This is a genomic window from Vibrio sp. Vb0888, assembly GCF_033338835.1.
Taxonomy (GTDB): domain Bacteria; phylum Pseudomonadota; class Gammaproteobacteria; order Enterobacterales; family Vibrionaceae; genus Vibrio; species Vibrio alginolyticus.
Map to the genome: position 1 here is coordinate 57,672 of NZ_JAWOTL010000004.1, position 57,671 is coordinate 115,342.

Genomic DNA, 57,671 nt, shown 5'->3' on the forward strand with positions numbered 1-57,671 from the left:
TCACCTACAACCTTGTGGATCAGTTCCGCTCGCTAGGTTACTCAGTCAAGATTTACCGAAACAACATCCCAGCAGAAACCATCGAACAAGCGGTAAACGAGCTTGAAAACCCAGTGGTTCTGCTATCACCAGGTCCTGGCGCACCGTCAGAGGCAGGCTCAATGCCAGAGCTTATCCAACGTATGAAAGGCAAAGTGCCAATGATTGGTATTTGTCTTGGTCACCAAGCGATTGTTGAAGCATACGGCGGCACCGTTGCTGGCGCGGGCGAAATCATTCACGGTAAGGTCTCTATGATGGAGCACCAAAACCATGCGATTTACCAAAACCTACCATCACCACTTGCAATTGCACGTTACCACTCGCTGGTTGCGACCAAGGTTCCTGAGAGCCTAACCATCACAGCAGAAGTGGATAACTTGGTAATGTCTGTTGTACATGAAGAAGATAAAGTTTGCGGGTTCCAGTTCCACCCGGAATCTATTATGACGACCTACGGAGCAACACTGTTGGCCAATGCCATCGAATGGGCACTTGAAGAACAAACTTCAGCGAACCCACTCACTGCTTAAAAAGCACTTGGCACATAAGAAATTTAGGAGAGGAAATATGGAAGCAATCATCAACCCTATTATTACCAAACTGTACGAGCAAGAATCGCTTACTCAGGAAGAGAGCCAACAGCTATTCGACATCATTATCCGTGGGGAACTAGACCCAATTTTGATGGCGTCAGCACTAACTGCACTAAAAATCAAAGGCGAAACGCCGGATGAAATAGCAGGTGCGGCAAAAGCGCTGCTGGCAAATGCAAACCCATTCCCTCGCCCAGATTACGATTTCGCAGATATCGTAGGTACTGGCGGCGACGGTCACAACACCATCAACATTTCAACCACTGCGGCGTTTGTTGCTGCAGCATGTGGTCTAAAAGTAGCGAAACACGGTAACCGCAGCGTTTCAAGCAAATCTGGTTCTTCTGACCTTCTTGATTCATTTGGTATCAACCTAGCTATGAGCGCAGAAGATACGCGCAAAGCGGTAGACGATATTGGTGTTGCTTTCCTATTTGCACCTCAGTACCACGGTGGTGTACGCCATGCGATGCCAGTGCGTCAAACCATGAAAACACGCACCATCTTTAACATTCTTGGCCCACTGATTAACCCTGCTCGTCCTAACATCGAATTGATGGGCGTTTACAGTAAAGAACTGGTTCGTCCTATCGCAGAAACCATGCTACAAATGGGTATGAAGCGCGCCGCTGTAGTACACGGCAGTGGCTTGGACGAAGTAGCAATTCACGGTGAAACAACCGTTGCCGAAATCAAAGACGGTGAGATCACAGAATACAAATTAACGCCTGCAGACTTCGGTCTAGACGCGCACCCACTAGAAGCAATCAAAGGTGGCGATCCTGAAGAAAACAAAGCGATCATTACCAACATTCTGACGGGTAAAGGTACAGACGCACAATTGGGCGCAGTGGCAGTGAACGTTGCTCTGCTAATGCGTCTATTCGGCCACGAAGATTTAAAAGCCAACACGCAACAAGCGATTGAGGCAATGAATTCAGGCAAGGCGTACCATTTGGTACAACAACTTGCCGCACACGCTTAAGGAATTGAAGAAGATGACTGACTTCAACACTCAGCAAGCTGACAACCTGTCTGAACACGTTTCTAAGAAAGAAGCAGAAATGGCAGAAGTACTGGCGAAAATTGTCCGCGACAAATATCAGTGGGTAGCAGACCGTAAGGTGTCTCAGCCGCTAAGCACATTTCAGTCTGATTTACTGCCATCGGACCGCAGCTTCTACGATGCTCTGAGTGGCGAAAAGACGGCCTTCATCACCGAATGTAAGAAGGCATCTCCTTCTAAAGGTTTGATTCGTGATCACTTCGACTTGGATTACATTGCATCGGTTTACAACAACCATGCTGATGCGATTTCAGTCCTAACAGACGAGAAGTACTTCCAAGGTAACTTTGACTTTCTTCCTCAAGTGCGTGGCCAAGTCAAACAACCGGTTCTGTGCAAAGACTTCATGGTAGATACCTACCAAGTTTACCTAGCGCGTCATTACAGTGCTGATGCCGTGCTACTGATGCTTTCTGTCCTGAATGACGAAGAGTACAAAGCGCTAGAAGAAGCAGCACACAGCCTGAACATGGGTATCTTGACCGAAGTCAGCAACGAAGAAGAGCTTCATCGTGCCGTTAAGCTTGGTGCACGCGTTATCGGCATCAATAACCGTAACCTTCGCGACCTAAGTACTGATTTGAATCGTACTAAAGAACTGGCACCGACAATTCGTGAACTGGCTCCTAACGCAACAGTAATCTCAGAATCTGGCATTTATACACATCAACAAGTTCGTGATTTAGCGGAATACGCAGACGGCTTCTTGATTGGTAGTTCGCTGATGGCGGAAGACAACCTTGAACTTGCAGTACGTAAAGTGACGTTGGGTGAAAACAAAGTGTGTGGCTTAACGCATCAAGATGACGCAGCAAAAGCGTATCAATCTGGCGCAGTATTTGGTGGCCTGATTTTTGTCGAGAAGTCGAAGCGTGCAGTTGACCTTGAAGGTGCTCGCTTAACCATGAGCGGTGCTCCACTGAACTACGTGGGCGTTTTCCAAAATCACGATATCGATTTTGTTGCTTCTGTCGTGACCTCTTTGGGTTTAAAAGCGGTGCAACTGCACGGTCAAGAAGACCAAGCTTACGTAAACCAACTTAAAGCCGAACTGCCAGCAGCGGTAGAAATTTGGAAAGCTTACGGCGTGACTGATGCCAAGCCAGAACTACTTGCAGAAAACATTGACCGTCACCTATTAGATGCACAAGTTGGCACTCAAACCGGCGGAACTGGTCAAGTTTTCGACTGGTCACTGATCGGCGACCCAAGTCAAATTATGCTAGCGGGCGGACTGTCGCCAGAAAATGCTCAACAAGCAGCGACACTAGGTTGCTTGGGATTAGATTTAAACTCTGGTGTAGAAAGCGCACCAGGCAAAAAAGATTCACAGAAGTTGCTCGCGGCCTTCACCGCCATTCGCAGCTACTAAAGCTGGATATCAGCTAAAAAATTTAAAGCTATTCGTAGCGAAAAATACGAGAAGGAATATAACGATGGCAAAACTGAATGCCTACTTTGGCGAATACGGCGGTCAGTACGTTCCGCAAATTCTAGTTCCAGCACTGGAGCAACTAGAGCAAGCGTTTATCGACGCGCAAGAAGATCCAGAATTCCGCAGCGAATTCATGACGCTTCTCCAAGAGTATGCGGGCCGTCCAACGGCTTTGACTCTAACTCGTAACCTAACCAAAGGTACGAAAACCAAACTGTACCTAAAACGTGAAGACCTACTTCACGGTGGCGCGCACAAGACCAACCAAGTGTTAGGTCAAGCGCTACTTGCAAAACGCATGGGTAAAAACGAAATCATCGCAGAAACAGGCGCAGGCCAACACGGTGTAGCAACGGCACTAGCGTGTGCGCTGCTTGGCCTTAAGTGTCGCGTTTACATGGGTGCAAAAGACGTTGAGCGTCAAAGCCCGAACGTATTCCGTATGAAGCTAATGGGCGCAGAAGTTATTCCTGTCCACTCGGGTTCAGCAACGCTTAAAGACGCATGTAACGAAGCGCTACGCGACTGGTCTGCAACTTATGAAGACGCGCACTACCTACTAGGTACAGCGGCAGGCCCTCACCCATTCCCAACGATCGTGCGTGACTTCCAACGCATGATTGGTGAAGAAACGAAGAATCAGATTTTGGCACGTGAAGGCCGTCTTCCTGATGCGGTTATCGCATGTGTGGGCGGTGGTTCAAACGCTATCGGCATGTTTGCTGACTTCATCGAAGAAGAAAGCGTTCGCCTAATTGGTGTTGAGCCAGCAGGTAAAGGTATCGATACTGACCAGCACGGTGCACCACTTAAGCATGGTAAAACAGGCATCTTCTTCGGTATGAAAGCGCCATTGATGCAAGATCCAAACGGCCAAGTTGAAGAGTCTTACTCAGTATCTGCTGGTCTTGATTTCCCTTCAGTTGGTCCACAACACGCCCACCTAAACGCAATCGGCCGTGCTGAATACGACAACGTGACAGACGATGAAGCGCTAGAAGCATTCCAAGAGATTGCACGCCATGAAGGCATCATCCCTGCTCTTGAATCTTCTCACGCACTGGCTCATGCACTGCGTATGGCTCGAGAGAACCCAGAGAAAGAACAATTATTAGTCGTTAACCTATCAGGTCGTGGTGACAAAGACATCTTCACCGTACACACCATCTTAGAAGAAAAAGGAGCAATCTAATGAGCCGTTATGAGAAGATGTTTACGCGCCTAAACGAAAAGAACCAAGGCGCATTTGTACCGTTCGTAACGGTTTGCGATCCAAACGCCGAGCAGTCTTACAAAATCATGGAAACACTGGTCGAGTCTGGTGCTGATGCCCTTGAACTCGGTATTCCATTTTCAGATCCTCTTGCGGATGGCCCGACTATCCAAGGTGCGAACATTCGTGCTCTAGATTCAGGCGCAACACCGGATATCTGCTTCGAACAAATTGGTAAGATCCGAGCTAAGTACCCAGAGCTACCTATTGGCCTTCTGATGTACGCGAACCTTGTTTACTCTCGTGGTATCGAGAACTTCTATGAGCGTTGTGCAAAAGCAGGCATCGATTCTGTTTTGATTGCAGATGTGCCAACTAATGAAAGTGCCGAATTTGTTGCTGCTGCAGAAAAGTTTGGTATTCACCCAATCTTCATCGCACCACCAACCGCAAGTGATGAAACACTGAAGCAAGTATCAGAGTTAGGTGGCGGCTACACTTACCTACTCTCTCGTGCAGGTGTTACTGGCGCAGAAACCAAAGCAAACATGCCTGTAGGTCATATGCTGGATAGACTGAACCAATTTGATGCACCACCAGCGCTACTTGGTTTTGGTATCTCTGAGCCAGCACAGGTGAAACAAGCACTAGAATCTGGCGCCGCTGGTGCAATTTCTGGTTCAGCCGTGGTCAAAATCATTGAAGCGAACGTTGAGCAGCCACAAATTATGCTCGACAAGCTAGGTGAATTCGTTTCTGCAATGAAAGCTGCCACTCAAAAATAATTTCAGTTTGATATGACACAACAACGCCCGCTTAACATTATGTTTAGTGGGCGTTTTCTTACTATCGTGTTTATACCACGTCATTTTTTGTTCAACGCCCGCACTTTCCAAATCTATCTCAAGCAGAGCACTCAAAGAGTGTTAAGCTTGGGTAACTTAACTAACTCAATAAAGCAATGTGCAGTAAGGTTGCTACATGGAAGAAGTCAAAACACTGCTAGCCAAATGTCCTGTACTATCAGGGCTGCCAGATAAAGGGCTTAGTGAAGCAGCGCAAATGACTAAGGTTCGCTGCTTCGACGAAAAAGCACTGATTTGCAATAAAGGTGCGCTTCAATCTTCTCTTATGGTCATAGCTCAAGGTGCAGTGAGAGTGAACTCAATTAGTTCAAAAGGCAAAGAAGTCACACTGATGATTTTCGAAGCTGGTGGCTGGTTTGGAGACAATGTTTTTTCTCCCGGTATGCCTCGTATTTTTGGTGCGACCGCGCATTCTGACGTGACTGTAATGGAGCTTCCTGGAGATAAATTTCGCCAATTACTCGCCAAATACCCTCAAAGTTACCCCACTATACTAGACTTACTTAGCCGCCGCTTGTGGTCTGCTATTTCTGTTATCGAAGATGACGCGATTAGAGGAATTGAAGAACGAGTCGCCAAAAGGTTGCTGCTACTTGCTGAATACCAACTTAATCAAGCGATCGATACTCGACCATGCGTTGTCAGGGTAACAAGAGAACATATCGCTAACATGATGGGGCTAACTCGTCAGAGCGTACACAAGATACTAAAACGACTAGAAAGTATCGGGATGCTAGAGCTAAACTATGGCTCAGTAACCATTACCAATCCGAAACGCTTAGAAGAATACTTTAAAGAACTCGAGCAATAGATTCATTCAACAAACGCTAAGTATTGTCTAACGATAGCTAAAAAACTTATGCATCTAATTGGTCAAGAGCACAACACCATTTGCGCTTAGGCAAGTGGCGCTGTGACACAAAAACCATTGAATTAACTAAGCTATATTCAATTCAGATTTCAACTCACGTTTCAAAATCTTTCCTGTCGCACTCATCGGGAGGTGTTCACGAATTTCGACATAACGAGGATATTTAAACGAGGCTAATTGCTCTTTACCCCACTTATGTAATGAATCGGCGTCAATGTATTCTTTTGGTTTAAGTACAACGTAGGCTTTTATCTCTTCGCCATACTCTTCATTTGGAATCCCTATCACCGCTACCATTGAAACTGCAGGATGAGTCATGAAAACTTCTTCAATTTCTCTGGGATAAACATTAAATCCACCTCGAATGATCAGATCTTTCATTCTATCGACAATAAATAAATTACCTGAACTGTCAAAGCGGCCCACATCACCAGTATGGAACCAACCATTTTGTAGCGCAGATTCAGTAACTTCTGGGCGGTCAAGATATCCCTTCATAACATTATGACCACGCACAACAATCTCACCTTCTTCGCCTATCGGTAGTGCATTGCCTTCAATGTCGATAACTCTTACTTCGACGCCTTGAACCGGTTGACCTACCGAGCCTGGTATTCGCTCCTGATCTAAATGATTAAAACATGCAATAGGACTTGTCTCCGACAACCCGTATCCTTCTAAGATCGGCACATTAAATGTTTCTTCAAAGGTTCGAAAGATTTCGGTTGGTAATGGCGCACCACCGCTTACTGCAACACGCAATGACGAGGTATCAAATTGATGCTGCACATGAAGCAGACCGATGTACATCGTTGGCACACCAGCAAATATCGTCACCCTATGTTTTTCCACCAGCTCAAGAACATGTTTAGGCTCAAACCTAGGCACTAACACCAATGTTGCCCCGCCCAAAACACTAGCATTTAAGTGGACGGTTTGACCAAATGTATGAAATAAAGGCAAAGTTACTAAGTGAATATCATCGGCCTGGCTGCCCATAATGTTTTGTGCCACCAGAGCGTTCATTATGATGTTCTGCTGAGTCAGTTCAGCGCCTTTTGGTAAGCCTGTCGTCCCTGATGTATACAAAATCACACATGTATCATCCGCATTACGCGGTATATAATCCGGCAACGGTTGGACATCGGCTATAAACGCATTGAGAGTTATTACACCATTCCAATAGCTTTCATCTTGAGATTGAGTCAATACGACTATGCCTTCGCATGTATCGACTTGTTCAAAGGCTTTGACACCCTCTTTTGCCATTGGCAGTTCTTTCGTCCCTTCAAAGCAGAAATAAAACTTCGCTTTTGAATCTTCTAAGTGATACTTAATTTCTCGCGCTTTCAAAAGCACATTTAATGGGACTGCAACCGCGCCAGCTTTTTGTATTGCATAATAAACAAACGCGAAAAAAGGAATGTTTGGGCATGAAATCGCAACGCGGTCACCTGGCTTTACGCCTTTATTGATTAAAGACGCTGCGATCTTGCCGGCGATCGCATCAAACTGCGCATAATTTATCTTTTCAGTGCCACATATCAACGCCGTTTTATCTGGTTTACTCGCAGCATTTCTTTGTAACGCAGCAGCAAGATTCATCATAGTCTCTTCACCTCTTACTTGTCTTTCTCGTCTAATCAGCTCAGGAGCATTAACTAAGCAAGTTATCTCTAACACTGGATCGTCAGCATTTGAGTCTCACCAGTCATTACAATTTAACATTATGTTTACAACGCAATTAGAGCCAAGAATGTAAAGCAATTAACATTTCAGAAGGCAAATTAATAAAAGTGTGAGCTTGAAAGAGATGAATTGTTATAAATATCAACCCAAGTCACTAAAAACTCTGACTGCAATAGCAAATACAAAAGCGGTTAAAATTAACAAAAAGAAAACAAATAAAGAAAAATAAACTTGAACAATCCTAAGTGCGACCCTTATAAGAAAAATCAATAGCAAACGTTTGCTATTGAACAAAACTTTATCGTTCGTCAATAAAATATCGATTAATCCATCAATAATACCTTGCTGCATATTGCCAATTGTAAACGATAAGTGTAAAAAGCAAGGCGAGATAATTATCCGTAAATCCATTTATGGTTAGTGGGTAATTTTAGGATTTTACATTTTATTAGCACAGAGGTTATGGAAGTGTTAAAAGAAAAGAGTTTGCTAAACAACATTGGCGTACAAGTCGTAATCGCCATGATCGTGGGCACAGCCGTTGGTGCCATGATGGGTCATGATGCGACAGTGTTCGCTCCTTTAGGTGCTATCTTTATCAACTTAATCAAAATGTTGGTTATTCCTTTGGTCGCTGTAGCCTTGATTTCTGGCGCCGCTGGTCTTGGGAACAGCCAGTCAGCAGGTAAAGTTGGCATCGTCACTCTAGGTTATTTTGGTTTAACATCCGCCCTAGCCGTTGCGCTTGCACTATTTATGGGTGAAGTATTCCAACCAGGCATGGGTATCGACGTCTCTGGCGTTGAAGGCATGTTCTCAGCAGAATACGCTTCAAAAGGTGAACTACCTACTTTCTGGGCAACCATCACTGGTATGATCCCAACCAACGTTTTCCAATCACTAAATGAAGCAAACATCCTACAGATCCTCGTTTTCTGTATGTTCTTTGGTATTGCGATTTCTAAGCAAGCAAAAGAGCGTCGTGAACCAATCATCAATGGTGTTAACTGCATCGTTGACGCAATGGTTTGGATGATCAACAAAGTAATGATCATTGCACCTATCGGTGTATTTGGTCTGATGGCAGAAGCCGTCGGTACGTTCGGTTTTGGTGCGCTAATGGTGGTGTTTAAACTGTTCGTTGTTTACGTTGCCGCCATCCTAATCTTCGGTTTCGTTGTTTACCCAGCAATGGTGCATGTTTTCACGAAGACATCTGCGAAGAAATTCCTGTCTTCAATGAAGAAACCGCAAGCAGTTGCGCTTTCAACAGCGTCTTCTATGGCAACACTGCCTGTTACAATGGACACCTGTGAAAAAGAGCTGGGCGTAAAAAATTCAACTGCATCATTTGTTCTGCCTCTAGGCGCAACGATCAACATGTCAGGTAATGCGATTTACTATGGCTTGGTTGCTATCTTCTTTGCTCAACTGTTCAATATCGATCTAGGCATGGGCGCTTACATTGCAATTATCGTAACGTCTACATTGGGTGCGGTTGGTCAAGCGGGTGTTCCTGGCCCTTCTTTCCTAGTGGTTGCCGTGCTTCTTGCCGCTGGCATTCCAATTGAAGGTCTACCGCTGCTATTCGCTCTTGACCGTATTTTCGATATGATTCGTACAGCACTGAACATCACAGGTGATGCTGCATGTGCAGTTATCGTTGATGCGCTAATTGAAGAAGAAACGGCAGAAGCTGAGCTAAAAAAGCAAGAAGCCTAACCCTTTCTTGAATAGACCAAAAACCGCTCATAATGAGCGGTTTTTTTGTCTTTTCTTGCATTACGTAACTATACAAATAGAAACCGATGGCATAAATTTTTCAAAATGATATAAACCATTACAAAATATAACAAAACGTTAGAGCTAGGTTATATCATGAGTCTTGAGCAATCTTTGGAATATCTCACCAAAATAAATTTGCCGATCGAATCAAAGCAGCAGGCCCTGGTTGACTCAGTTATTCTTACCCTAACGAAACAAAAACGAGATGCTCTTTTTCAACAGGTTGCTCTGTATCGAATAAAACTGCTTAAATCTCTCTTTCCTAAACACGCATCAAAAAGTCTTTCTGCACTATTTGAGTTAATGGATTATCGAGATTTAGTGCAACAGTATCCGACAGGTTTCTCCAAAGAGATTCGTTTACTTGAACAACTTGCCGCAGATTGTTACCCGCATTGGATGGTTTTCTGGTGTCAATGCGAGATCGAAGCAATCAAGCAAAAATATCCTTCAAACGAAGCTGCGATTCCTACTCCGCTTCCGTTTGACGACCACAGCTATACTAGCGTGTTAATTGAAGATATCGCAGATTGCGATCTTGAGGTAATGCTGCCAAATCATGCAGCGTTAATGCCGATTTCCGAAGCGATCACACTGAGTAATCTTGAGCTTTTCGTCCAAACTGAACAATGGTTTGAAATCTTGCCTCTTTTATCACTCTCGCAAAAAGGGCAGCACTTTGCCCTCTTGCTCAAATCGTCATCTTCACCAATCATGGTCTCCTCCGCTTTAGTGCAAAGCTGGCATCAACGAAATAACTGGCTCAGTTACTCACCACAGTTTAGTAACGAACAATGGCAGTTTTGCTTTCCTAATCATGGGTACAGTGTTCTCAATCAACTGGGTATTTTGGAGTGTCGTGCTCTAACTCATGAGCACACTCTTATTGGGTTTGATGCTCAGTTTCAATCTCGTGTAAAGAACAGTGAAGCGGTTTGCGAAGTACTGCGTCTTACGGTGGGAGGCAACATTCAACAAAAGCTGTATTTTTTGTATCTGGCGCAAAAAACTATGATGAGCGAGCTCTATAAAGCAGGCTATAAGCTCGGCTTTACCATTATTGAGCAAGTATTTATGTTAAATTTCTATCAATCTATTGATTTAAGTGCCTACTTTCACTCAGGATACCGCGACATTAACGGTGACGGTACCAAGACATACCGCGGTTTCTGGAATTTAGGTATGATGGTTGAAGCATTTCAAGACATACAATTTCGCGACTACAAACATTGCGTACGAACAAAAAGAATGGATAAAAAGGTGAATGAGCATGCTTGATGTTCATTTGCACGGTCTCTTTTACCCAAAAGCAATGGCATTGTACGCGACTGTACTAATAGTATTCGCTTGGCTACTGTATTACTGCTATCGCCTAAAACAGAAGAGTGAATCAATCTTAGGCTCGCATCACGCGCCTTACATCGCTTATTCCAGCTGTATCATTGTTTGGATAAGCAGCAACGCCTATTTCCATACCGATTTATTGCCAGAATTAGGCTCTGTTGGTGGCATTTTTATGGCTAAGTTAGCGAACTTAGCGTCTTTTTTCGCCTTTGCGTTTGCATTCTATTTTTCTTGCCAGTTAACCGCAGATGTTAAAAAAACAGCGGTCAAAGTCTGGCAAAAAGTCGTCTTTGTCGCACTAGCAACGTATTCACTGTACATCAACTTAGTGCCGAATCTTACTGTCGAAAATGTCACCATTAGTGGTCCAAGCCAGTTCGTCATTGAATTTGGCCCACATACCTCATATTTTTTCATTAGTTTGCTAGCTTTCGTGGTACTAACGCTGCTTAACTTGATTGCCATGCGCGCGAACAGCAGCAAGCTCACGCTAGCAAAAAGCAACTATATGATCGCTGGCATTTTGGTATTCATGTTATCTACGGCAGTGATACACCTTGGAATGACGTATTTCCTTGGCGACTTCTCCCTAACTTGGTTACCACCAGCACTTTCAATCAGCGAAATGTTGTTTGTCGGCTATGCCCTACTTACCTCTCGCTTCTACAGCGCTAAATATCTCACGTACTTAACGGTAAGCGCGCTCTTAGTCTGCGCCATTTTTGTTCTGCCGCTAGGGGCGATATTTATTCCTATCTCTGAAGATAACCAATGGCTTGTTGCGGTACCTTTATGTGCGCTTATCGGTATCACTTGGCACTTGCTTTTTAAGCGAGTCAGTCGTTACGCTTCGTATTTTATTTATGGGAAACGACACACTCCCGTTCAGCAAATCCTTGGGTTAGAGGAAGAGTTTAAACGCTCAATAGATGATGCTATGCATCAGTTGGCATCGTTACTTAACATACCAAACAACAAGCTGCAGCTAGTCACTAGCAATTACACAGAAACGTTTTACGAAGAGTACCTGCCGTCAAGCAAGTCAGTTCTCGTGCTTGATGAGTTGTCTGAAGAAATTGATTATGCCTCCTCTTCTAAAGGGTCGATGAGAAAGCTCTACGAGCGCATGCGCTCAAGCAATACTGCGCTCGTTATGCCTCTCTTCGGTCGTGGAAAGTCTGTTACTCACTTACTAATTTCTTCACATAAAATAGATAATAAGCTGTTTTCTAATGAAGAAATCTCAGCTCTGCAAACGTTATTAGTTCGCATCCAGAGCACCATTGAAGCCGATAGAAAGGTACGCCAAAGCCGTGCGCTGGCTAACTCCATTGCACATGAAATGCGTAACCCTCTCGCTCAAGTACAATTACAATTTGAAGCTTTAAAACAACATATAGAGTCAAACGCCTCACTGGATACGCTAAAAAGAGAAATTGATAAAGGTGAAGCCGCTATACAACGCGGTCGACAACTTATCGATATTATTTTACGAGAAGTTAGCGACAGTTCACCAGAGCATGAGCCTTTAGCTCTCACTTCCATACATAAAGCCATCGACCAAGCAGTAAGCCGTTATGGTTTTGAAAACGATCAAATAATAGAGAGAATTAACCTGCCACAGGCACACGATTTTGTCGCGAAGTTAAATGAGACCCTGTTTAACTTTGTCATTTTCAATTTGATTCGTAACGCTATCTACTATTTTGATTCTTATCCCGACAGTCAAATTGAGATTCGTACCCAGACGGGGGCTTACGAAAACATTCTGATCTTCCGAGATAGTGGGCCAGGTATAGATAGCAGTATCTTACACAAGATATTTGATGACTTTTTCTCGTATCAAAAAAGCGGAGGCAGTGGCTTAGGTTTGGGCTATTGCCAACGTGTTATGCGCTCCTTCGGAGGACGAATAGAGTGCCAGTCTGAATTGAACGAGTTCACAGAATTCTACTTGTATTTCCCAGTCGTACCAAACGCACCAAAACCAGAGACATTAAGAGCACCGGACTTTGATAGCTGGAAAGCAACTCCATCACATTCTGAAAATCATTCAGCTCAACACGTACAAGTATGTAAAGATGCACCAACAGTGCTCATTGTTGATGACAAAGAGGTGCAACGCACCTTGGTACAGATGTATTTAAAAAGATTGGGAGTCAACAGCTTACAAGCAAATAATGGAGCCTCTGCGGTAGAACTATTCCACTCTCACAAGATTGATCTCGTTCTTATGGATGTCCAAATGCCGGTAATGAATGGATTTGACGCAAGCCAACGGATTAAGCAAATCACATCCTCCGTTCCAATCATTGCCTTATCTGGTGAGTCTGGAGCTAGAGAGTTGGAGCTAATTTCGAAACTCATGGATGACAGACTCGAAAAGCCCACCACGTTAAATGCACTTCAAGTCGTCATCCAAAGATGGCTACAGAACGAGAATTTTGCACCTTCCAACACTTTTTAATCTGCAAATATAGAATTGGCACTAGATGTGCATTATTGGAGTAAATCGAATTATCCAGAAGGTCAAGCAGGCTACAAAAGAGTAGCGTATGAGCTTGATAAGGAGATCGCCATGTTACTTCATCGACATACATACTACGGCCTGATTCATCATGGAATCAAAACACTGTTACTTGATCGCTTAGGCCACTATACAGAAGAAGAGTATCATCAATATCTGAGCCTGATGACTGGTAAATCCACTTGCTTCACGATGTCTCTCGAAGAGCTAGAAGCAACGGTCGATAACTTACTACGGGAAGGCTATTTAGAAGATGTAAAAACGCTTATTTCCCAATATCAACGTGTGGCTTAAGGTTTAAAACTCTCAACTTTATTGCCGCCTCATCGCGGCAATTTTTATTCCTTCCATATGCTGTTTCGACATGGAAGAAGCTTGCGGGCTGTACGATATACTAAGCGTTACTATTCTTACCTTAACTTCCTCAGTATTCACATCTTGTCAGATTCCGTTAGACTGTCTTCAATTCAACAATTAGGTAGATTTTGCCATCATGAAGCAGATCCTAGACTTTATACCACTCATCGTTTTCTTCGCTTTATACAAGCTGTACGACATCTACGTGGCGACAGGTGCACTGATCGTAGCAACAGCCATTCAGCTTGTCGTCACCTATGCGCTGTATAAGAAAGTCGAAAAGATGCAGCTAATAACATTTGTTATCGTCACTATCTTCGGCGGCATGACCCTTTTCTTCCACGACGACAATTTTATAAAGTGGAAAGTCACCATCATTTACGCGATTCTGGCGATTGGCTTAGCAGTGAGCCACGCATTGGGAAAATCAGCCATCAAAGGTATGCTAGGCAAGGAAATTACGTTACCTGACGCTGTTTGGGCAAAGATTAACTGGGCTTGGGTTGGCTTCTTCTCATTCTTCGCTGGCCTAAACATTTATATTGCTTACGAATTGCCGTTGGATGTTTGGGTTAACTTCAAAGTATTTGGAATGTTGATCGCGACATTTGCCTACATGATTGCGACTGGCTTTTACATTTATAAACACATGCCAAAAGAACAAAAAAATAACTCATCCGATGTGTCCACTGATGATTAAAAACTCAGTTTTGCTATAATCCGCGACTTCACAGCGACCTTAGGGTCGCTGTTTTGCTCCATGTATCAGTAAACCGCTCAAACAACGTACCGTTTTCAGACCATTCTTGCTGCTGTAAACCAACTTTCTCTGGTCCGGTATCTGCGGTTTTTTAAGGACCTTTGGTTCTAGGTATTTACTATGTTGGCGCTTAGTTTGAGCGCCTTTAAGATTTAGGATGTCACAATGAGTCAAGAAATTAGCTCTCCGAAAGGTCAAATGCTGCTTCGTACCCTTGCAATGCCTGCAGATACAAACGCCAATGGCGATATTTTTGGCGGTTGGATAATGTCTCAGCTCGACTTAGCGGGCGCGATTCTGGCAAAAGAGATCTCTTGTGGTCGCGTTGTCACCGTTTCGGTATCAAGCATTACGTTCAAAAAACCTGTTGGTGTGGGCGATGTCGTATGCTGCTACGGCGAATGCACTAAGATCGGCCGCACATCCATGAGTGTCGATTTGGAAGTATGGGTCAAACCCGTCAAAGCTCACGGTGTTGGCGAACGCTTCATGGTTTGTGATGCGACCTTCAACTACGTAGCCATTGACAGTGAAGGTAAACCACGTCCGGTTCAGAATTAGTCAACCTACAACGCTAACAGTTAGAAAGGATCTCACATTTTCTGTTGTTCACTTGTGAGAGACACAAAAAAGGCGTTAAATTAACACTTTACCCTACCAATTAAGGAACTATGCTATGTGGTATGTCATCTTTTCACAGGACGTTGAGAACTCGTTGGAAAAACGCATGAGCGTTCGCCCACAACACTTGGATCGCTTACAAAAGCTACAAGACGAAGGTCGCCTTCTTACAGCTGGTCCGATGCCTGCGATAGATTCTGACAATCCTGGTGAAGCTGGATTTACGGGCTCAACTGTCATCGCTGAATTCGCCTCGCTAGAGGATGCTAAAGCGTGGGCAGAAGCCGATCCTTACGTAGCGGCTGGTGTTTACGATAATGTAATCGTGAAACCGTTCAAAAAAGTGTTTTAATTTATGAAAAAATTACTGTGTCTTTTCTTGGTATTTGGTGCTCTGGCTGGCTGCTCATCAACCGATGATAAGCAGCGCCAACTTGAGCTTATGGCATCAAACCGAGCAGGAGTCTTGTCAGCTGGTCTCCCTTTAGAGTACGGTCCACTGCAAATAATGCGTGTCTCATCCAACAAAAATGTTGTAGAGATGATGATGATTTATAACGATGGCGCCCTCGGTGCAAAGCCGTTAAATCAAGTACTGAATACCAGTATCTATACCTACTGCAGCAACCCAGAAGTTCGCAAGCAAATTGATATGGGCTTGATGTATCGTATTAAGGTACGTAATTCTCGCGGTCAGTTGATGGCAGATGAGTTGGTTTCAGCACAGACTTGTACTCAGGTGAAGTAGCTACAGTAATTTTTGTTGCTTTCGGCATGAGACGATGATTCGCTATTATTGGATAATCTGAAAACGAAAGTTAACAATTAAGAATAGAAAAACGGAGACCACAGTCTCCGTTTTTATTTGCTGTAACGACGTGTTACGCCAGCTCAGCACGGAGCTTCTTCGCCGCTGAAACCAGATTTGCCAATGCGGCTTCTGTCTCCTTCCAGTTTCGTGTTTTCAGACCACAATCTGGGTTTACCCACAAACGTTGAGCCGGAATTTTTTCTGCCGCTTTCTTGATTAAACCTTCAATCCATTCTTCCGTAGGAATGTTTGGTGAGTGAATGTCATAAACACCAGGGCCAATTTCGTTCGGGTAATTGAACTCTTCAAATGCTTTCAGCAACTCCATATTCGAGCGAGATGTTTCAATGGTAATGACGTCCGCATCGAGTGCCGCAACCGAATCAATGATTTCATTGAACTCGCTGTAACACATATGAGTGTGAATCTGAGTTTCTGGTTTTGCACTTGCCGCAGAGACCTTAAACGCATTTACGGCCCATTCTAAGTACGCTTTTTGATCGCGTTTTTTGAGTGGTAAACCTTCTCGAATGGCTGGCTCATCAATTTGAATGATATTGATGCCTGCATCTTGCAGGTCAGACACCTCATCACGCAGTGCCAAAGCAAGTTGCTGCGCAATTTCTTGACGTGTGATGTCTTCACGTGGGAACGTCCAACACAAAATCGTAACTGGTCCAGTCAACATGCCTTTCATCTGTTTGCTGGTTAGCGACTGGGCGTACGTCGACCATTCAACCGTGATCGGTTTTTCACGTTCAATGTCAGCAACTACAATGGCAGGTTTCACACAGCGAGAGCCATAACTCTGTACCCAACCAAATTTGGTCGTTTGAAAACCCGCCAAGTTCTCAGCGAAGTATTCCACCATGTCGTTACGCTCTGCTTCACCATGAACAAGCACATCTAGGTCGAGCGCCTCTTGACGTTTTACTGCGTCAGCAATATGTCCTTTAAGTGCTTGGATATATTCAGACTCAGATAATTGACCTGTACGATAAGCACTGCGCTGAACACGAATTTCACCCGTTTGAGGGAAAGAACCGATTGTCGTGGTTGGCAACAGAGGCAAGCCCAATACTTCAGCTTGATGCGCAGCACGCTCCGCGTAAGGTGCGCTGCGCTCGGCAAGTGACGCAGTAATACTGTTTAAACGTGCTTGAACTTGTGGCTTATTCACATGCGTTGCCGTTTTACGTGCTTTGATTGGCTGGCTGTAGGTATCACAAGCGAGAATCGCATCTTGATCACCATCGAGTGCGCGGCCAAGCAAGGCGACTTCTGTTACTTTTTGTTTTGCGAACGCAAACCAGCTTTTCACTTCCTCACTGAGTTCTGTTTCCTGTTCCAGATCAACCGGGCTATGTAGCAAAGAGCATGAGCTCGCAACCCAAAGGTTGTCGCCCAGTTTTTCTTTTACTGGCTGTAGACGTTCAAGTTGCGCACTCAAATCCGAGCGCCACACGTTACGACCGTTGACCACGCCAGCAGACAGCACCCACCCCTCCGGTAGTTTGGCAACCACGTCGTCAAGCTGCTGAGGCGCGGCAGATAAATCGATATGTAAACCATCCACTGGTAGCTTTACAATTTTGTCTAGCGTATCGCTTACGGAGTCAAAGTACGTCGTTAGCAGCACTTTTACATCGCTTCGAATCACTTGGTAGGCTAGCTTAAACGAATCAGCCCATTTGCTTTCTAGCTCCAGTGACAAAATTGGCTCATCAATCTGAACCCACTCAACACCTTGACTTGCTAGCTTTGCCAAAATAGCTTGGTAAGCAGTAAGTAAGCGTGGTAGCAGGGTTAAGCGGTCAAACCCTTCTTCGACCTCTTTGCCCAAGTAAAGGTAACTGACTGGACCAAGCAAAACAGGCTTCACTTGGTGGCCAGCTTGAAGCGCTTCGTTGACTTCTTCAAACAGTTGCGGCCAGCTCACTTCAAACGTATCGTCCTTGCTGAATTCAGGGACAATGTAATGGTAGTTTGTGTTGAACCATTTGGTCATATCCGATGCCGCAGCGCCCGCACAGCTGCAACCCGCCTGAGATTGACCGCGACCCACTTTGAACAACGTATCCAGGTTAGGGAAACCATCAGCGTGACGCTTTGGCACATGACCCAATAGCAACGTGGTCGTCAGTACATGATCGTACCAAGCGAAGTCGCCAGCGGTGGCAAAACTCAGACCAGCATCCGTTTGTGTTTGCCAGTTTTTGGCGCGTAGATCTGCCCCAACCTTTTTAAGCTCAGCTTGATCAATTTCTCCTCGCCAGTATTTCTCCTGAGCGAATTTTAATTCTCTTTTTTCACCAATGCGTGGATAACCTAGTATGTGAGTCGTTGTCGCCATGTCCCTATTCCTTTCTCAATTTTGTTCAATTTGTTTGTATCAGAGCATCTTTCTGTAAAGGATAAGATGTCTGGATGGCTAAACTATCGCTCTCATCTGATATTAGAACAACGTCCATTTATTCAACTTGTTTATTAAAAAAATTCATCATGAAGCGACATGATTCGCAAATAAAAACAACAAATAGACGTCTAGACGTTTACATATCCATTTTTTGTCGTTAAGTTATTTACACGATTGCTATTCTGTTCATAGCGAGCAACAAAGGATGAAAGGAATTCATGATAGAGCTAAAACATTTGCGGACACTCACTTCGCTTCGAGACACTGGCTCTCTAACGGCGACAGCGACCGCTTTGCATCTCACTCAGTCGGCACTGTCTCATCAGATCAAAGATTTGGAGGCGCGAATTGGAGGGCAACTGTTCCTGAGAAAGACTCGTCCGGTGAAGTTCACTTCAGAGGGAGAAATCCTATTGCGTCTTGCAGAAGATATCCTTCCGAAACTCGCAAGAGCAGAAAATGATTTAGCGAGCTTGAAAGAGGACGTCAATGGCCGATTACATATGGCCATTGAATGTCACTCTTGCTTCCAATGGCTAATGCCTGCACTTAGGGAGTACCAACTTGCTTGGCCTAGCGTAACATTGGACTTTTCCTCTGGTTTTGGCTTTGAACCACTCCCAGCTCTATTGGCAGGCGAACTCGATCTCGTTATTACTTCCGATATCCAACCTCGATCTGAAGTCCACTACGAGCCTCTATTCGACTTTGAAATGCGTTTAATTACCGCAACCAACCACCCATTGGCGGAAAAAGAAATTATTGATCCGCAAGATCTCGCAGATCAAACCATGCTCTCTTATCCTGTTCAAAAACAAAGGCTAGACGTCGTAAAACACTTTCTTCAGCCAGCAGGAATAGAACCTGCGAAATGGAAGCAAGCCGACAACACTCTCATGTTAGTTCAGATGGTCTCTGCTGGATTGGGGGTGGCCGCACTACCCAATTGGGCGATTTCTGAATTTTCTCGCCAAGGTCTTATTACCAGTAAACCTTTCGGCCAAGGCTTATGGCGTCGCTTGTTTGCAGCAACGCGTCACTCAGAGAAAGAGAAGCGTTACTTACAAGCTTTTTTCGCAACCGCGAGGCTACAATGTAAAAGCCACCTTGACGGAATCAAGGTGGCTTAAAAGATTTGGGTTATGAAAGGCTTAGCGTTGATATGCTTTAAATTGGTTAGTCAATGGATCGTACTGATAACCGAGCATATCAAGCTTGCCGACTACAGACTCTACATCCATCTCATACACTGATACTAACTCGTCAAAACTGTCGCACTCTAAACGTAGCTTTTCGTTGACGATACCTAGCAAAATAGTGCTGTCCAGATTACCTACATTGCTTAAATCCATCGCGACTCTCCTCTTCGACAAGGTATATAAACAAGCGTAGTAGTAATCACGCGAATTTAAAGTGAGTGCGATCTAAAACGTGATCACCTTATACCCAAGCACCAAGAAAGCACTTGGATATAAGCTGTCTAGCTTTGTCTTTAGAATAGAGGTTAAGCCGCTAGAGAGAATAAACCTTGCAGGCTCGTCATCGACGCGAGTGCTAGAAACAAGGCAACGCTCAGTTGCACCTTTTCTGGTTTCTTATGCGTAAAAATATGCCAACACCACACAATAATTGAAGAAATTAGCATAGCTAAAGACAGCAAGATCGGCTGTGTCGCAGCGTTTAGTGTGGCTTCATTTAACTGGTAAGAAGCAAACAACGTTGCGATGACTAATAGCATTCCAGACACAATGCCCGTAACTGGTAAAATACGGTGAAATGCCTGTAATCTGCTGCGAGCTATCGTAAGCAGCAATTGAGAAAATGACGCCCCAAGGAAAAATATCATTAGCGCCATCGCTATCGATGCTGGCCAGCTTGATTGCTCAAATACTTGAATACTCACATACGCAAAGGCCAAACCATTCGCTAAATGCATCGCCCATAGTGGCCCTTTTTCACGCGTTTTCTTGGTTTGAACCTGAGAATAGAAGTAGAAAATAGCAAACACGATCATAAATGCTTCAATGCGAAGTGACGCAACAGCGAGCCACAATACAGCTACTGCAGGCAACATTTTATGAAGACGTCCTCGCTGACCAGGACAAATATCGCCCTTGATTAGAAGCAAAGTCAGTAGCGCTTGTGCGCCAAATAGCATCGGAGGGAAAGTAACCAGCAATTGTTGAATCATGTTGAATGCACGCTCAAAAGTCATTTTGGGGGGCGATAATATCAAATCAACTATCGCCAAACCACCGAAAGTCGGCCCCCAAATGAGCTAAAACGGTAAGACAATTTTATTCACAGAGAAGCAAGATACTTCAACGCGTCTTCCTGCGTTAAAACTCCACGGTACTCTTCTTTGGTATTACACAGTACCCAAGGGAAACGAATCCCGGTTTTAACCAACTCTCGAATAACAGAGACAGGTAAATCCTCATCAACCAACACAAATTCGGTGCTCATTATCTGATTAACAGGACGTTTCCAAATTCGGCTTTCTCGTTCAGTTTCTCGCTCTGTGCCCATCGAGGGCGTTAGGTGTAAATTCACCGTCTCTTTCGTAATTAACCCAACACAACGATTTTCATTGAGAACAACTAAAGGCAAGCTTGGATTCAAATTCATGTACTCCACTGCCAAGGAGAGCGGTTCTCCAGGGTCCATAGACCTGACTTGTTCATGGCTCAAAGATTGCAACACATCACTTTGCTTAGACTCAATCGCGATGTCAGAGAACAGATGCTCATAACTGTCCGCTTTATCCATCAAATCGACAGGCACGGCAGCAGAAAATAGAAAGCCCTGCATGTAATCGACACCGATTTCTGCCAATACTTGAAGTTCTTGCTTAGATTCCACGCCTTCAGCAACCACTTTTACATTCATTTGCTGTGCAAGCTCGGTGACCATTTTCACAATGTTATAGCTGGTGCTCCCTTTATGAATGTTCTTGACGAATTTTCGGTCTATTTTCAGTAAATCAAACTGCCCTTTTTCTAGATAAGAAAAAGAAGAATACCCAGTACCGAAGTCATCAATCGCGATCTCAATGCCCTCTTTCCGCACTTCCTCTAGAGCTCGAGTATGCTCCTCATCTTGTTCAAAATACGCGGTTTCTGTTAGCTCGATAGTTACTCGCTTAGGGTCTACACCACTGGCTTTAATCAAATCATGCGACCGCTGAAGGATCTGAAGAGAATCCAATTTCGTATTGAGGGAGCGATTGATGGTCACGCCCACTTCCTCGCCATAAATTTCTTGTAAGCGCGGAAAGTGCTTCAACGCAGCTTGGCAGACCACATCATCAAGTGCCGCTATGAGTTCTAGATCTTCAATAATAGCGATCATCTTTTGCGTACAATACGCATCATTTTCATCATAGAAGCGTGCGAGAGCCTCGAACTTAACCACGCTTCCGGTTTGAACGTCGATAATCGGTTGAAAGTAAACGTCCACTAGCCCACTCTCTATTTGCGCCTCCAAAAACGCCTCGAGATGTTGGCGCTTCACTAATTCAGAGTGAAGTTCACTGTCGTAAAAGTTGAAATAGCTGCCTTCACAGGAAATAGAGGACAACATTGCTTGCGCTGCATGTGCTAGCGCTTGTCTTGGTCGGTTCGTATCATAGCCAAGGATTGACACACCAGTTTGGCCTTTAACGATAGTGGCATGCATTTTTGTGCCCATTTCATTTCTAAGCTCATTAAAGAACCCTTTCATGGCAATTTGGATCAAACGAACCGGGCTCAACCATTGACAATGAGGGGTCTGCAAGCATACGACAAACACATCCCGAGATAACTGCCCCGCAATACTGGTGTAGCGACTTCGCATAATAAAATCTGCAAAACCTAATTGCTGTTCAAGCAAGTATCTCTCCGAAAACTTGGGTCTTAGTGTCATAACAATGTTGAGTTCTTTATTTCTGCTTTCATTCGCTAAGGTAGCTAATTGGAGTTCAAATTCTTTCCTCGTTGGTAAAAAGGCAGCCCAATCATGCTGTTGTTCACAACGATTTTTCATCCACAACAACGAAGCAGAAATATCCGTAGAAAATCCGAGATAAAGAATTCGTCCAGAATGAAACGTAAGTCGGTAAATACAAAGATGATGAGCTTGGTTGCTACCGTTTGCTGTTTTGCTGTTTTGCTCAGCAAGTTACCACACCAACATCCTTCATCATTAATTTGCTGCCACAGCTGATCATAAAACGCTTGGCTATGGTGAGAGGTACTGAAAATATGAGTTTTAAGCCCAACCAGATCTCGGTTTTGATAGCCCATTTGTAACTCAAAGGCACGGTTACAACCTAAGATGCGCGTATCTTCATCGGCAACTAAAACTCCTACATTCGGCAGATCAAAAATCGTTTCGAGGATTGTCGCTAACTCCTCGCAACCAGTGATTGTTAATTGTGGAATGATAGTGCCTTGGATAATGCGCTTATTGAGCCTTTCAAAACTAATAGTAACGTGCACTAAGTTAACGTTTTTTAGCATCATGCAACAAGAAAACCGCCCCCGTCCGCCAAAGAGTTCCACTTCTAGAATTCGTTGTTTTAGCGTTTCTTGTTGCCCCATCAGCATATGATCAAACAAGTTATTTAGGCTGGTTACTGGCGTACTTATCCCAAATGCCTTTGCCATTCCTTGCTGATCACATTCGAACTCGCGAGTATCAATATCGTAAGACCACTCTATAACAGGAGTTAGACTGGAAGTCGTTTGCATTTTTGGATGCACTGTTGTCGTAGATTCACTCATACCCTAGCCCCTTTTTTTGTAATTAGCCCAAGGCTCAAAATTCACAGTCAATTCGCGACATTCCAGTTGGGACCTGCCGATCCTCTTTATAGATGGATTGTGTCAACGATAAGCCTATCGACTTAGAACTATTTCCAGAGCAGCTCAGCCTTTTGCATTTAATATGCACTAATTTGATTATAGGCTTTACCCCACATAAGCACACCATTGCTTATTCTTTGTATTAAGATTGCGACATTTTTCATGAACCGATCTATAACCATGAGGCTTTCAAGGTGAAATTAGACAGAAAATCGCCGATAGAGCATTGATATTTTTACAAACCAAATAAAACTCGATGAACTAAGCTTGAATAGATGAGTTTGTTATAGATACCTGATAATCAAATCGCTATAATTCGCGCTCCCTGGAACAGAGAGCAAAATATGACCAATAACATCACTCCTATTCATGAGTACAAAAAATACTGGGCAGAGTGTTTTGGTACGGCACCTTTCTTGCCGACCAGTCGCAAAGAAATGGATGCCCTAGGATGGGATAGCTGTGACATTATCATTGTAACCGGTGACGCTTATGTGGATCACCCAAGCTTTGGTATGGCTATCATTGGCCGCCTGCTAGAAGCACAAGGTTTCCGTGTCGGTATCATTGCTCAACCAGAATGGCAAAATAAAGATGCGTTCATGCAACTTGGTAAGCCAAATCTGTTCTTCGGGATCACTGCGGGTAACATGGACTCCATGATCAACCGTTACACCGCGGATAAAAAGCTTCGTCACGATGACGCGTACACACCGAATAACGAAGGTGGTAAACGCCCAGACCGAGCAACGTTGGTTTACTCTCAACGTTGTCGTGAGGCATACAAAGAAGTACCTATTGTTTTAGGTGGTATCGAAGCTAGCCTACGCCGTGTTGCGCACTACGATTACTGGTCAGATAAAGTTCGCCGTTCTGTACTGTTTGATGCAAAAGCAGACATCCTACTTTTTGGTAACGCAGAGCGCGCACTTGTCGAAGTAGCACATCGCATCGCAAACGGCGAAGGCATCAGCACCATGACCAATATTCGTGGTACTGCCGTGAACTTGCCAGCGGCGCCAGAAGGCTACACGGTTATTGATTCTTCTCGCATTGAAAAACCTCGTAAAGAAGCGTTCGTACCAAAGAACCCATACGAAGTAGAAACTCAGTGTGAAACTAAAAAAGATGAGCCTGTTGCACAACCAATCACGATTCGCCCATCACGCCACGATGCTGCGACGACTGCGGTCCGTTTACCTTCGTTTGAAAAGCTAAGAAACGATCGTATTCTTTATGCGCATGCAAGCCGTGTATTGCATCTAGAAACGAACCCGTACTCTGGTCGAGCGTTACTTCAAAGCCATGGTGATCGTGAACTTTGGGTAAACCAAGCTCCAATTCCATTGACGACCGAAGAGATGGACTTTGTGTTTGGCCTGCCTTACGCGCGTGTCCCTCACCCTATGTACGGGAAAGCAAAAATTCCTGCGTACGACATGATCAAGACGTCTGTAAACATCATGCGTGGTTGCTTTGGTGGCTGTTCTTTCTGTTCGATTACCGAGCATGAAGGTCGAATCATTCAAAACCGTTCGAAAGAGTCTATCATCAACGAGATTGAAGAAATTCGCGACAAAGTTCCAGGCTTTACCGGCACAATTTCCGATCTTGGTGGCCCGACTGCAAACATGTACCGCCTGGGCTGTAAAGATCCAAAAGCGGAAGCGAACTGTCGTCGTCCTTCTTGTGTATTCCCGGGCATCTGTAACAAGCTAAACACAGACCACAAACACACGATCGATTTATACCGCGAAGCGCGTAAAGTTGAAGGCGTGAAGAAAGTGATGGTTGCATCTGGCGTACGTTACGACCTTGCGATTGAATCACCAGAATACGTGAAAGAGCTCGTGACTCACCACGTAGGCGGTTACTTGAAGATTGCACCGGAACATACAGAGAAAGGTCCTCTTGATCTAATGATGAAGCCAGGCATGGGTACGTACGATCGCTTTAAAGAGATGTTCGAGAAATACAGTGCAGAAGCAGGCAAGAAGCAGTACTTAATCCCTTATTTTATCTCTGCGCACCCAGGCACAGAAGACGAAGACATGCTGAACCTTGCTCTGTGGCTCAAAAAGAACAACTTCGAATGTGACCAAGTACAAAACTTCTACCCTTCGCCAATGTGTAACGCAACGTCGATGTACTACTCAGAGACAAACCCTCTGAAACGCGTGAAGTACAAAAAACGTGAAGATGTACCTGTAGCAAAAGGTGAACGTCAACGTCGCCTACATAAAGCGCTGTTGCGTTATCACGATCCAGCAAACTGGCCAATGATCCGTGAAGCCCTAGTCAGTATGGGTAAAAAACATTTGATTGGTGACAAACAAGGCTGTCTCGTTCCTGCAGAAGACATTGAAGCACAAACACCTGCGCAACGTCGTAAATCTGGTCGTCACGGGGCAAACCGCTTTGCAACCAAACATACCAAAAACCAACCAGGCTTCGGTGGTCATTTGAACAAACGCTCTGAAGGCGGTTCAAAAGATGGTAAACCATCTGGCAACCGTAACGGTTCGGGTAAAGCTACAGGTGGTCAACACCCTGCAAGCAACGGCCAACGTCCTAGCGGCAACGGTGCAAACCGCCCGGCAGGTAGCAAGCCGCAAGGCCAAGGTCGCCCACAAGGACAAGGCAAACCAGCTGGTCAACGTAAACCAAAGCGTCGCTAATTATTTAGAGCTTAAATACTAGAAAGGGCTCCAGAGTTAACTCTGGAGCCCTTTTGTTTTGTCGGCTCATTGAGGCATCACTAATAACTCAAACTTTGATTCAATCAATACAAAAAATGGTAAACACCAACCAACTTATTGGAAAAACAAACAATTATTTGATTGAAGCAAAACCATAAAAACATAACTCATTGATTTTTAATTGCTTTATTTTGGTGCGATATTTGCGTAACAGAGTAAAACTCTTAAACATGGGCTAACGATGAATAATCCACTTCCTCCAAAAACTTCTATGTTCTGGTATGACAACAGCTATACCTATGAGGAGGCCGTTCAGGCATTTGAAAGCGATGGTACACTGAAATCGCTGAATATCGTTCCAACCACGGAATCCGATGATCTTGCTGGCTCCCCCCCAGAGCGCAGTATGTTTTGGGAGGGAGAAACAAAAAAAATCGATCCGCCACCGCCGTCTGAACCAGAGCCTCTCAATTTAAAAACTGAGAAAGAAGCAACGGAAGCATCACCTGCGCACTTTATCCCAGTCCGCTATGCCATCGATCAGCTAGAAACAGAAGAGACACAACCTTTTGGTTTGCCTGAAGAATGGAAAGGCCAAGGCCCAGCCAAACTCAATACCGTTGGTTACACCCTGCGTCAACTGCGCGACGGTTGGCTGTATGTCTATGATGCAATCAACAAAAGCTTAGACGAATACGAAATCAAAGGAACGCAATTCACGCTCTATAAGTTGGGAGAATCAGAAAGCCCAAAATCAGAGCAGCGTGGGACACCACAAGATGCAAAGCCCTTTCTTACTTACGTCAACGGAAGCGTACTATCGATTTGCTTCTCTGAGCACCGCTGGACATGGCACACGTTCATGCGCGTACTTAACAATCCGAGTAATCATATCGATCGCATGCAAACCATTGTTCTGTCCTCAAACGAGAACCAGCACAACATTGCATCAATAGATAAGTTAACCCAAGTCGCTGATATTGAATCTTCTGCCGTCGATGATGGTCGCTTTGCGGATTCTGGCATCACAACCAAAGCCGATGAATATGGTTCCGTCTTTAAACCTGTCGCAGCCGAGAGTGACTTAACCTCTGCGATTCCAGAAGAAGAGTCAGGCTACTTCGTCGCGATAAAAGATTACGCCGCAGACATTCAAGATATGTCACTGCATTTTGTTGGTGCCGCAAGCCCTTACCGCCTTTTCACTGACCAGTTTTCAAACCAGTGGAACTTGATGCAGACCGCCATGCAGCTGTGCATGTTCGGGGCAAGCGACAATATAGACATGCCTACAGGAGTAAAGCGCAAAAACCAAGAGCTTGAATTCTATATGGACATGGCGGATTACTATGACAACTCAACAATGGTTGACATTACCAGTGAATCTCAAGCAGCTATCATCAAAGGAATGCCGTCTTCATTTTCCCAGCAAGCTATCGATGATTACCAAAAGTCCACTTCAGAAATAGCAGAGGCCATACAGAAAAAATATGGCATTTCAGCAAACCGATTTGGTAAATACGAACAATGGATAGCGACTGAACGCTGGCGTCAGCAGCTCAACTGGAAGCAAATGCTGAGCGAGATGAAAGAGCTGTCAGAACAAAAAGAAAACATGCTAACCCAAGTGGTTTCGGTCAAACGCGACTTTATCGCAGTAATGGAGTCCTTAACGCCGCATCATCTCGAAAGAACCTTCGACCTATACAGCGAAGACACGCAGTACAGCTTGTATCAACTGCACAAGCAAGCGGTTGAGTCATTTACTCTGGTGATACAAGAAGAAGACCGCCAATGGGCTGAAAGCCAATGGGAGAAACCAACCAGTTTACTTGCTCTCTATGCCTCTGGGTTTAGTCGTAGTTTATTTAAAGTGATGGAGAAGAATATTACAGAGGCGCTTGATGAACAGTCGATCGTCTCAGAAAACCCTGATCCTGATAATCAGTTGATGGACCAGATATCTGATACCGGCAACCGCGTGAATATGTACTCTAAGATCATGGACTTTGTTTCCAACCCAAACACTGCGGAAACAGCCTTTCTCAAAGATATCGCCAAAGGTTTCCAAGAGCTGGATATTATTTTTAAATCTGCAATAGGTGCGCTTGCAAAAGGCGTTGTAGAGTTTGGTGTTAGCATGACCTCACAAGTATCAATTTCGCTGATGCCTGTTTTCGCTAAACCTCTGAACCGTCATAGCTATTATTTATTTGCCGTTATTGCAGAACATATGGCACACAATATGCCTGTTACTGTAAATGAAAGCTACGCTCGCGATTTTAAAAAATGGAAAACACGCGTAAATGATTACCCAAGTGAGCTCAAGAAAAACGATGCGGTCATTGCTGACTTCCAGAAAAACAACCGCAAAGCCGACTCTAAATACACAACAGCTTTAAAAAATAAAAAGAGAATTAAGAAGGCACTCGCTGTAGCTACATTGGAGTACCCACAGTACATTGAGTTACCTGATGATCTACCTCAAAGAACCATCGAGCTTAGAACGCGGATCGCTATGAATAAGCTCAATGATTTGAATAAACTGTTCGAGAATGCCGGTGGTCTAGGCTTTATGGCATTAGTATTTAACTGCATCGCGCTTGGTGATGCCATGAGTAGTATCCAAGACACTGGGTTAATGTCCTCAGATGAATTTTTAGATATCCAGCAAAAGCTTTTATATACAGCCAACGCTTGGACGGGGATTCGCACGGGTAAATTATGGGATAGTGTGAAGGGTGATCCTCGGTTAAGGTCACATTCATATAAAGCATTAAAAGAGTTAGTAAATAATAATGCCCGTGGTTTTGATAACTTGATCCTTGATGACTTAAAGGTATTCAATAAATGGCTAGCTGTGACCGGAGTTATTGGAGCTCTTGCTTCGGGTATAGAGGCCTATCGTTCATGGAAGAACATAGACGGTTTACATGGGAGCGCAAGAGTTGTCGAATACTTCAACTTTGCATCTTTAGTTGGATTGACACTTGTAGGTGGGTTTCAAGCTATCGGTGGATTAACTGGGATTTGGTCTGCAAATATTCTGTTTGGAGGTCCGATCATGTTTGTCATTATGGGCCTTACTGCAGTTTACCTTCTTAGTAATCATATAATGAGTAAACTTAAACAAGATGATTATCAAAAGTGGTTAGATAAACTTCCTTGGGGCTATCACCCAGATAAAGCCCTGTGGAGTCAATCCTCAAGCTTGGTAGAGAGAGAAAAGCATAATTCCTCTTTAGTGCAAGAGGCTCTTTTTGAGTTAAAAACCATAATGGATAAACCTTTGATCTGCCAAATACCATTGATGCGTACCGTTCCGAATTCAACAACACAGTATCCGGCAGCAAAACAAGAATTGTTTGGTATTGAGCTACATATCCAAGTTCCCACCAATACAGCAAGAGATGGAATAAAACTTCGGACAAATACTTCTGTAACAGAGGGAGGACTGGGGTCGGGAGCTTGGCACACTGGAGTAGATCTAGAAACGTTGGATAGTTCAACAGATTCCTCAGATTCTCAAAGTGTCTATAAATTGACTTTACCAATGAAAGACTCGGCTAAATATTTAGCATTTGAGATAGAATACATTCTTGATGAGAAGAGCGAATTTAACCGTAAGTACTGGTTCCAAAATAATGCAAAACAGCGTGCAACTTATACAGCAATTTCAGACAATACCAAACAAGCAACGATCAGAAGTTCATTATCTTCGATTAATAGTGAACTTAGCTTACAGGAGTAACCTTTGGCTTATTTACCTTTCTATATTACCCCAGAAGAATTTTCAGCATACCAAGAAGAGCAGGAGCAAAAAATTCTTAACGGGATGAATCTGACAGTCTGGCATAAGCACGATATTGAAGAGCCTTTTCGATACTTATACCTATCAATTGCTATAGCTGCTGTCAGTCCATTATTTTTCCTTACCTATTTCCTACATGATAGTAGTGAAATGATCTTAACTTACATTTTATCGGGGCTGACGATAATCATGTCTGGTGTGTCTTATCTGACATTTGGTTTGGACAATCGGTATGATTACACCTTCTCCGATCGCGGGTTAGTCATAAAAAAACGACGTAATTTACCGAATTGGGTAAACTCCGCGGCTCAAGTCATGGGCTGGATTGGAGCAATAGTTTGTGTCGTGATGGTTGGAGTTGCTGGACCGATGGTTCTTGTCGGAGCCGGTGGCTTTATATTGGTTTCATTTGGTATGCTTAAACGTCAGCCTGATGAACCAACAGAAGTGAGGGTCGGAGAACGTGAAGACTGGCTCTTTGCTGATTACAATAAGAAAAGAAAAGTAATTAAGTTCTTTTTTAAGCATGACACATGCGAATATATTAATATAGAACATACTAAGATTTCACGCTTACACAACCGATTCCACTATTACGTATTTTTCAAAACCGTGTCTGACTTAGAGTCTATGGTCAATCAGCTAGCCACGGAATATAAGCTTGACTGTACAGAAGTCGCCGACCACAAAAAGCTATTTGAAGCTAAGCCAGAGGCTAGACTGTTTGGTACGCCAGTTTGTTATAAAGAATATCAAACCGATGAGGTATTTGATTTAAGGGCGTCAAATGCCCCGCTCCCAGAGCGAGAGTACCTATATAACGGCAAGTGGCAAACCGAGTCTGAAATCGAACAATCAAAATCTGAACTAACGGCAGCCAAGGTATAAACCTTGGCTTGTTTACCTTTTTACATCCCCCCATGAAAAGCTTTAGATTTACTCTGATGTACAAAAAGAAAAATTGGTTCAAATAACGAATTTTTAACTCGAGGATAGGATAGTAAGCCCGAACCTTTCTATCCTCAACTAAACACCCATTTTGCACTGAGTAAATAGTTACTCACCATGCCTACCAATATGCCTAAGATCAAAGCCAAATAGACCATCACTCCTTGCGTCCCTAACGAGAGCGTTACGCCTTTGAACACAATAAAGTTCGGCAAAGCACTGATACAGGCACTCGCCATAAATTTTTGCCATTGAGCGAAAGGGTTGGTTTTTTCTGCTTGAGAGAAAGTCAGCCAGCGATTGCCAAGCCAAGTCGTGGTTGCCGCAAACAAAAATGCTATCCCACGAGCCAGCATCAACTCCAGACCAAGCCAATGGAACAACACAGAAAAGATAATGGTGTCGACCATAAAGCCGACACCACCTACCAGAGCAAACCTTGTTAACGAAGCAAACCTTTCCAGCGAAGCAAATTTTGGTAATTTGCGCATTCCGTTATCCAACCACACAGGTGTAGAGTGAGCGTTTCGATTTTGCTGTGAACTCATTGGTACAACTCAACGCATTTTCATGAATCATGCTATCCACTTGCTGCGATTTACCAATCAGGTGGAATTTCTTCAGATTGTTTAAGTCATTCTTATCTTCAAGCTTTTTCGCCTGACCATGACTATAGAACTGACCTGAGAACGGGCGCTTACCAATGTAAAAGACCGGAGCGTTGTCATTAATTTGCGCGAAGATTATACGGTCGCTCCGGCTATCTGCTTTGCCCATATTCAAAACCAACATCGCAATCATAAGCAGGGCTGGCAACACCGCTGCCGTTCCGGTCAACCATTTGAAATCGTGTTTATCCACCAGCATTGCAATCAAAATACCCAACGCAGGCACACCCGGTAATACGTAAGCAGGCAGAATATTCCCAGCCATGGTGAACAAGATCATTGGAGAAATCAGCCAACACATCAGGAAGCTAAATAAACCTTGATGATCGGTTTCAATGGCTTTGAGTACCTTACGACGTTTCCACGCCAAGATAGGCAATACAATTGACCAAGGCGCAGCCGACTGTAGCCAGAATACCCAGATCATCCCACGTGGTTGATCATGAGCAGAACCATACAGGTCCCCTTCCCAACCGCTGACAACAAAACGCTTAAAGTGCTCGCCAACAATAAAGTAATCAATAAATCCAGGCGTCGCCATTTCAGCCATGATGTACCAAGGTAGAGCAATCGCAAGCATGAGCGCCAACCCCAACACAATTGGAAAACGCTGCCACAAGGCTTTGAAGGCACCGAAGAAACCATGCTGAATCACAAGCCAAGGAAACACTGCGATGCCCATGATCACGATCGCCACCGGACCTTTTGCTAACAGCCCGCAAGCCAAGCCAAAGAAACCGAGATAACCCCACAATCGGCTGTGGTTGTCTTTGCCAAGCCAGCAGTAGTAAAAGCCGACCATCGCCATGGTCATTGCCAATGTCAGTGCCATGTCTGTCATCACTGCACCCGCCGCAATTGAAAAGATGCCACACGTCGCCAGTACCAACGCTGCGATGACTGCATTAAAGCCAGCGCGATGCGCCATGAAAGCAACAAAAACAATCGTCGCAACACCCGCTAACCAATGAGGCGCGCGCACTGCAAATTCATTCAATCCAAACAGCTCAATGCCGTAAGCACTCATCCAAGTGAACAGGGGTGGTTTCCCCCAAAAAGGCACGCCGTAATCAAACTGTGGGGTAAGCCAATTGCCTGTTTCCACCATTAAACGCGCCATTTCGCCGTAGCGGGCTTCTGTGGTGTCCATCAAAGGGTAGGCAGCAAGTGAAATAAGACGAAGTAAAAGAGCAAACGCCAACAACAACCACAGATGGGTTTTATTAATACTCATGATTACGCGGTTTCTCCCAATTTAAACTTCATGGTTTGGATGGATTGATGTTTTGCAGGCTGCTCGTAAACAGACTGAACAAGATAAAGAGGACGTTGCTTGGTCTCGACAAAAATGCGGCCAATGTATTCGCCCAAAAGGCCAATCGACAGCAGTTGCACACCGCCCAAGGCAAGTTGGACGACCATCATGGATGGGTAGCCAGTGACAGGCTCACCAAACACAACAGTTTTCATCACTATGAATGCGCCATAGATAAAGGCACTGAACGCCACCAATGCACCGGCAAGTGTCGCTAAGCGCAAAGGACGAATGGAAAACGAGGTAATGCCGTCCATTGCAAGGCCAATCAACTTGAGGTAGTTCCATTTGGTCTCACCACAGAAACGAGCGTCACGCTCAAACTGAACCGTCACTTGCTTGAAACCCGGCCAAGAAAAGATGCCTTTCATGTATCGGTTACGCTCTGGTAGCGCATTGATGTGTTTAACCACTTTTGCGCTCAGTAGACGGAAATCGCCCACATTCTCCGGCACATCCAATTTCGCCATGCTATTAAGCACTTTGTAAAAGCAAGCGGCCGAGAAGCGTTTGAACCAAGTTTCACCGTGGCGTTCGCTGCGCTGCATATTCACCACGTCATACCCTTCACGCCATTTTGATACCATTTGTGGGATCAACTCCGGCGGGTCTTGCAAGTCGGCATCAATCACGATCACCGCTTCACCTTGGCAGTGTTCCAGACCCGCACTCATGGCGGACTCTTTGCCGAAGTTACGGCTTAATGCAATACAACGAACGTCGCTAGAAGATTGAGAAAAGTTTTGCGCGATCATTAGGCTGTCGTCTTTGCTACCGTCGTCGACATAGACGATTTCACAGCGTTCTGGCATTTCATCCAAAACGGCGGCTAAACGACGATGAAATTCAGGCAAGACTTCTTGCTCGTTAAAGAATGGCACCACAACAGACAAAACTGTTTTAGGCTCAGTGTGTTGGCTCACCTTTGAAAAGGTTACAGCGTGAATGTTGAAGGTTGACATGCTACTCTTCCACTAAATCCGATGAATGAATCCAGTCTACAAACATCAATGTGAAAGAGATGTTATTGACATCTTTTTCACGTCCTTAGTGAATAATGTTCGGTTAATACGAAATGTTATTTTCGAACACCTGCCCACTTGGAGAGAAATACATGAAACGCGTACTTTTAGTCGAAGATAATCGAGAAATCGCAGGCATGCTGTTCGATTATTTTGAGTGTGCAGGTATGGAACTCGATTATGCAGACAACGGCGAGCTCGGCCTGAAACTGGCGATGGAAAACACCTTCGACATCATCTTGCTCGACCTCATGCTGCCACGCATGGATGGCCTGACCATGTGTAATAAACTTCGCGACGAGGGCAACAACACACCGGTACTTATGCTGACGGCGCTCGATAGCCGTGACGATATGCTCAAAGGCTTCCAACACGGCGCCGATGACTATCTGACCAAACCTTTCGACTTGGATATTCTAGAAGCGCGTATGATGGCGCTGATCCGACGTTACCGTGGCACTGTCGCATCGAGTAAGTTGGAATATGGCGAAGTCTCTATCGACCAAAAAACGCGTAAAGCTTACCGCCAAAATAAACTGTTGGCGCTAAACCCTACCACTTACACCATTCTGGAAATGCTTGTGAAAAGCGCGCCAGACGTGGTGACACGTGAAGAAATCGCCTTCCAACTGTGGCAAGAGAACGAGCCGAACAACGACGTTCTGCGAAGCCACATTTACCAACTGCGTAACCAACTTGATAAGCCATTTGAACAACATGTGCTGATCACCGTACCGAAAGTTGGCTTCCGCTTGGAGACAAGTGCATGATCAATCGCTTACTTGCTAGCACGCAAAGCACACAAAGTATGACAGGGCGACTCGCTCTGTTTTTCTCTTTTGTGTCGGTCGTGATTGGCATCTTCTGCTTTTTGTTGATTACTGGCTCCCTGCTTTGGTCTGAAGACCGCGTGGGCGAGCGTCGTATTATGGTCGACAAAAAAGAAGCGATTGAACATTTCCAGTCTCATCCAGAGCAAGGCAGTATTCAGCTTGACCTGCTCACTACCGCATACAACGACATCTCATTGGTTGCCGAGCGCTACCAAAAATACCTAATAGGTCAAAAGCACTTTCTTGATGAAGTAGAAGACGGTGAATACTCGCGCATGGTTTACATGAGTACTTACACCTACAAAGGCGTTGAACATCCCGTGATTCTGGTTTCCTTGATTGATGAAATCGAGATCACCTCAGAGGAATTCATTCTCGTCGTCGCTATGGTGTTATCGATTGTCGCCGTGCTGGTGTTCCTGTTTGGTAGCCTGTTGCTGCGTTTGTCACAGCGCTTAATTGAACCCGTCAATGCGCTTAAAACTCAACTCGATCACCACCAAGGCGATGCCACACAGACTTTTAGTGTGCCCGAGGGCTCGGCCAAAGAGTTCCAAACCCTTGCGGATGAATTGAATGAGTACCGCCACAAAATCAACCAAGTCATCAAGCGTGAGCAAGCCTTTGCACGATACGCAAGCCATGAACTGCGTACACCGTTAACCGTAATGAAAGGCTCAAGCAGCTTACTGGCGAGAAGTGCGAATACGGATTTCCAGACCCGCCAAGTGAACCGAATTCAGGATGCAACGCAGCAGATGTCGACCATGGTGGATGCCCTACTCGGCTTAGTGCGTTACGAGCGTAATGCAGATGACTCACCAGTACGCAACATCACCGAAGAAGAACTCAACCAAATCATCTTCCAAAGCCAAGCTCAGGCCGATGAGAAAGCACTTAGCTTTGATGTACAGATAGACGGCAACCCAAGAACGCGCGCGACCAATGCAGTGCTAACCATTATTCTTGGCAACCTGATTCGCAACGGCATCGCCGCGACACCATCGGGATCAATTCATATCAATATGGATGAGAACACCATCTCGGTGCGCGATGAAGGTGAAGGCTTTTCAACCATTCCGCATTCTGATGGGCACGGATTAGGTTTGATGATTGTGGACGATTTGTGCCAACGCTATGGCTGGCAGTTTAAGATTGGTACACATCCAGAAGGTGGCTGTGAGGCGGTGATTGATCTTGCGTCAGAGCATCAGGAATAACCGAAATGGTTGTACTGAAACACAGACTTTTTATCTGGGTTTAATGGCGTTACACTACGCGCCCTTTTTAACGGCAAGGTCGCGTGGTTGGACACGTCAGCAGTCACATGAAACTCTCTGAAAGCCCGATAACTCAACACAACTTCAACGGTCATACGTTTTTTCTTAAGCGTGATGACATGCTGCATTCTCACTTTTCTGGGAACAAAGCACGTAAGTTTATGGCGTTGATGGAAACGCAAAACAGCGACATCAAAACCCTCATCAGTTACGGCTCTGCTCAATCCAACGCGATGTATTCGCTAGCGGCTCTCGCCCAGATTAAAGGTTGGGCATTTGAGTTTTATGTTCATCACATTCCATCTTGGCTAAAAAGCTCCCCCATCGGAAACTATCGCGGCGCTCTCGATTTGGGTATGAAAATCACCGCCATGCAAGACATCGGTAGCGAACTCCACCCTAGTGAATACATCCACCAGGTACGAAGATTAGATGAGTCGACATTGCTTATTCCAGAGGGTGGACGTTCCCACCTCGCTGAAGCTGGCATCAAACAGTTAGCACGAGAAATTCTTGATTGGACGCGATTGAGAGGTAAAGAACAGTTTACCGTCGCCCTGCCATCAGGCACTGGCACGACCGCTTTATATCTTCATAAACATTTAAGCCCACACGGCATAGAAGTGCTAACTTGCCCTTGCGTAGGCGATGCAGATTACTTAACTGAGCAGTTCAACCAGCTCTGTGAAAACAGCCACCCAACCATTTTAACCATCCGCAACAAACACCATTTTGGTCGCTTGTACGAAGAAGATTACATCACATGGAAAGCACTCTTTGAGCAAACCGACCTCGAATTTGACCTGTTATACGACCCGTATATGTGGCAATGCCTCACCCCTTGGTTGGAAGAGAACACAGATAAAACGGTGATTTACATTCACCAAGGCGGGTTACTTGGCAACGAGTCGATGTTGCCAAGATATCAACGAGAATTTGAATAGCGTGTTCAGATAAAGTTGTTGTTGATTCCAGTGATTACACTATTTGATGAGCGCCAGAATTTCTTTGAATTCAGGTGCTCGGCAATCTTCGACCATTTCATACAAACACATTTCTAGCCCAGTGAGCACCACACCGTTAGCGGTTAACTTCGCAAGAGCGAGCGCTTTATTGGCAGCGGTTCGGGAAGATACACAATCCGTGACTAATTCAACGCGATAACCGGACTGGCGCAGAGAAACCGCGGTTTGATAGACGCAAATGTGGGATTCAATACCGCAAACCAACCAGGTATCAACTTTCGCGTTCTCCACCGCGACCTTAAATGTCGCCTCTTTGCAACCATCAAACGTGTACTTGGTAATAGGTAAATGCGTGCTTTCAAGCACTTCACGAATCGGCTCCGCGGTTGGGCCCAACCTTTCTGGATTCTGTTCTATCCACAGAATAGGCAAATCTAGTGCTTTGGCACCCTTTACCAGTTTCGTGATATTTTCAATCAGTGCGTCGCTTTCATGCATTAATGTAGCGAGTTTGCCCTGAACATCCACCACAATCAGGCCCGTGTTTCCTTTCGATAACATTTCCATCTCCTATCTTGTGCGACCACAAACCATACTCAACAAGTTGAGCAACAGTTAATGTATCAGAACCCTTTCATGTTAGAGCAATAAAACCTAGAAAGATGACCTTCGCTCACACATTTGCCCTTAGGTAAGGGTGGTTTGAACTGACTATTTAAATTTCTCTCGAATTAGTTCAATCAAGGCTTTGACTTTATTGGGCAGAAATAAGGCCGAGGGATAAATCAGAGTAAGATGCTGCTTCGGATGCGCGAATTGAGGCAGCACCTCGACCAACAAACCGTCTCTCAGTGCAGGCTTGGAATGAATTTGAGGAATAAACGCGATGCCGTTTCCTGCTATCGCCATCGAGCGCAGCAAGTTGAGGTCGTCCGAGCGCAACGCCACATGCAGATCTGAATCGAGCAAATCGGCATTGTAACGATTAGTTAAAAGGCGATGCTGCTTAAGATCTTCCACCGTTTTTACTGGCGGATGCGATTCTAGATAGGCTTTTGACGCAACAAAGTGACTACGATAAGGCAAAAGACTGAACTGCACATAGCTGTCATCGGTGACTTTGACCACGCTCGGAAGAAGCTGTAAATCAAACGATTGACGCTTAAGATCGACACTCTCTTGATGGTTTTCAATCTCGACCGAAATCTCCGGATACCGCGTTGTGTACTCGGTGATGATCGCGTTAAACGCGGCAGAGCTCATCAATGCGGAAGGAATGGCTAAACGCACCTTGCCCGTCAGCTCTTGTTGATATTCGTGCATGGCATTTAAACCTTGCTGAATATGGTCAATAGGCTGCCCCACCAACTCAAACAAGCGTTTCCCGTGCTCCGTCAACTCAATGCTGCGTGTTGTGCGGATCAAAAGCTGTACCCCGAGCGATTTCTCTAATTCTTGCAGGCGACGACTCACTTTTGAGCGTTGTAGTTGATTCGCCTCTGCCGCTGCACTTATACCGCCGTGAACCACCGTCTGAGTGAATAGGTAAATATCATCAAAACTAACGTTCATTGTCCTATTTTTAGGTCATTCATGTTCGTATTATCATTCTACTGAATTGTGAGTGACTTCTCTATAATCCGCTATCCAATATGTTTAACGGAACTTGTAATGACGGCTGACCAAAAATTTAAACACTGGATGCGAACTTTGATTGTCCTGTTCATCGTACTATTTTTGTACATTATCATTGCTGACCGCCACGCCCCCTTAACGACCGAAGGACGAGTACAAGGATACGTTGTCCAAGTCGCGCCCGAGGTATCTGGTAAAGTGACCGACGTTCTCATCGAGAATAACCAGTCCGTTCAAAAAGGCGATGTGTTGTTTACGATTGATGATCGTAAATACAAGATAGCACTTGAACAGGCGGAGCTGTCTCTGCAATCCGCTTATGAAAAAGAAGCAACGCTGTATTCTCAACGCGAAGCCGCTCTTGCCAATATTGCCCGCGCACAAGCGACATTTGATAATGCACACCGCGAGTACAACCGCTTACTGACACTATCGAAGCAGAAAGTCATCTCTCAATCGACACTCGATAATGCCTTTGCCCAAAATCAGGTATCACGTGCAGCGCTTAAAGCGGAACGACAAAACTTAAAAGTCATTGAGGCGCAATTAGGCGATCAAAAAGGTCAAAGCACCGCCGTTCGAATTGCCAAAAACGGCATCGAAAAGGCGCAACTTGATTTGGCAAATACCGCGGTACTCGCTCCCAGTGATGGTGTCGTGACCAACCTGCAACTAGAAGTTGGCACGATGGCAAACACCAACATGCCATTGCTGACGTTTGTACCAACAGGATCACTCTGGGTAGCCGCTGATTTTCGTGAAAAGTCCGTCGCGAACGTAGACAAGACTTTCCACGCCTTGGTCACATTTGATGCCAACCCAGGTTCGGTGTACGACTTTGATTTAGCTAGCCGCGATTACGGTGTAGCAGCCGCACAACAAACGCCTAATGGCGCACTGACCAAAGTGGAAGTGAACAACCGCTGGGTACGTGATGCGCAGCGTACACGAGTGAACCTAACCAGCAGCGAAGAGTTACCACCAGCACTGTTTGTCGGCTCTCGCGCTACCATTGTTTTGTACCCAGACAACAGCATTTTCTGGCAGTTGATGGCGCAAGCACAGATTCACCTCGCAAGCTGGTTCCACTTCATTTACTAGGCGGCGACAATGAAAACCTTACGAATTTGGTTCGGCTGCTCTTTAGGGCTCGCGCTAAGCATGATCTTCGGTTGGTCTTACGGATTTTTTGCCATCATGATGCCGCTGTTTATATTGGGCAGAATGGACAACTTTAATATTTCGGCTTTATTGATCGTGTTTTTCTCTGCGGTGTGGACAACCATACAAGCCACATTTTTGCTGGAATACTTGCAGTTTCATCCAACATTAATGACCGTTGCCGTCGGAATCATGATGCTGTTCAAGTGCATTGCAATGATGAACCAGAAAACCTATTTGTTTGGTTACATGGGGCTGTTGGTGGGTTCAATTGTGTTGAATTTTGCCAGCTATAACTTCATGGATATTGAAGAGTTCAACGTCAACATGTGGGTGATGGCGTTCAGCAATATTTTTGTTTGCGCATTCGCGTATTGGTTGTTCCCGGAGCCAAAATCCTCCGCCGAACACATTGAGATATCGACCCCCGTGAAAAGCGATATTGACTACATCAGCCAAGTTGCCATGGGTTGGGTAGTGGCGATGGCGGCATTTATCGTATTCCAAGTAGCAGACTTATATGACTCGCTATCCGCACAAGCTTCCATTTTGATCATCCTAACCCCAATGACTTTAGCGGGCTCGCTCGCCATGGCAAAAATTCGCATCATCGGCACCGCACTAGGCTGCATCGCAGGGATGGCTGTTCAGCTCATATTGGGCAGTTGGTATGGGCATGGGCTACTCTTTTGGCTCGCCTTTACCATTGCGATGGGGCCATTCTGCTTGTGGCTCACCAAGGGACAAATTAAAGCGGCTATCGCGTTTTCTGCCATGTCTGCCCTATCGGTTCCGCTGACGACTTCATTGGTGCCAGAACAAAAAGACGCGTTCTTTTCGATCTTGTACCGTTTCAGCTCGATTTTCGTTGCTGTTCTGCTCACCGCGATGGTGATGTGGGTGGTGCATCACTGGATTCGTGTGATATTGCTAAAGCATCCTGAGATGAAGAACGTGGAGTTGAATTAAATCTGGCCGAGGCTGGAAACGGGAAATGTATGTCGCTCACTTTACTGTGAGCGGCATTTTTATTTAAAACGGTCACCCTGAACATTGAGGAACGAGCGTGGTTCAGGATCTACTCACCGAGTGCTGTAAAGTTCTAAGGTTATCGCCATTTTCCAGTGAGTTGTTAGTAGATTCCTAGTCTCGTCTAGACTCGCTGGAATGACCAAAATTTGAATACAAGCCAAATAGTTGGGTATGTGAGTAACGTATCTCTTAACATCCGTCATCCTGAACAGCGAGGGACGAGCGTGGTTCAGGATCTACTCACCGACTGCTTTGAAGTGCGAAAGTTATCGTCATTTCCTAGCGAGCAGTAACCCGATTCCTAGTCTCACTTAAACTCGCTGGAATGACCCAAAATTGAATACAAGCCAAATAATTGGGTATGTGAGTAACGTATCTTCCAACATCCGTCACCCTGAACATCGAGGAACGAGCGTGGTTCAGGATCGACTCACCGAGTGCTGTGAAGTTCTGAGGTTATCGCCATTTTCCAGTGAGTTGTTAGTAGATTCCTAGTCTCGTCTAGACTCGCTGGAATGACCCAAATTTGAATACAAGCCAAATAGTTGGGTAGGTGAGTAACGTATCTCTTAACATCCGTCATCCTGAACAGCGAAGGACGAACGTGATTCAGGATCTACCCACCGAGTGCTTTGAAGTGCGAAAGTTATCGCTATTTCCTAGCGTGCTGTAATCAGATTCCTAGTCTCGTCTAGACTCGCTGGAATGACCCTACCTTAGAGCTGCTCTAATACCTGAGGGATGGCGAGCAATGTATCTTCCAACATCCGTCATCCTGAACAGCGAGGGACGAGCGTGATTCAGGATCTACCCACCGAGAGCTTTGAAGTGCGAAAGTTATCGCTATTTCCTAGCGAGCTGTAACCCGATTCCCAGTCTCGTCTAGACTCGCTGGAATGACCCTCTCTTGGAGCAGATCCAATACCTAGGGTTGTGGCGAGCAATGTATCTTCCAACATCCGTCATCCTGAACAACGAGGGACGAGCGTGATTCAGGATCTACCCACCGAGTACTTTGAAGTGCGAAAGTTATCGTCATTTCCTAGCGAGCTGTAACCCGATTCCTAGTCTCGTTTTAACTCGCCGGAAAGACCCTATCTTGAAGCTGCTCCAATACCTAGGGTTGTGGCGAGCAATATATCTTCCAACATCCGTCATCCTGAACAGCGAGGGACGAGCGTGATTCAGGAGCTCCCCACCGAGAGCTTTGAAGTGCGGAAGTTATCGCTATTTCCTAGCGAGCAGTAAACCGATTCCTAGTCTCATTTAAACTCGCTAGATTGACCCTAATTTTAGTTCATGGCGCGGAGCCTAAGTATTAATATCAACCCACCAACTCTTTACGAATGATCTCCGCACCCGCACTTAACGCATTGAGCTTAGCGGTCGATACTTCACGAGACAAAGGTGCCATACCGCAGTTGGTACATGGGTAAAGCTTGTCGGCATCAACGTACTTCAACGCCTCTCGCAATGTTTTCGCTACTTCTTCTGGCGTTTCAATTTCGTTAGTAGCGACATCAATCGCACCAACCATCACCTTCTTACCGCGAATCAACTCAAGCAACTCAATAGGCACTCGCGAGTTATGACACTCAAGCGAGATAATATCGATATTTGACTGCTGCAATTTAGGGAATACTTCTTCGTATTGTCGCCATTCAGTGCCTAGCGTTTGCTTCCAATCCGTGTTCGCTTTGATGCCGTAGCCATAGCAGATGTGCACTGCAGTTTCACATTTCAGCCCTTCAATCGCACGCTCTAAACACGCAATGCCCCACTCGTTCACATCATCGAAAAACACATTAAACGCAGGCTCATCAAACTGAATGATATCGACACCTGCCGCTTCAAGCTCTTTCGCTTCTTGGTTGAGGATTTTTGCAAATTCCCAAGCCAGCTTTTCACGGCTACCGTAATGATCATCATAAAGTGTGTCGATCATCGTCATAGGGCCTGGAAGCGCCCACTTGATAGGTTGCTTAGTTTGCTGACGCAAGAACTTGGCATCTTCAACAAACACGGGCTTTGTGCGGCTTACTGGGCCAACCACAGTCGGAACACTTGCTTCATAACGGTTGCGAATAGTCACCGTTTTGCGGTTTTCAAAATCTACGCCGCTTAAATGCTCAATAAAGGTCGTCACAAAATGTTGCCGAGTTTGCTCGCCATCACTGACGATATCAACGCCTGCCAGTTCTTGTTCTTGCAAAGCGACACGTAGCGCATCGCGTTTGCCATCAATCAGTTCTTCACCTTGCAGTTTCCACGGTGACCAAAGTTTTTCTGGTTCGGCCAGCCAAGAAGGTTTCGGTAAGCTGCCAGCCGTTGAAGTCGGTAATAGTGTTTTCATCGTCATTCCTTTCTAGATTCTCGTTATCTTTTACGCGTAATTTGCAGACCATTGTTCAAGCACAGATTGATAAGGTTTGATGAAATGCTCCTCGGCAAATTTCCCTTGTTCAATCGCCAGTTGGCTGCGCTCTTCTCGGTCGTAAACGATTTGAGTTAGCGAGTGGTCTAGGTTTTTTAAGTTTGGCTGGTAGCAATTACCGGCAACCGCGTTGGCATTGTAAATCTCAGGTCGGTAAATCTTCTGGAATGTCTCCATCGTGCTTATCGTGCTGATAAGCTCTAGGTTTGAATAATCGTTCAACAAGTCACCGAAGAAGTAGAATGCCAATGGTGCAACACTGTTTGGCGGCATAAAGTAGCGCACCTGTAAGCCCATCTTTTTGAAGTATTGCTCCGTCAACGAAGATTCGTTCGGCTGATATTCAAAGCCCAAAACAGGATGTTGGTTTTCGGTGCGTCGATATACCTTGTTGTCCGATACACTCAGACAAATCACTGGCAGCTTTTTGAAATGCTGTTTATAAGACTCAGAATTAACGAAAGCTTTGAACAGTTTGCCATGCAAATCACCGAAGTTCGCTGGGATGCTGAACTGTGGCTGGTTTTTGTTGTGGTCCAACAGCAAAACGCTAAAGTCGTAATCACGAACGTATGAAGAGAAGTTATTGCCCACAATGCCTTCGATGCGCTCGTTAGTGTTGTGATCAACAATGTTAGTTTTGAGCACTTCAATCGATGGGAAGGCTTCGCCACTGCCTTGGATATCCATATCAACGGAGATGATTTCAAGCTCAACAGAGTAGCGGTCACCTTGAGCATTATCCCAATATGCCAACGCATTAAAACGATTGTCGATCATTCGGAGCGCATTGCGCAGATTCTCTCGGCGGTAGTTTCCGCGAGCCAGATTAGCAAAGTTGGTAGTGATTCGCGTGTTGTCTGATGGTTGGTAATTCTCATCAAAGCGAATGCTTTTGATAGCAAATGTGAAATCGTTATTCATCGTGAGTTGGTATCCTATTTCCTTAGATAAAGCAGACTTTTCCTAACTCTGTGCATGGGGACATTTTTTGTTTTTTGGTTTTCCCAATCGTTAGGTTGCACAGCACTTACGACGAACGGTTCGTACAAAAAACGACCGTCGCAGTGCCTAACACCAGAGCAGTCCTTTTTTTATACTTGCTTCACGAGTTGAGTAATATTGGTATTGTTTCACATTGAACATGAAGGAAATTCATAGTGGCAGTTCCAACCCTGAGAGAGCTATCGTAGATACTGTTTTTCATTGACACCAATACACGTAACTTGGCGAGCATATTGCCAATATGTGTAATTAAGAAACGGATAAGAGATTAGCAGTACATAAACCAGTTTAAGCCGAGAAAACGCATTGTATGAACAAGGCACCAACTGGAATATAGGACAGCGTAACTTAAATAGCACTTTTCACACTCCATCGTTTATTCAAGCATTCGTTTAATTAGAAGTACGTTACATTTTGTATTCTCGAAACATGATTATTTAATAATCTTATTTATTTCTTTTTCTATCTTTACCATCTTAAACGTAAAGTTTAATTTCCTGCTGTAAAAGCACATATAACTTCATACACGAACATGGCAACTTCATTGACGGACTTTATCACTAAACTATTACATTAAGCTCTAAAAAATAATAACAAAAAAAACATAAACCTCTGTTTTAATTTGAATTAAACCCATAAACCCGAGATAACCACATAACGATACTTTACTTAATTTGGTATAACAAAAACCCTAAAAATAACATGGCTAACATTTATAAAATTAACTTTTATCAATAGAAAATCTCAACACAACATTAGAAAATTAAAATTAAGCAATAACTTAAAAAGACAAGACTTAATAACCAAATTCTTATTTATTATAGTTGAGTGGTGAATTTAAAAACTATGAGACATTAATCCCACGAATCTATCCTTTTTCTTTTTTTAATAAAAAACAAGATGCACTATTTCACCGCTCATTTATTGAGCTTGAATTTATAACCTGTCCATAATTATAAAGTGCCCATCAAGATGGTTTAAAACAAAAGTCTTTATGGGCTGACTAATAGGAAAAAATAATGGAAAAACAGCATCTTTCCGCGAGTATTATCGCACTCGCTTTACTTGGTTCTTTAGCACCAGCACATGCTGAAGATACATTGAAATCTTACACTTCGACATTGCTTCAGCTTGATGATGGTGATGCACGCTCGAAAAAAATCCGCTTAATTTATTCTTTAGAAAATGTCTGGAACCAATCTTTGCTACCAAATGGCGCTAAAGAAGCCAAGTTGATCCTAAATGGCGGTTCTGGCTTCGACATGACTAATGTTCCAAACAAAGAACAAATCTATGGTTTTGCTACTGGGGGAGATTACCGTTACACCGTTCCAACGGCTTTTAAGCTGGCACTGAGCTATTTAAATGGCGCCCCTTTACGCCACATGAGCCATGCTCCAGAAAACACCATTGCAACGGCATCTGTCAGTGAGTCGCTAGATTTTAACCTTGGATTCAGTGCTTCTACTTCTCCAAATATTAGTGGGGGAATCTCCTGGAGCAACCGTGTAACGTACGACCAGCCAGAGTTTCAAACGGTTGCCGATTTTAACCAAGCTAACGAAAGCATTAATTGGTTAATTGAAAACAAGACTATCCGCCATAATACGCCAGCTAAAGACTGGTTATTGTATCGCTGGACCAGTTGTGACATGGGTAATTTGATTGATTACAATGAGTTACCTGTCGTTATGCGTTCAGACTTTAAACCACAAGTCGGCGTCGTATATAGAAAAAATGACATTCAAGATGGCCTAGATACATCAGAGGTCAAGCTGGTTGCTGGTTGGCGAAAAACCAATTACTACTTTGGTCGCGACTGGTGTAGCTGGTATACCACTCCAGAAAATACCTGGAAGAAAAATCGTGATAGCAGTCAATGGACAGAGACTAGCCGAGCCGTAACTATCTCTTGGAATGACGATCTCTACCACTAACTTATTAGCCTGCGGCCACGGAATAAATAAGTGGCCGCCGTATTTACTAATGAAATAAACGGTAAGACATGACACATGACAAGTAACAAAAAACTCTTGACTGGATCGGTGCTGGCACTTGGTGCAGTACTCGCCATATTTCTGATTAATTCAAATAACAAGAATGCCCAGACCGAACCTGTTGCAAGCCTTGACGAGCAAATCAAGACAGAAGACGCTGCTACAATAAGTGTAACGCCTCCTGAGAGCGATGCTGCTCAAAAGGTGGTTACCACTCCAACACCACAAAGTGGCAATGATGATACTTCCGACGTCATTCCAGCTACACCTTGGATATCTGCCCCATTAAATGAACTGAGCAATGAACTGTACGATTTTATTGAAGCTGAACAGGTAAGTTACATCAGTACGACCGACTATCCATTCGACGAGCAAAAGCAAAAACAATTGCGAACATTAGCTAGGCAAGGGGTTCCTATCTTGTTTGACAATACGGAGTCATCCTATTTGGATAGCTACGGTGTCAGCGAAACCAAAGTCGTATCAGAGTATTTTGGTACGGCGTCTGAAGGTGATGTCATCATCGCTACCGGAGTACAGAATGCAGATGGCAGCATTCATTATCTAGTTTTGCCTTTGAAGAGCAAAGATCTCAACGATAACAGTAAATTGATTGAGGACACTAAGCTCGCAATCACTCTACTTAAAGAACAAAAGCATGACTTGATAAAAGAGAGACAAAACGAACATCGCGAATAAAAAGTAAAGGGAGATAGCCTCTGTATCGCTATTTCCCTTAAAACTCAGTTCTCAATTAAGAAAAGCTCATTTCTCCCTACTTACCGGCACCCTATCCGAAATTACCTTGCCGTCTTTGATGGTGATGATGCGTTTAGTGCGCTCTGCCAGAGCGTTATCGTGCGTCACGATGATCAATGTTCTGCCTTCAGCGTGAAGTTGATTGAACAATGCTTCAATCTCTGCGCCGGATTTTGAATCCAATGCACCCGTTGGTTCATCCGCTAAGATGATTTGCGGATCGTTGACCAAGGCTCTGGCGATAGCAACTCTCTGCTTTTGACCACCAGAAAGCTGGTTTGGTTTATGGTCTAAACGATCCCCTAGCCCGACTTGCTCTAGCAATTTAGCTGCGCGCTGGCGACGTTCTTTGGCTTTGATGCCAGAGTAAACCAACGGCAGTGCCACGTTATCAAGCGCCGTCGCGTATTCCAATAAGTTAAAGCTTTGGAAGACAAACCCGATCTTTTGGTTACGAATGCCAGCCAACTCATTCGCACTTAAACTTGCGACGTTTTGGCCGCCAAGTTGGTACTTGCCATCGGTGGGCTTGTCTAAACAGCCGAGCATGTTCATCAACGTTGATTTGCCTGAACCGGACGGGCCAAGAATCGAAAGAAACTCGCCTTGATTAATGGTTAAGTCAACGCCGTCTAGCGCGCGAACTTCCGCCTCTCCGCTTGAGTAGTATTTGCAGATGTTGGTCAGCTCAACAAGTGGCTTGTTCGACATGTTCTTTCCAGAGTTATTGTTGTTATTCACTTTGTAGCGCCTCCAACGGGCTGACTTTTGCGGCTCGGTTTGCAGGTAACCATGCAGATGCCACACCAATGATCACTAAGGTGAGGATGACAATCGCGACAACGACCCACGACAACTCAGGGACAGGTTTACCCAGTTGTTCATAAAAAGCATTGCCCTCTAAAGGAATGGAACTGATGGCAGACACCAGCGCGTACGTAACGGCTAACCCAAACGCCCCCCCCATCATCATTGTCAATAAAGACTGTACTAAATAGTGCATGCGAATAGCCGTTGGTGTTGCACCGACTGCCATGCGCACACCGATATCACGCGTAGATCGCTTTACGGTGGCATACATCACATTGGCGATGCCAACACCAGCAACAGCTAACGTCACGAAGCCGATAATGCCAAGGAAACTCTGCAAACCTATCAGAAACTGCTGCATACTCTTTTGCTTAAGGAACATATCATCGACTTGGACGACCTGTTCATCACTGACACTTGCCCCGTGTTTACGGGCAATCACTTGCCTGATCGTCTTTGCTAAGGCTTCTCGGTCTACATCCGCTTGTGGCTGCACATTGATGCCACCAATTTCACCGTTGACATGAAATCGCTTCCACGTCGCTAACGGCACAAAGCTGGAATAGTTGATAAGATCCCCCAGTTCTATTTGGGCGCTGTTTTTCTCCAATACGCCCACAACAATGAACTCCTCATTGCCGATTTTTACCTTTTTCCCCACAGGGTTGACTTGCAATGTGACTGTCGCAAACCAACTAAAGTCCTCATTAGGGTTGAATAAGTCGGCTGCCAGTTCATAACCCAGTACAACGACTTTGCGCGTCTCTTTTTGATCGAGTGGGTTTAACCATCGTCCCCCCGCCATCGGCACCAAATTGGTCATGGATTGAAACTCGCTCGTGACCGCTAACGGCTCTTGCCACGAGCTTCTGTCACCAACGGTGATGCGCTCTTTCCACTTCGCCGTTGGCGCAACGCTTTTTACATCGGGTAACGCTCGAACAACCTCTGAATCGTCCATTTTTAGTGTCAGAAACTTACCTTGGTGAAAAGCACCGTGGTCGACGGTGGCCATCCCTCCGGTCAAATAAATCAAGTTGCCGTTACCATTTTGTGCGGTTTTCAATACGCCCTGACGAATACCCTCACCTACCGCCAACATAGCAGCGATACAAAGGGTCGCCCACGCTACTGCTAGAATGGTCAAACCCAGTCTCAGCTTTTCTGCGGCCATTTCTTGGAAAATTTGTCTCATCGGTAACAACATGGCTAAGCCCTCGCACTCAAAGCAATGACTGGCGTGAGACGTGATGCTCGCCTTGCTGGGAAATACGATGCCATCAATGCCAAGATAAGCGTCACAAGTAAAGACCAAGCAATGGAATCTGGCGTGATCACAGGCAAACCAATCCATTCCGGTAATCCCATGCTGCTTAGGACAGATACCACGGCATACGAAAACATCAGACCTAATGCCGTGCCCACAGCTACCAAAATAAGCCCCTCAAGAATAAACTGACTGAGTATGGATTTTTGAGTCGCCCCGATCGCCAAACGCACACCGATTTCACGCGTGCGCTCAGTGACGGATAAAAACATGATGTTGGCAACACCAAGCGCACCGACCGCCATGGTCATCGCACCGCTCGCTCCGAGAAAAATCTGAATGCCACGCAAAATTCCACTGATGACCGCCGCACCTTCACTAAAATCGGGTAATTCGACCGCATCTTTATCACTTGGGTCAAAATGAAGCTGCTTGGCGAAAAAGTTCACGATATTTTGTCGAAACGACGGTGCATCCATCCCGTCTCTCGGCTTCATCAATACCATCCAAGGTTTCGCATCCCACAAATCGCGGTACGTTGTTTGAGGAATGAAAACCGTGCGGCTATCGCCGAATGAAATGCCAGTGTCCTCACCGACGGTTATCCCAATCACCAAAAACGGAATGCCGTTAACTTTGAGCCTATCCCCGATTTGGATTCCGCCCATTTGCGCAATTTGATCGCCTAACACCGCCACGCGAGTGTGGTTGTCCATATCACTTGGTGACAGGTTTCTCGAACCGGATTGCAGCTTGCGTTGCATTAAAGGAAAGTAAGACATATCAATACCGCTGACCGTACTCGATAAGTTCTGTCCTTTGAGATTGGTGATATTCGCATCCCATTTGGCGTAAACGCTCGACGCCTGTTGCACGAAGCCCGACTGTTTGATCATGTCGACTTTTTCTTGTGGTATATCAATTTGGCGTCTTGAAGGTAACCCTTGCCACGGTTTACTGGTACTCGACGGAAACACCACTTGCACATTGTTAATCATAAATGAAAACGACTGGGTCTGATGGCGATAAAAGCCTTCTCCAAGTGCGATTAACACCACCACAGAGATCACGCCCCAAGCAATCGCGATAATGGCTAGCACGCTCTTCATGCGGTGCGCCATCAACGTTTGCCAAGTTTGCTGCAACAGGCTGCTCATGAATGAAAAGCCCGAGAGATCAACACCATGGTATCGTCATCGAGTTTCCCTGCGGTTTGCAGTAAGCCGATTCTCTTACGCCAATAGCTGTACAAGTTGGTTTGCAGACTGTTTTTCGCCTCAAACAAGCTGTTGTGTGCACTGATAACTTCCGACACTTCAAGCAGGCCAGCGTCGTAAAGTTTCTCTTTGCTTTGCAACACTCTGGCGCGCGACTCAACCAGCTCGTTCGCTATTAAAACTTGATTCCAATTGATATCGACCTGCGTAAACTGCTGAATAACTCGTTTCTGAATATCAATTTCCACTCTACGCATATCTTGCTTGGCGCTTAAAATGTTCAACGATGCTTCGTCCACTTTCGCTCGCACTGCACCATTGAGGTCAATCGGCAAACTCAAACTAATCCCAGCGTTAAACTCGCCGTTTGAACGATTGTCACCATCGCTGTAGCCCACACTGCCTTTGACGGTTGGGTAGTATCCACCTTTAGCTGAATCTTTCGCGAACTCGCTCGCTTTCACCATCTGCGCCGCGACCAACAGCTCTGGACTACTGTCTTTCGCCAGCTTTAGCCATTGCTCCTGAGAGTCCACCAGCATCGGCGGCTGAATTAGAGAATCCGTTCGAATTTGGTCGACACTCTCCGGCATTTGATTGATTAACGCCGCAAGCTCTGCTTTTTTCACTTCGAGATCGGCTTTTGCATTGAGGATACTTGCTTGCTCAGAAACTTGATTCGCTCGCATCTCTTCAACATCAACCGACTTCACTTTGCCTGCTCGATAGCGTTTCTCGATGATGTTGAGAAGTTCTTTCCCCTCCTCCAGCTTGGACTGCGCCAATTTGAGGTCGCCCTGTGCGCTTGCTACATCTAGGTAAGCGGTGAGCAACTTCTGCGCAAGCTCGTTATGTGATTGAGATAGCTCTAACTGTGCTTTGAGATAATTGGCATTCGCTTGATCCAGTTCCGACCACAAACTGCTATCCCAAATAGTTTGAGATAAGGTAGCGCCGTAACTGTTCGAATGGCTTGAGGACTCATTCCAATCCGCTGACGCACTGGCACTTAAACCCGGCAATAACGCACTGCGGCTACTCTGTACGCCAACCTCGCCAAGCTGGACGCCGATTTTCGCTTTTTCGTAATTAGGATCGTTCTGCTTTGCTTGGTGCCAAGCTTGTTCAATAGAAATTGCGTAGGTCGGCAAACTGAGTGTGGCAGCCAACAATGCAAAGGCGATTTTTGATCGTTGCAGTTTAACCATGCGCCGCTCCCATCATACTGTTGTCGATAACCTCTTCATCAAGCTCCACGCCGTCAAGCACTTCGACATTGATGCCATCTGACAGACCGAGTTTCACAGGTTGTTTATGAAACCCTTGTTCTGAGCTATCGGGGATCAGAACATTCGGTGCGTCACCATCAAATTGCAGAGCGCGCTCCGGTAGCGTGAGTACGTTTTCAGACTTCTTAAGAATGATTTGAGCCGTCGACGAAAACCCAGAACGAAGCAACACATCTTGTGGGATCTTGAGTTCTCCCACTTCAACCTCAAAACCGTTATCAAAACTTTTTGCCGAAGCGTTGCCTTCTGGTGAGTTAAGGTTCTCAGATTGAATCGCCACTTTGGTTAGCACACCAGAAATCGCCACATCAGGATAAGGCGCAACCGTCAACATAACGGGCATTCCCGGAGACAACTGCGCAGCATCATGCTCACTGACGCTGCCTTTAAAAATCAGGCTGTTCATGTCGGCCAATGACATCATTTCAGTCGCGGCTTGGCTTGATTGAGTCGAGATGATCGGCTCTCCGACCTCAACTTTCTGGTTGAGTACCGTGCCATCAATTGGCGCGTAGATCGTCGACGTTAAACGTGCATCGCCGATAGACGCCTCGCCACTGCGGATGAGTTCGAGATTCTGGCGCTTTTGCAATACGTCCGCTTGCGCAGATTTGACTGCCGAGCGCGCACTTACGTATTCGTCGTAGTTACTTGGAATAATGTCCTGCTTGACCAAGCTTTCTAAGTTGGACAGTTTTTGTTTGGCGGATTCCAGATCGGCTTCGCTACGCATGAGTTCTGCCGATGCATCCGTTAATGCTTGGGGGGTTGGGTTTGGACGCACTTTGATCAGCGGCTGGCCTTGTTTCACCTTTTCACCAACTTTCGCGTAAATTTCACCGACGATACCGTCGATTTGTGACTTGATAGACACAGAGTGTGCAGGGACAATTTTACCAACAGCCACCGCTTGTTTTTCAATCGTGCCTTTTTCCACAATCAATGTAGGCAGCAATTCTGGTTGAGCGGCAGATTGGAGATAGAAATACGTACCACCGCCGAGCAGCGCAATGCTCACAGCGGAGACAAGCCAACGTTTCGTCATTATTTATTCCAACAATTATTGGGTAGTCTAATGACTACTCCTAAAACACAAAGTTGAAGGAATAATATCCTGCTTTAATAGCGGTATGGTTGTCACAGTTGGTATGGTTTTGTCAGTCGCCTCTGACAATCAAAGACTAAAAAATCTCGACGAATCATTCAGCAAAGACGCTGTCTACGATGGCGACTAACATGCTCTGTAACCGCTCGTTTCAACCGCTATCAATTTAATTCTGAACAATGTGCAAAATGGCGCTGTTCGATATCCTCCAATCGCATATCCATACAGTCTTGCGCCTCACGTCCTAGAGCAGGAAAAACTGCATGCGCTTTTAAAATGCCTTGGCTGATAAAGCCGCATTTCTCCAACACACGGATACTCGCGTGGTTGCCAATATGCGGGGCGGTGCGAATGCGCGTTATACCCAAGCTTTGCAGGTAGACAACGCCAAGTTTGCAGGCTTGGGTTGCATAGCCTTTTCCCCGATAGCGAGCAGAAATACCAAAATGGATTTCACTGCTGTCTTGCTCAGGTATCAGCACCAGACAACCAATAGGAGTTTGAGAAGTGAGTTCTTCAATAGCGAAGACTAAGAGATTGGGAGACTTTTGATCATATTGAGCACACCATCTTTCGATAGCTTCAAGGGTTTGATTAACATTTTGGTGGGCTTGGCGATTGAGGAAGCGGCATGCTTTCTCATCGCCTAAATAGTTTTCAAACAGGGGAGCAGCGTCTGTTGTTTTGAGGTATCTGATTGCCACTTGTTGAGATTCAACTCTCATCATGATTTAGCTCTGATAAACATTCGGTTTCCAGATTTGCATAAAGTTTTCTACTGGAGCAATAGGAGTGAACCCAAACTGTTCGTACAACCCATGAGCATCGCGGGTTGCAAGCATCATACGGCGTAAGCCTTGTAGTTCTGGATGAGCAACAATTTCTGAGATCAACCACTTACTGATGCCTTTACCACGGTGTACCTCCATAACAAACACATCGGCAAGGTACGCAAACGTGGTACGATCGGTAATTAACCGAGCAAAAGCAACGAGTTGATTTTCATCATCCAAAACCGCGAAACAGAACGAATGGCGCAATGACTTCTCAAGGCGTTCTCTTGGAATGCCCTTTCCCCAGTAACTGTTTGAAATGAACTCGTAGATAACGTCTAAATCCATGTCATCTAACGACGTAGTAATTCGAAATCCTTGCATTGTATCCCTCAACATTGATTTATATTTTCTTAGCCACACAGACAAGCGAGTTGGCATTCGCCTCAAATGCTTGCGCTGACCAAGACTGGTACTTCTCTATGATTCTGAATCCCGCTTGTTCAAGGAAAACCTCTATGTCTTCCAGCGGACGATATTTTAAATCAATGCTGGAATACTCAATCGTTCCACCTTCAAAATGGCGCTCTTTCTTCAAATACATGATGGATGTTTGCAAGTCATACTCGGCCTTCATACCGAAATAATTCACTTCACCATAGGTTGGAGAAACATAGGTTTGCCACAGTGCCATCTCATTATCCAGTTCTAGATTCTCTGGCGTTGGTAACCGCGTATCGAAGACAAATCGCCCACCTTTTTCGAGGTGTCTTGATATTGAGCTCAGTGCACCTGCTAGCATCTCATCACTTAAAAAGGCTTGGAATGCATTCCCTGTCATTATGGCTAGGTCAAACTTCTTACCTAACGAAAACTGGGTTGCGTCGAGATGAAGAAAACGCAAGTTACTCCTGCTTTTGGCTTTGTCCTTTGCGTGTTTGAGCATCCCTTCAGAAATATCAATGCCAATGGCTTCGTTGAGTTGCTCAGAGACTGGAATCGTGACAATGCCGGAACCACAACAGACATCCAGTACACTTCGAGCATTGGTTTCTTCGATTAACCTTGTGATAAAAGCAATGTCGTGATGGTAATGCTGGTCGTATTGAGCATCGTATTCAATGCCAGACCCGAACTCGGTTAAATCTTGTGTTTTCAAAAACAATCCTTGTTTGTTACTTATTTCATCGGTGTGACTTTTTCAGCTCTAGCATCAAGTATCGACACACATAACCAACACCAGATACGTAACCAATCACATTTTCTAGGGAAACCACTTCCAACCCCGCTTGCTGACAGAGTTGCTCAACTTCACTTTCGGTATATGCCGTATGCACGACCGATCCACTATAAGTATTTCGAGGCAAATCTTGTCCATCCGGATCGTGGTATTGAAAGCTGATAAAACATCGTCCATTCGCAGTTAGCTTATGCGAAATGCACTCCAGAAGTTGTTGAGGCTCTGCTAGAAACTCAGTAAAACCAAGTGCGGTGATAAGGTCGAAGGTTTGTTCAAACAAAAGGGAAAATGGCTCATCGAGATTATGAACCGCGACGCTTTGATAGAGGTTAGTTTGGCGCGCTTTATCAACCATTTTGGACGAGATGTCTAAGCCATGGATGGCGAGTTCTGGATAGTGACTTTTTACGACATGGCCGATACTGCCAGTCGCACAGGCTAGGTCGAGAACCGAGCCTTGCTCGATGGGAAAGGTTTTTAACTTCTCAGAAATCCAACGTGGACCGACGTAGTGACTGTCATCCACCAACTTTTGATAACGATCCGACACATCATCATACATTTTTGCTACGTTCATCGTTTCCTCCTTGATAACCAGAACGATGCTCGAATGTAGCACGCAATAAGCATCTAGACACTTATTGGTTAACTAGTTCTTTATGGTATGTGACCGACTGGTTGTTTAGGACAACAAAAAAATCCGATACTCAATATTTTGAATATCGGATTTTTATAGCGTTATCGAGCTAACCAAATTCTCGCTAGTATTCCTATCGGAGTGGTAACGCCAGTTGTGACGGAGGAAATTTCACCATTTCTTAAAATATAAATGGTTGGAGTCACGCTAATTTTCCATTCACGCATAATATAGCTTGAAGGATCGTTTATGTTTTCAAAACGATATTCTTTTGCCCTCATAAACTGCGCCACACGCTCATTCGGTCCCGACGATCCAGAAACGCCAACTACGGTGTAGTCATCACTCAGCCAACTCACGCTTGGGCTTACAAATTTACAAGCGGGACACCAAGTCGCCCAAAAATAAACAACGACAGGTTGTTCATAACTTTGCGCGATTGCATCGAAGTGTTCGCCATCGCTCAATACTGAGCTCAATGGTGGTGACTCCTGTTTAGGAATATCTTTAGTGCGATACCAATCCATCGCGATAGAAATCGCGGTGACAATGAGCACCATCTGTACGATTTGAATGAGCCAATATCGGAATGTTCTACGCCGCTTTGTCGAACTCATTGAATAGCTCCCCCACTCGCTTGCTTCACCGCACTTAAAACAACATCATCAGTCAGAATCACAGGTAACGGGATACCTTGTGGCGCCGCCGGGCCATAGACGATGTTAAACGGCACACCGTAACGCCCATGAGCTCGTAAAAAGTCAGTTACCGAGCCGTCCGGATGTGTCCAATCCCCTTTTAACGTCGCTACATTAGGGCTTTGCAGCAATGAGTAGACAGGATCTTGCCAGATCACACCGATCTTGTTCGCTTTACACGTGACACACCAATCCGCAGTGACATCCACAAACACCACTCGCCCATTATTGACGTGATCTTCAATCGCCGAGTTAGAAAGCTTCTGCCACGCTAAGTCCTCAGGAAGCGGTGTCGCCCATTGGTCGGCAGTGACACTACCAAGTAACAGGCCACCAGCTATCAACACTAATGACGCAGTTCCGGATACAGCAAGCGCTTTCTCACCATACACTTTCTTAACTCTTGCCATCATTACAACAAAAGCAACCACAGCGATAAGTGCAATCCATAACATCGGTACATGATTTGCCATTAATGAAAGTAGCCAAATGCTAGTCGCCAGCATCATTATGCCAAACACGATTTTAACGACATTCATCCACGAGCCAGGCTTTGGTAGTTTCAGCGCGATATTTGGAAACACAGCGACTAAGAGCCAAGGCAGTGCCATACCCAATGCTAATGCTGTAAAGGTTGCAAATAACGTTAATACGTCGGCACCCAAGGCAAACGCCACGGCCGTTCCTAGAAAAGGCGCGGAGCAAGGCGTCGCAAGCAATGTAGCAAACATACCTTGAACATAGTGACCAACTAGGGAGTTATCACCTTTCGAGGCCAGCCATGTATTGGTACCCGATGATAGACGGACTTCAAACAGCCCCAGCATATTGGCCCCAAACAAAGTGGTGACCAACACCATCAAACCTAAGAACCAAGGGCTTTGAAATTGCACGCCCCAGCCAATGGCATTACCTGTTAGCTTAAGCACCAAAATAAAACCAGCGAGAATCCAGAACGACGTTAATATACCAAGTGACGAGGCAACAAACTGAGCGCGAATTTGACGACGCTCGATACCTTGAGCGGCAACAATACTACTTAGCTTCATCCCCAAAACCGGAAGAACGCAAGGCATAATGTTAAGAATTAAACCGCCGAGCAACGCGAATAGAAAAACACTCGTTAGAGACGTGCTCGGCAACGGTTCAACTATTGCCTCAGCAGTTGCTTGAGTGGTTTCTTCTGCTAGTAAATTGGTGTCTTTGATGGTCACAAACAGCGACTGACCATCTAACTCCACATCGCCCAGCCAAGTATCAACGATATAGCTCGCGGTGACGATGTTTCCTTCTTGATACATTCCTTCAAGCTTGAAGCTATAGTCTCGCGTTGCTTCATCGACACCATCCACCAGCACTTGTGGTTGTTGCCAACCCTGACTGTTCTGTAGCTTGATTTGTAGTTTCGATTGGTTCGCATCCCAACTCGCCTGAGTAACATCAATAAACGGCGATGGCTGCGGCACGTTACTCACTGCTTGAGCGTAACTGAACATCACGTCTTCATCGACTTTTAGATCAGAAGGCAAGAACGTCAATTGAATTTGATAGTCGGTCAGCACACAAATCGTCGTACAAGAAGAAAGTGTCAGTACCGCATCAATCGTGACAGGTTTGGACATGTCTTCGACGTGCAGCGTCATGGGGAACAAAGTATCGCCTTTATACCCAAGAGTCTCGATACCTAATAGTTCGAATTTTTGTGGGTGCGGCCATTGCCAATCCACTTTGGATAAATTTTGTGAATTCTGCCAATCAATAGATGGTGCTACGCCGCCCTCACCAGGTGAACGCCAGTAAGTTTTCCAGTCCCCAGCCAACTTGACGT

Annotated in this window: 47 protein-coding genes and 1 pseudogene (2 of these 48 cut by a window edge); 25 read left to right on the top strand and 23 right to left on the bottom strand. The window is 45.1% G+C overall.

Annotated features, from left to right (window positions below; translation table 11 throughout):
• From R7P72_RS07865 to R7P72_RS07890, 6 genes are all read left to right on the top strand, one after another.
• Positions 1 to 572, top strand: partial view of an aminodeoxychorismate/anthranilate synthase component II gene (locus R7P72_RS07865; protein ID WP_005376785.1) — the 3' portion only. 37 nt of this gene lie to the left of the window's left edge; 572 of the gene's 609 nt are visible here — the last part of the coding sequence; its start codon lies beyond the left edge, outside the window; the stop codon is at positions 570 to 572.
• A 37-nt stretch (positions 573 to 609) separates the two neighbouring features.
• Positions 610 to 1,620 (top strand): anthranilate phosphoribosyltransferase, encoded by a 1,011-nt coding sequence (gene trpD / locus R7P72_RS07870; RefSeq protein WP_206953364.1) that lies wholly within the window; start codon positions 610 to 612, stop codon positions 1,618 to 1,620.
• Between the two features lie 13 nt (positions 1,621 to 1,633).
• Positions 1,634 to 3,073 carry a bifunctional indole-3-glycerol-phosphate synthase TrpC/phosphoribosylanthranilate isomerase TrpF gene (gene trpCF / locus R7P72_RS07875; protein WP_213907181.1) on the top strand — a complete coding sequence of 480 codons (1,440 nt, stop codon included), beginning with the start codon at positions 1,634 to 1,636 and terminating at the stop codon, positions 3,071 to 3,073.
• 64 nt (positions 3,074 to 3,137) lie between these two features.
• A complete protein-coding gene (trpB, locus tag R7P72_RS07880; protein ID WP_151514973.1) occupies positions 3,138 to 4,328 on the top strand; it encodes a tryptophan synthase subunit beta in 1,191 nt (396 codons plus the stop codon).
• Positions 4,328 to 5,134 carry a tryptophan synthase subunit alpha gene (gene trpA / locus R7P72_RS07885; protein WP_130545111.1) on the top strand — a complete coding sequence of 269 codons (807 nt, stop codon included), beginning with the start codon at positions 4,328 to 4,330 and terminating at the stop codon, positions 5,132 to 5,134. The genes trpB and trpA overlap by 1 nt, the downstream gene beginning before the upstream one ends.
• 196 nt (positions 5,135 to 5,330) lie before the next feature.
• On the top strand, positions 5,331 to 6,026 hold the full coding sequence (locus R7P72_RS07890) for a Crp/Fnr family transcriptional regulator (RefSeq protein ID WP_005376777.1): 696 nt from the start codon (positions 5,331 to 5,333) through the stop codon (positions 6,024 to 6,026).
• 126 nt (positions 6,027 to 6,152) lie between these two features.
• On the opposite strand, the gene R7P72_RS07895 is transcribed toward R7P72_RS07890, so the two are convergent.
• Positions 6,153 to 7,694, bottom strand: coding sequence for a long-chain-fatty-acid--CoA ligase (locus R7P72_RS07895; RefSeq protein ID WP_054577681.1), 1,542 nt, complete (start codon positions 7,692 to 7,694; stop codon positions 6,153 to 6,155).
• 543 nt (positions 7,695 to 8,237) lie between these two features.
• Between R7P72_RS07895 and R7P72_RS07900 the strand changes: the two genes are divergently transcribed.
• From R7P72_RS07900 to R7P72_RS07935, 8 genes are all read left to right on the top strand, one after another.
• Positions 8,238 to 9,497 carry a dicarboxylate/amino acid:cation symporter gene (locus tag R7P72_RS07900; RefSeq protein WP_005376774.1) on the top strand — a complete coding sequence of 420 codons (1,260 nt, stop codon included), beginning with the start codon at positions 8,238 to 8,240 and terminating at the stop codon, positions 9,495 to 9,497.
• Positions 9,498 to 9,653: 156 nt separating this feature from the next.
• Complete coding sequence (locus tag R7P72_RS07905) at positions 9,654 to 10,838, top strand: acyl-homoserine-lactone synthase (RefSeq protein ID WP_213907180.1); 1,185 nt, start codon at positions 9,654 to 9,656, stop codon at positions 10,836 to 10,838.
• Positions 10,831 to 13,371: a hybrid sensor histidine kinase/response regulator gene (locus R7P72_RS07910; protein WP_213907179.1), complete on the top strand. Its 2,541-nt coding sequence runs from the start codon at positions 10,831 to 10,833 to the stop codon at positions 13,369 to 13,371. The genes R7P72_RS07905 and R7P72_RS07910 overlap by 8 nt, the downstream gene beginning before the upstream one ends.
• A 111-nt stretch (positions 13,372 to 13,482) precedes the next feature.
• Positions 13,483 to 13,725, top strand: coding sequence for a hypothetical protein (locus tag R7P72_RS07915; protein WP_005376770.1), 243 nt, complete (start codon positions 13,483 to 13,485; stop codon positions 13,723 to 13,725).
• 199 nt (positions 13,726 to 13,924) lie between these two features.
• Positions 13,925 to 14,488 carry a septation protein A gene (locus tag R7P72_RS07920; RefSeq protein WP_005376769.1) on the top strand — a complete coding sequence of 188 codons (564 nt, stop codon included), beginning with the start codon at positions 13,925 to 13,927 and terminating at the stop codon, positions 14,486 to 14,488.
• A gap of 225 nt (positions 14,489 to 14,713) precedes the next feature.
• Positions 14,714 to 15,109, top strand: a complete 396-nt coding sequence (gene yciA, locus R7P72_RS07925; RefSeq protein ID WP_005376768.1) for an acyl-CoA thioester hydrolase YciA — start codon at positions 14,714 to 14,716, stop codon at positions 15,107 to 15,109.
• A 115-nt stretch (positions 15,110 to 15,224) separates the two neighbouring features.
• Positions 15,225 to 15,521: a YciI family protein gene (locus R7P72_RS07930; RefSeq protein ID WP_005376766.1), complete on the top strand. Its 297-nt coding sequence runs from the start codon at positions 15,225 to 15,227 to the stop codon at positions 15,519 to 15,521.
• A gap of 3 nt (positions 15,522 to 15,524) precedes the next feature.
• Complete coding sequence (locus tag R7P72_RS07935) at positions 15,525 to 15,917, top strand: GspS/AspS pilotin family protein (RefSeq protein ID WP_005376765.1); 393 nt, start codon at positions 15,525 to 15,527, stop codon at positions 15,915 to 15,917.
• A gap of 133 nt (positions 15,918 to 16,050) precedes the next feature.
• On the opposite strand, the gene metE is transcribed toward R7P72_RS07935, so the two are convergent.
• Entirely contained in the window at positions 16,051 to 18,333 is a 2,283-nt protein-coding gene (gene metE / locus R7P72_RS07940) for a 5-methyltetrahydropteroyltriglutamate--homocysteine S-methyltransferase (RefSeq protein ID WP_005376764.1), read from the bottom strand.
• 281 nt (positions 18,334 to 18,614) lie between these two features.
• Here metE and metR point away from each other — a divergent pair, with 281 nt between their 5' ends.
• The gene (gene metR, locus R7P72_RS07945; protein ID WP_005376763.1) at positions 18,615 to 19,526 is read left to right on the top strand and encodes an HTH-type transcriptional regulator MetR; all 912 of its coding nucleotides are present in this window, start codon (positions 18,615 to 18,617) and stop codon (positions 19,524 to 19,526) included.
• Between the two features lie 21 nt (positions 19,527 to 19,547).
• On the opposite strand, the gene R7P72_RS07950 is transcribed toward metR, so the two are convergent.
• The 3 genes and pseudogenes from R7P72_RS07950 to R7P72_RS07960 form a co-directional block, all read right to left on the bottom strand.
• Positions 19,548 to 19,748, bottom strand: a complete 201-nt coding sequence (locus R7P72_RS07950) for a DUF4250 domain-containing protein (protein WP_005376762.1) — start codon at positions 19,746 to 19,748, stop codon at positions 19,548 to 19,550.
• A gap of 152 nt (positions 19,749 to 19,900) precedes the next feature.
• Positions 19,901 to 20,611: a hypothetical protein gene (locus R7P72_RS07955; RefSeq protein WP_005376761.1), complete on the bottom strand. Its 711-nt coding sequence runs from the start codon at positions 20,609 to 20,611 to the stop codon at positions 19,901 to 19,903.
• An 86-nt stretch (positions 20,612 to 20,697) separates the two neighbouring features.
• A pseudogene (locus R7P72_RS07960) lies at positions 20,698 to 23,162 on the bottom strand (EAL domain-containing protein).
• Between the two features lie 425 nt (positions 23,163 to 23,587).
• Here R7P72_RS07960 and R7P72_RS07965 point away from each other — a divergent pair.
• The 3 genes from R7P72_RS07965 to R7P72_RS07975 all read left to right on the top strand — a co-directional run bounded on the left by R7P72_RS07965 (position 23,588) and on the right by R7P72_RS07975 (position 30,641).
• Positions 23,588 to 25,921, top strand: coding sequence for a YgiQ family radical SAM protein (locus tag R7P72_RS07965; RefSeq protein WP_005376759.1), 2,334 nt, complete (start codon positions 23,588 to 23,590; stop codon positions 25,919 to 25,921).
• 262 nt (positions 25,922 to 26,183) lie between these two features.
• A complete protein-coding gene (locus R7P72_RS07970; RefSeq protein ID WP_005376758.1) occupies positions 26,184 to 29,693 on the top strand; it encodes a T6SS effector BTH_I2691 family protein in 3,510 nt (1,169 codons plus the stop codon).
• A 3-nt stretch (positions 29,694 to 29,696) separates the two neighbouring features.
• On the top strand, positions 29,697 to 30,641 hold the full coding sequence (locus R7P72_RS07975) for a hypothetical protein (protein ID WP_005376756.1): 945 nt from the start codon (positions 29,697 to 29,699) through the stop codon (positions 30,639 to 30,641).
• Positions 30,642 to 30,775: 134 nt separating this feature from the next.
• Here the strand turns inward: R7P72_RS07975 and R7P72_RS07980 are convergent, their stop codons facing one another.
• Genes R7P72_RS07980 through R7P72_RS07990 form a run of 3 tightly spaced genes read right to left on the bottom strand, consistent with a single transcriptional unit; the run spans position 30,776 to position 33,646 of the window.
• Positions 30,776 to 31,192, bottom strand: a complete 417-nt coding sequence (locus R7P72_RS07980) for a GtrA family protein (protein WP_005376755.1) — start codon at positions 31,190 to 31,192, stop codon at positions 30,776 to 30,778.
• A gap of 4 nt (positions 31,193 to 31,196) precedes the next feature.
• A complete protein-coding gene (locus R7P72_RS07985) occupies positions 31,197 to 32,603 on the bottom strand; it encodes an ArnT family glycosyltransferase (RefSeq protein ID WP_005376754.1) in 1,407 nt (468 codons plus the stop codon).
• A gap of 2 nt (positions 32,604 to 32,605) precedes the next feature.
• Entirely contained in the window at positions 32,606 to 33,646 is a 1,041-nt protein-coding gene (locus tag R7P72_RS07990) for a glycosyltransferase family 2 protein (protein ID WP_005376753.1), read from the bottom strand.
• Positions 33,647 to 33,798: 152 nt separating this feature from the next.
• On the opposite strand from R7P72_RS07990, the gene R7P72_RS07995 reads away from it, so the two are divergent.
• The 3 genes from R7P72_RS07995 to R7P72_RS08005 all read left to right on the top strand — a co-directional run bounded on the left by R7P72_RS07995 (position 33,799) and on the right by R7P72_RS08005 (position 36,763).
• Positions 33,799 to 34,476, top strand: a complete 678-nt coding sequence (locus R7P72_RS07995) for a response regulator transcription factor (RefSeq protein ID WP_005376751.1) — start codon at positions 33,799 to 33,801, stop codon at positions 34,474 to 34,476.
• Positions 34,473 to 35,759 (top strand): sensor histidine kinase, encoded by a 1,287-nt coding sequence (locus tag R7P72_RS08000; RefSeq protein WP_005376750.1) that lies wholly within the window; start codon positions 34,473 to 34,475, stop codon positions 35,757 to 35,759. The genes R7P72_RS07995 and R7P72_RS08000 overlap by 4 nt, the downstream gene beginning before the upstream one ends.
• Before the next feature lie 107 nt (positions 35,760 to 35,866).
• On the top strand, positions 35,867 to 36,763 hold the full coding sequence (locus R7P72_RS08005; RefSeq protein ID WP_005376749.1) for a 1-aminocyclopropane-1-carboxylate deaminase/D-cysteine desulfhydrase: 897 nt from the start codon (positions 35,867 to 35,869) through the stop codon (positions 36,761 to 36,763).
• Between the two features lie 39 nt (positions 36,764 to 36,802).
• Here R7P72_RS08005 and R7P72_RS08010 read toward each other — a convergent pair whose 3' ends face one another.
• Together R7P72_RS08010 and R7P72_RS08015 are read right to left on the bottom strand one after the other, a co-directional pair.
• Positions 36,803 to 37,345 carry a hydrolase gene (locus R7P72_RS08010; protein ID WP_005376747.1) on the bottom strand — a complete coding sequence of 181 codons (543 nt, stop codon included), beginning with the start codon at positions 37,343 to 37,345 and terminating at the stop codon, positions 36,803 to 36,805.
• Between the two features lie 150 nt (positions 37,346 to 37,495).
• Positions 37,496 to 38,356 (bottom strand): LysR family transcriptional regulator, encoded by an 861-nt coding sequence (locus R7P72_RS08015; RefSeq protein ID WP_005376746.1) that lies wholly within the window; start codon positions 38,354 to 38,356, stop codon positions 37,496 to 37,498.
• Between the two features lie 99 nt (positions 38,357 to 38,455).
• On the opposite strand from R7P72_RS08015, the gene R7P72_RS08020 reads away from it, so the two are divergent.
• The gene (locus tag R7P72_RS08020; RefSeq protein ID WP_005376744.1) at positions 38,456 to 39,520 is read left to right on the top strand and encodes an HlyD family secretion protein; all 1,065 of its coding nucleotides are present in this window, start codon (positions 38,456 to 38,458) and stop codon (positions 39,518 to 39,520) included.
• 9 nt (positions 39,521 to 39,529) lie between these two features.
• The gene (locus R7P72_RS08025) at positions 39,530 to 40,549 is read left to right on the top strand and encodes a DUF2955 domain-containing protein (RefSeq protein WP_005376743.1); all 1,020 of its coding nucleotides are present in this window, start codon (positions 39,530 to 39,532) and stop codon (positions 40,547 to 40,549) included.
• A 1,387-nt stretch (positions 40,550 to 41,936) separates the two neighbouring features.
• Here R7P72_RS08025 and R7P72_RS08030 read toward each other — a convergent pair.
• The gene (locus R7P72_RS08030) at positions 41,937 to 42,965 is read right to left on the bottom strand and encodes a methionine synthase (protein WP_005376742.1); all 1,029 of its coding nucleotides are present in this window, start codon (positions 42,963 to 42,965) and stop codon (positions 41,937 to 41,939) included.
• Between the two features lie 30 nt (positions 42,966 to 42,995).
• Positions 42,996 to 43,970 (bottom strand): DUF1852 domain-containing protein, encoded by a 975-nt coding sequence (locus tag R7P72_RS08035; protein WP_017636059.1) that lies wholly within the window; start codon positions 43,968 to 43,970, stop codon positions 42,996 to 42,998.
• A gap of 1,100 nt (positions 43,971 to 45,070) precedes the next feature.
• Between R7P72_RS08035 and R7P72_RS08040 the strand changes: the two genes are divergently transcribed.
• Together R7P72_RS08040 and R7P72_RS08045 are read left to right on the top strand one after the other, a co-directional pair.
• Positions 45,071 to 45,988 (top strand): leukocidin family pore-forming toxin, encoded by a 918-nt coding sequence (locus tag R7P72_RS08040; protein WP_005376731.1) that lies wholly within the window; start codon positions 45,071 to 45,073, stop codon positions 45,986 to 45,988.
• A gap of 75 nt (positions 45,989 to 46,063) precedes the next feature.
• On the top strand, positions 46,064 to 46,747 hold the full coding sequence (locus R7P72_RS08045) for a topoisomerase I (protein ID WP_042523048.1): 684 nt from the start codon (positions 46,064 to 46,066) through the stop codon (positions 46,745 to 46,747).
• A gap of 66 nt (positions 46,748 to 46,813) precedes the next feature.
• Here R7P72_RS08045 and R7P72_RS08050 read toward each other — a convergent pair whose 3' ends face one another.
• From R7P72_RS08050 to R7P72_RS08100, 11 genes are all read right to left on the bottom strand, one after another.
• Positions 46,814 to 47,518 (bottom strand): ABC transporter ATP-binding protein, encoded by a 705-nt coding sequence (locus tag R7P72_RS08050; protein WP_025767247.1) that lies wholly within the window; start codon positions 47,516 to 47,518, stop codon positions 46,814 to 46,816.
• 22 nt (positions 47,519 to 47,540) lie between these two features.
• The gene (locus tag R7P72_RS08055) at positions 47,541 to 48,824 is read right to left on the bottom strand and encodes an ABC transporter permease (RefSeq protein WP_054574777.1); all 1,284 of its coding nucleotides are present in this window, start codon (positions 48,822 to 48,824) and stop codon (positions 47,541 to 47,543) included.
• 2 nt (positions 48,825 to 48,826) lie between these two features.
• Positions 48,827 to 50,041, bottom strand: a complete 1,215-nt coding sequence (locus R7P72_RS08060; RefSeq protein ID WP_171342895.1) for an ABC transporter permease — start codon at positions 50,039 to 50,041, stop codon at positions 48,827 to 48,829.
• Complete coding sequence (locus R7P72_RS08065; protein ID WP_005376723.1) at positions 50,038 to 51,309, bottom strand: TolC family protein; 1,272 nt, start codon at positions 51,307 to 51,309, stop codon at positions 50,038 to 50,040. The genes R7P72_RS08060 and R7P72_RS08065 overlap by 4 nt, the downstream gene beginning before the upstream one ends.
• The gene (locus R7P72_RS08070; protein WP_005376722.1) at positions 51,302 to 52,435 is read right to left on the bottom strand and encodes an efflux RND transporter periplasmic adaptor subunit; all 1,134 of its coding nucleotides are present in this window, start codon (positions 52,433 to 52,435) and stop codon (positions 51,302 to 51,304) included. Before R7P72_RS08070 ends, R7P72_RS08065 begins: the two co-directional genes overlap by 8 nt.
• Before the next feature lie 221 nt (positions 52,436 to 52,656).
• Complete coding sequence (locus R7P72_RS08075; RefSeq protein WP_005376715.1) at positions 52,657 to 53,223, bottom strand: GNAT family N-acetyltransferase; 567 nt, start codon at positions 53,221 to 53,223, stop codon at positions 52,657 to 52,659.
• A 3-nt stretch (positions 53,224 to 53,226) separates the two neighbouring features.
• Positions 53,227 to 53,652 carry a GNAT family N-acetyltransferase gene (locus R7P72_RS08080; RefSeq protein WP_005376713.1) on the bottom strand — a complete coding sequence of 142 codons (426 nt, stop codon included), beginning with the start codon at positions 53,650 to 53,652 and terminating at the stop codon, positions 53,227 to 53,229.
• A 19-nt stretch (positions 53,653 to 53,671) separates the two neighbouring features.
• Positions 53,672 to 54,427, bottom strand: a complete 756-nt coding sequence (locus R7P72_RS08085) for a class I SAM-dependent methyltransferase (protein WP_005376712.1) — start codon at positions 54,425 to 54,427, stop codon at positions 53,672 to 53,674.
• 25 nt (positions 54,428 to 54,452) lie between these two features.
• Positions 54,453 to 55,085, bottom strand: coding sequence for a class I SAM-dependent DNA methyltransferase (locus tag R7P72_RS08090; RefSeq protein ID WP_005376705.1), 633 nt, complete (start codon positions 55,083 to 55,085; stop codon positions 54,453 to 54,455).
• 161 nt (positions 55,086 to 55,246) lie between these two features.
• Positions 55,247 to 55,762 (bottom strand): protein disulfide oxidoreductase, encoded by a 516-nt coding sequence (locus tag R7P72_RS08095; RefSeq protein ID WP_213907178.1) that lies wholly within the window; start codon positions 55,760 to 55,762, stop codon positions 55,247 to 55,249.
• A protein-coding gene (locus tag R7P72_RS08100) for a protein-disulfide reductase DsbD family protein (RefSeq protein ID WP_054576214.1) crosses the window boundary here: on the bottom strand, positions 55,759 to 57,671 show its 3' portion. Its footprint extends 199 nt past the window's final position; only the last 1,913 of its 2,112 coding nucleotides appear in the window; the start codon falls outside the window, past its right edge; the stop codon is at positions 55,759 to 55,761. Before R7P72_RS08100 ends, R7P72_RS08095 begins: the two co-directional genes overlap by 4 nt.

What these genes read in the sequence shown, in the direction of transcription:
- trpD (WP_206953364.1), top strand. Translation starts at nt 610, where the DNA reads ATGGAAGCAATCATCAACCCTATTATTACCAAACTGTACGAGCAAGAA.
- trpCF (WP_213907181.1), top strand. Translation starts at nt 1,634, where the DNA reads ATGACTGACTTCAACACTCAGCAAGCTGACAACCTGTCTGAACACGTT.
- trpB (WP_151514973.1), top strand. Translation starts at nt 3,138, where the DNA reads ATGGCAAAACTGAATGCCTACTTTGGCGAATACGGCGGTCAGTACGTT.
- trpA (WP_130545111.1), top strand. Translation starts at nt 4,328, where the DNA reads ATGAGCCGTTATGAGAAGATGTTTACGCGCCTAAACGAAAAGAACCAA.
- R7P72_RS07890 (WP_005376777.1), top strand. Translation starts at nt 5,331, where the DNA reads ATGGAAGAAGTCAAAACACTGCTAGCCAAATGTCCTGTACTATCAGGG.
- R7P72_RS07895 (WP_054577681.1), bottom strand. Translation starts at nt 7,694, where the DNA reads ATGATGAATCTTGCTGCTGCGTTACAAAGAAATGCTGCGAGTAAACCA.
- R7P72_RS07900 (WP_005376774.1), top strand. Translation starts at nt 8,238, where the DNA reads ATGGAAGTGTTAAAAGAAAAGAGTTTGCTAAACAACATTGGCGTACAA.
- R7P72_RS07905 (WP_213907180.1), top strand. Translation starts at nt 9,654, where the DNA reads ATGAGTCTTGAGCAATCTTTGGAATATCTCACCAAAATAAATTTGCCG.
- R7P72_RS07910 (WP_213907179.1), top strand. Translation starts at nt 10,831, where the DNA reads ATGCTTGATGTTCATTTGCACGGTCTCTTTTACCCAAAAGCAATGGCA.
- R7P72_RS07915 (WP_005376770.1), top strand. Translation starts at nt 13,483, where the DNA reads ATGTTACTTCATCGACATACATACTACGGCCTGATTCATCATGGAATC.
- R7P72_RS07920 (WP_005376769.1), top strand. Translation starts at nt 13,925, where the DNA reads ATGAAGCAGATCCTAGACTTTATACCACTCATCGTTTTCTTCGCTTTA.
- yciA (WP_005376768.1), top strand. Translation starts at nt 14,714, where the DNA reads ATGAGTCAAGAAATTAGCTCTCCGAAAGGTCAAATGCTGCTTCGTACC.
- R7P72_RS07930 (WP_005376766.1), top strand. Translation starts at nt 15,225, where the DNA reads ATGTGGTATGTCATCTTTTCACAGGACGTTGAGAACTCGTTGGAAAAA.
- R7P72_RS07935 (WP_005376765.1), top strand. Translation starts at nt 15,525, where the DNA reads ATGAAAAAATTACTGTGTCTTTTCTTGGTATTTGGTGCTCTGGCTGGC.
- metE (WP_005376764.1), bottom strand. Translation starts at nt 18,333, where the DNA reads ATGGCGACAACGACTCACATACTAGGTTATCCACGCATTGGTGAAAAA.
- metR (WP_005376763.1), top strand. Translation starts at nt 18,615, where the DNA reads ATGATAGAGCTAAAACATTTGCGGACACTCACTTCGCTTCGAGACACT.
- R7P72_RS07950 (WP_005376762.1), bottom strand. Translation starts at nt 19,748, where the DNA reads ATGGATTTAAGCAATGTAGGTAATCTGGACAGCACTATTTTGCTAGGT.
- R7P72_RS07955 (WP_005376761.1), bottom strand. Translation starts at nt 20,611, where the DNA reads ATGACTTTTGAGCGTGCATTCAACATGATTCAACAATTGCTGGTTACT.
- R7P72_RS07965 (WP_005376759.1), top strand. Translation starts at nt 23,588, where the DNA reads ATGACCAATAACATCACTCCTATTCATGAGTACAAAAAATACTGGGCA.
- R7P72_RS07970 (WP_005376758.1), top strand. Translation starts at nt 26,184, where the DNA reads ATGAATAATCCACTTCCTCCAAAAACTTCTATGTTCTGGTATGACAAC.
- R7P72_RS07980 (WP_005376755.1), bottom strand. Translation starts at nt 31,192, where the DNA reads ATGCGCAAATTACCAAAATTTGCTTCGCTGGAAAGGTTTGCTTCGTTA.
- R7P72_RS07985 (WP_005376754.1), bottom strand. Translation starts at nt 32,603, where the DNA reads ATGAGTATTAATAAAACCCATCTGTGGTTGTTGTTGGCGTTTGCTCTT.
- R7P72_RS07990 (WP_005376753.1), bottom strand. Translation starts at nt 33,646, where the DNA reads ATGTCAACCTTCAACATTCACGCTGTAACCTTTTCAAAGGTGAGCCAA.
- R7P72_RS07995 (WP_005376751.1), top strand. Translation starts at nt 33,799, where the DNA reads ATGAAACGCGTACTTTTAGTCGAAGATAATCGAGAAATCGCAGGCATG.
- R7P72_RS08000 (WP_005376750.1), top strand. Translation starts at nt 34,473, where the DNA reads ATGATCAATCGCTTACTTGCTAGCACGCAAAGCACACAAAGTATGACA.
- R7P72_RS08005 (WP_005376749.1), top strand. Translation starts at nt 35,867, where the DNA reads ATGAAACTCTCTGAAAGCCCGATAACTCAACACAACTTCAACGGTCAT.
- R7P72_RS08010 (WP_005376747.1), bottom strand. Translation starts at nt 37,345, where the DNA reads ATGTTATCGAAAGGAAACACGGGCCTGATTGTGGTGGATGTTCAGGGC.
- R7P72_RS08015 (WP_005376746.1), bottom strand. Translation starts at nt 38,356, where the DNA reads ATGAACGTTAGTTTTGATGATATTTACCTATTCACTCAGACGGTGGTT.
- R7P72_RS08020 (WP_005376744.1), top strand. Translation starts at nt 38,456, where the DNA reads ATGACGGCTGACCAAAAATTTAAACACTGGATGCGAACTTTGATTGTC.
- R7P72_RS08025 (WP_005376743.1), top strand. Translation starts at nt 39,530, where the DNA reads ATGAAAACCTTACGAATTTGGTTCGGCTGCTCTTTAGGGCTCGCGCTA.
- R7P72_RS08030 (WP_005376742.1), bottom strand. Translation starts at nt 42,965, where the DNA reads ATGAAAACACTATTACCGACTTCAACGGCTGGCAGCTTACCGAAACCT.
- R7P72_RS08035 (WP_017636059.1), bottom strand. Translation starts at nt 43,970, where the DNA reads ATGAATAACGATTTCACATTTGCTATCAAAAGCATTCGCTTTGATGAG.
- R7P72_RS08040 (WP_005376731.1), top strand. Translation starts at nt 45,071, where the DNA reads ATGGAAAAACAGCATCTTTCCGCGAGTATTATCGCACTCGCTTTACTT.
- R7P72_RS08045 (WP_042523048.1), top strand. Translation starts at nt 46,064, where the DNA reads ATGACAAGTAACAAAAAACTCTTGACTGGATCGGTGCTGGCACTTGGT.
- R7P72_RS08050 (WP_025767247.1), bottom strand. Translation starts at nt 47,518, where the DNA reads ATGTCGAACAAGCCACTTGTTGAGCTGACCAACATCTGCAAATACTAC.
- R7P72_RS08055 (WP_054574777.1), bottom strand. Translation starts at nt 48,824, where the DNA reads ATGTTGTTACCGATGAGACAAATTTTCCAAGAAATGGCCGCAGAAAAG.
- R7P72_RS08060 (WP_171342895.1), bottom strand. Translation starts at nt 50,041, where the DNA reads ATGAGCAGCCTGTTGCAGCAAACTTGGCAAACGTTGATGGCGCACCGC.
- R7P72_RS08065 (WP_005376723.1), bottom strand. Translation starts at nt 51,309, where the DNA reads ATGGTTAAACTGCAACGATCAAAAATCGCCTTTGCATTGTTGGCTGCC.
- R7P72_RS08070 (WP_005376722.1), bottom strand. Translation starts at nt 52,435, where the DNA reads ATGACGAAACGTTGGCTTGTCTCCGCTGTGAGCATTGCGCTGCTCGGC.
- R7P72_RS08075 (WP_005376715.1), bottom strand. Translation starts at nt 53,223, where the DNA reads ATGATGAGAGTTGAATCTCAACAAGTGGCAATCAGATACCTCAAAACA.
- R7P72_RS08080 (WP_005376713.1), bottom strand. Translation starts at nt 53,652, where the DNA reads ATGCAAGGATTTCGAATTACTACGTCGTTAGATGACATGGATTTAGAC.
- R7P72_RS08090 (WP_005376705.1), bottom strand. Translation starts at nt 55,085, where the DNA reads ATGAACGTAGCAAAAATGTATGATGATGTGTCGGATCGTTATCAAAAG.
- R7P72_RS08095 (WP_213907178.1), bottom strand. Translation starts at nt 55,762, where the DNA reads ATGAGTTCGACAAAGCGGCGTAGAACATTCCGATATTGGCTCATTCAA.